General features: G+C 61.7%; 51 protein-coding genes, 1 tRNA gene, 3 rRNA genes, 1 other RNA gene, 1 pseudogene and 1 riboswitch (2 of these 58 cut by a window edge). Of the genes and pseudogenes, 26 read left to right on the top strand and 31 right to left on the bottom strand.

Annotated features, from left to right (window positions below; genetic code table 11):
- From CATRI_RS03430 to CATRI_RS03415, 4 genes are all read right to left on the bottom strand, one after another.
- Nucleotides 1-780, bottom strand: the 5' portion of a protein-coding gene (locus CATRI_RS03430) for a hypothetical protein (RefSeq protein WP_290219760.1). Its footprint begins 33 nt before the window's first position; only the first 780 of its 813 coding nucleotides appear in the window; its start codon is at nt 778-780; the stop codon falls past the left edge of the window.
- A gap of 73 nt (nt 781-853) precedes the next feature.
- Nucleotides 854-2,500, bottom strand: coding sequence for a monocarboxylic acid transporter (locus tag CATRI_RS03425; protein ID WP_290219759.1), 1,647 nt, complete (start codon nt 2,498-2,500; stop codon nt 854-856).
- Nucleotides 2,501-2,503: 3 nt separating this feature from the next.
- Complete coding sequence (locus CATRI_RS03420) at nt 2,504-2,785, bottom strand: DUF485 domain-containing protein (RefSeq protein ID WP_290220932.1); 282 nt, start codon at nt 2,783-2,785, stop codon at nt 2,504-2,506.
- Nucleotides 2,786-3,235: 450 nt separating this feature from the next.
- Nucleotides 3,236-4,105 (bottom strand): aldo/keto reductase, encoded by an 870-nt coding sequence (locus tag CATRI_RS03415; protein WP_290219757.1) that lies wholly within the window; start codon nt 4,103-4,105, stop codon nt 3,236-3,238.
- Nucleotides 4,106-4,178: 73 nt separating this feature from the next.
- Between CATRI_RS03415 and CATRI_RS03410 the strand changes: the two genes are divergently transcribed.
- A complete protein-coding gene (locus CATRI_RS03410) occupies nt 4,179-5,363 on the top strand; it encodes an NAD(P)-dependent malic enzyme (protein ID WP_290219755.1) in 1,185 nt (394 codons plus the stop codon).
- Here the strand turns inward: CATRI_RS03410 and CATRI_RS03405 are convergent, their stop codons facing one another.
- Together CATRI_RS03405 and CATRI_RS03400 are read right to left on the bottom strand one after the other, a co-directional pair.
- Nucleotides 5,364-5,723 carry an FKBP-type peptidyl-prolyl cis-trans isomerase gene (locus CATRI_RS03405; RefSeq protein WP_290219753.1) on the bottom strand — a complete coding sequence of 120 codons (360 nt, stop codon included), beginning with the start codon at nt 5,721-5,723 and terminating at the stop codon, nt 5,364-5,366.
- Nucleotides 5,724-5,825: 102 nt separating this feature from the next.
- Entirely contained in the window at nt 5,826-7,118 is a 1,293-nt protein-coding gene (locus CATRI_RS03400; protein WP_290219751.1) for a citrate synthase, read from the bottom strand.
- A gap of 510 nt (nt 7,119-7,628) precedes the next feature.
- Between CATRI_RS03400 and serC the strand changes: the two genes are divergently transcribed.
- The 3 genes from serC to CATRI_RS03385 all read left to right on the top strand — a co-directional run bounded on the left by serC (nt 7,629) and on the right by CATRI_RS03385 (nt 10,568).
- Nucleotides 7,629-8,759 (top strand): phosphoserine transaminase, encoded by a 1,131-nt coding sequence (gene serC, locus CATRI_RS03395; protein WP_290219750.1) that lies wholly within the window; start codon nt 7,629-7,631, stop codon nt 8,757-8,759.
- A gap of 100 nt (nt 8,760-8,859) precedes the next feature.
- On the top strand, nt 8,860-9,741 hold the full coding sequence (sepH, locus tag CATRI_RS03390; RefSeq protein WP_290219748.1) for a septation protein SepH: 882 nt from the start codon (nt 8,860-8,862) through the stop codon (nt 9,739-9,741).
- Nucleotides 9,742-9,743: 2 nt separating this feature from the next.
- The gene (locus CATRI_RS03385; protein WP_290219746.1) at nt 9,744-10,568 is read left to right on the top strand and encodes a DUF6928 family protein; all 825 of its coding nucleotides are present in this window, start codon (nt 9,744-9,746) and stop codon (nt 10,566-10,568) included.
- 9 nt (nt 10,569-10,577) lie between these two features.
- Here the strand turns inward: CATRI_RS03385 and CATRI_RS03380 are convergent, their stop codons facing one another.
- Both CATRI_RS03380 and CATRI_RS03375 read right to left on the bottom strand, forming a co-directional pair.
- Nucleotides 10,578-11,396 (bottom strand): TrmH family RNA methyltransferase, encoded by an 819-nt coding sequence (locus tag CATRI_RS03380; RefSeq protein WP_290219744.1) that lies wholly within the window; start codon nt 11,394-11,396, stop codon nt 10,578-10,580.
- Nucleotides 11,397-11,399: 3 nt separating this feature from the next.
- Nucleotides 11,400-12,863, bottom strand: coding sequence for an NCS2 family permease (locus tag CATRI_RS03375; protein WP_290219743.1), 1,464 nt, complete (start codon nt 12,861-12,863; stop codon nt 11,400-11,402).
- Between the two features lie 134 nt (nt 12,864-12,997).
- Between CATRI_RS03375 and CATRI_RS03370 the strand changes: the two genes are divergently transcribed.
- Nucleotides 12,998-13,702, top strand: coding sequence for an aminotransferase class IV (locus tag CATRI_RS03370; RefSeq protein WP_290219741.1), 705 nt, complete (start codon nt 12,998-13,000; stop codon nt 13,700-13,702).
- Nucleotides 13,703-13,709: 7 nt separating this feature from the next.
- On the opposite strand, the gene CATRI_RS03365 is transcribed toward CATRI_RS03370, so the two are convergent.
- Nucleotides 13,710-14,393, bottom strand: a complete 684-nt coding sequence (locus tag CATRI_RS03365) for a DUF3027 domain-containing protein (protein WP_290219739.1) — start codon at nt 14,391-14,393, stop codon at nt 13,710-13,712.
- 29 nt (nt 14,394-14,422) lie between these two features.
- On the opposite strand from CATRI_RS03365, the gene CATRI_RS03360 reads away from it, so the two are divergent.
- Nucleotides 14,423-15,217: a glutaminyl-peptide cyclotransferase gene (locus tag CATRI_RS03360; protein ID WP_435384181.1), complete on the top strand. Its 795-nt coding sequence runs from the start codon at nt 14,423-14,425 to the stop codon at nt 15,215-15,217.
- An 11-nt stretch (nt 15,218-15,228) separates the two neighbouring features.
- A complete protein-coding gene (locus CATRI_RS03355) occupies nt 15,229-15,756 on the top strand; it encodes a DUF2771 domain-containing protein (RefSeq protein WP_290219735.1) in 528 nt (175 codons plus the stop codon).
- A gap of 16 nt (nt 15,757-15,772) precedes the next feature.
- Here the strand turns inward: CATRI_RS03355 and CATRI_RS03350 are convergent, their stop codons facing one another.
- Nucleotides 15,773-16,156, bottom strand: a complete 384-nt coding sequence (locus tag CATRI_RS03350; protein WP_290220930.1) for a cold-shock protein — start codon at nt 16,154-16,156, stop codon at nt 15,773-15,775.
- 326 nt (nt 16,157-16,482) lie between these two features.
- Nucleotides 16,483-16,661, top strand: a riboswitch (cyclic di-AMP (ydaO/yuaA leader).
- Nucleotides 16,662-16,670: 9 nt separating this feature from the next.
- Between CATRI_RS03350 and CATRI_RS03345 the strand changes: the two genes are divergently transcribed.
- Nucleotides 16,671-17,273, top strand: a complete 603-nt coding sequence (locus CATRI_RS03345) for a resuscitation-promoting factor Rpf1 domain-containing protein (RefSeq protein WP_290219733.1) — start codon at nt 16,671-16,673, stop codon at nt 17,271-17,273.
- A gap of 420 nt (nt 17,274-17,693) precedes the next feature.
- Here the strand turns inward: CATRI_RS03345 and CATRI_RS03340 are convergent, their stop codons facing one another.
- Nucleotides 17,694-17,885: a hypothetical protein gene (locus tag CATRI_RS03340; RefSeq protein WP_290219731.1), complete on the bottom strand. Its 192-nt coding sequence runs from the start codon at nt 17,883-17,885 to the stop codon at nt 17,694-17,696.
- 65 nt (nt 17,886-17,950) lie between these two features.
- On the opposite strand from CATRI_RS03340, the gene CATRI_RS03335 reads away from it, so the two are divergent.
- From CATRI_RS03335 to CATRI_RS03315, 5 genes and pseudogenes are all read left to right on the top strand, one after another.
- Nucleotides 17,951-20,155, top strand: coding sequence for a helicase-associated domain-containing protein (locus tag CATRI_RS03335; protein ID WP_290219729.1), 2,205 nt, complete (start codon nt 17,951-17,953; stop codon nt 20,153-20,155).
- Between the two features lie 18 nt (nt 20,156-20,173).
- Nucleotides 20,174-21,823 carry a DNA repair helicase XPB gene (locus CATRI_RS03330; RefSeq protein WP_290219728.1) on the top strand — a complete coding sequence of 550 codons (1,650 nt, stop codon included), beginning with the start codon at nt 20,174-20,176 and terminating at the stop codon, nt 21,821-21,823.
- An 11-nt stretch (nt 21,824-21,834) separates the two neighbouring features.
- Entirely contained in the window at nt 21,835-22,485 is a 651-nt protein-coding gene (locus tag CATRI_RS03325; protein WP_290219726.1) for a DUF3239 domain-containing protein, read from the top strand.
- Complete coding sequence (locus CATRI_RS03320) at nt 22,482-23,648, top strand: pyridoxal phosphate-dependent aminotransferase (RefSeq protein WP_290219724.1); 1,167 nt, start codon at nt 22,482-22,484, stop codon at nt 23,646-23,648. Before CATRI_RS03325 ends, CATRI_RS03320 begins: the two co-directional genes overlap by 4 nt.
- Nucleotides 23,649-23,764: 116 nt before the next feature.
- Nucleotides 23,765-24,154, top strand: a pseudogene (locus CATRI_RS03315) (pseudouridine synthase family protein); the annotation flags it as partial.
- 165 nt (nt 24,155-24,319) lie between these two features.
- Here CATRI_RS03315 and rrf read toward each other — a convergent pair.
- From rrf to CATRI_RS03280, 7 genes are all read right to left on the bottom strand, one after another.
- Nucleotides 24,320-24,437, bottom strand: a 5S ribosomal RNA gene (rrf, locus tag CATRI_RS03310).
- A 176-nt stretch (nt 24,438-24,613) separates the two neighbouring features.
- Nucleotides 24,614-27,713: ribosomal RNA gene (locus CATRI_RS03305) — 23S ribosomal RNA — on the bottom strand.
- Between the two features lie 497 nt (nt 27,714-28,210).
- Nucleotides 28,211-29,745 (bottom strand): 16S ribosomal RNA (locus CATRI_RS03300).
- Together the 16S, 23S and 5S rRNA genes form the textbook arrangement of a ribosomal RNA operon.
- 614 nt (nt 29,746-30,359) lie before the next feature.
- A complete protein-coding gene (locus tag CATRI_RS03295; RefSeq protein ID WP_290219722.1) occupies nt 30,360-31,115 on the bottom strand; it encodes an iron ABC transporter ATP-binding protein in 756 nt (251 codons plus the stop codon).
- Nucleotides 31,112-32,206 carry an iron chelate uptake ABC transporter family permease subunit gene (locus tag CATRI_RS03290; RefSeq protein ID WP_435384190.1) on the bottom strand — a complete coding sequence of 365 codons (1,095 nt, stop codon included), beginning with the start codon at nt 32,204-32,206 and terminating at the stop codon, nt 31,112-31,114. Before CATRI_RS03290 ends, CATRI_RS03295 begins: the two co-directional genes overlap by 4 nt.
- Before the next feature lie 46 nt (nt 32,207-32,252).
- Nucleotides 32,253-33,242, bottom strand: coding sequence for an ABC transporter permease (locus CATRI_RS03285; protein ID WP_290219718.1), 990 nt, complete (start codon nt 33,240-33,242; stop codon nt 32,253-32,255).
- 41 nt (nt 33,243-33,283) lie between these two features.
- Nucleotides 33,284-34,285 carry a siderophore ABC transporter substrate-binding protein gene (locus CATRI_RS03280; RefSeq protein WP_290219716.1) on the bottom strand — a complete coding sequence of 334 codons (1,002 nt, stop codon included), beginning with the start codon at nt 34,283-34,285 and terminating at the stop codon, nt 33,284-33,286.
- A gap of 240 nt (nt 34,286-34,525) precedes the next feature.
- Between CATRI_RS03280 and CATRI_RS03275 the strand changes: the two genes are divergently transcribed.
- The 6 genes from CATRI_RS03275 (at nt 34,526) to CATRI_RS03250 (ending at nt 37,656) form a co-directional block, all read left to right on the top strand.
- Nucleotides 34,526-35,452, top strand: a complete 927-nt coding sequence (locus CATRI_RS03275) for a Dyp-type peroxidase (RefSeq protein ID WP_290219714.1) — start codon at nt 34,526-34,528, stop codon at nt 35,450-35,452.
- Nucleotides 35,453-35,544: 92 nt separating this feature from the next.
- The gene (locus CATRI_RS03270; RefSeq protein WP_290219713.1) at nt 35,545-35,733 is read left to right on the top strand and encodes a Na+/H+ antiporter NhaA; all 189 of its coding nucleotides are present in this window, start codon (nt 35,545-35,547) and stop codon (nt 35,731-35,733) included.
- Nucleotides 35,734-35,772: 39 nt separating this feature from the next.
- Nucleotides 35,773-36,087, top strand: coding sequence for a transposase (locus tag CATRI_RS03265; protein WP_290219711.1), 315 nt, complete (start codon nt 35,773-35,775; stop codon nt 36,085-36,087).
- Entirely contained in the window at nt 36,048-36,989 is a 942-nt protein-coding gene (locus tag CATRI_RS03260; RefSeq protein WP_290219708.1) for an IS3 family transposase, read from the top strand. The genes CATRI_RS03265 and CATRI_RS03260 overlap by 40 nt, the downstream gene beginning before the upstream one ends.
- Nucleotides 36,990-37,165: 176 nt before the next feature.
- Nucleotides 37,166-37,369 carry a type II toxin-antitoxin system RelB family antitoxin gene (relB, locus tag CATRI_RS03255; protein WP_290219706.1) on the top strand — a complete coding sequence of 68 codons (204 nt, stop codon included), beginning with the start codon at nt 37,166-37,168 and terminating at the stop codon, nt 37,367-37,369.
- Nucleotides 37,369-37,656 (top strand): type II toxin-antitoxin system RelE family toxin, encoded by a 288-nt coding sequence (locus CATRI_RS03250; protein WP_290219704.1) that lies wholly within the window; start codon nt 37,369-37,371, stop codon nt 37,654-37,656. The genes relB and CATRI_RS03250 overlap by 1 nt, the downstream gene beginning before the upstream one ends.
- Nucleotides 37,657-37,745: 89 nt before the next feature.
- Here the strand turns inward: CATRI_RS03250 and ssrA are convergent.
- The 7 genes from ssrA to ftsE form a co-directional block, all read right to left on the bottom strand.
- Nucleotides 37,746-38,124, bottom strand: a transfer-messenger RNA (tmRNA) gene (ssrA, locus tag CATRI_RS03245).
- A 77-nt stretch (nt 38,125-38,201) separates the two neighbouring features.
- On the bottom strand, nt 38,202-38,885 hold the full coding sequence (locus tag CATRI_RS03240; RefSeq protein ID WP_290219702.1) for an SDR family oxidoreductase: 684 nt from the start codon (nt 38,883-38,885) through the stop codon (nt 38,202-38,204).
- Nucleotides 38,882-39,370, bottom strand: coding sequence for an SsrA-binding protein SmpB (smpB, locus tag CATRI_RS03235; RefSeq protein ID WP_290219700.1), 489 nt, complete (start codon nt 39,368-39,370; stop codon nt 38,882-38,884). The genes CATRI_RS03240 and smpB overlap by 4 nt, the downstream gene beginning before the upstream one ends.
- A gap of 26 nt (nt 39,371-39,396) precedes the next feature.
- Nucleotides 39,397-40,077, bottom strand: a complete 681-nt coding sequence (locus CATRI_RS03230) for a hypothetical protein (RefSeq protein WP_290219698.1) — start codon at nt 40,075-40,077, stop codon at nt 39,397-39,399.
- A 3-nt stretch (nt 40,078-40,080) separates the two neighbouring features.
- Complete coding sequence (locus tag CATRI_RS03225) at nt 40,081-40,746, bottom strand: hypothetical protein (protein ID WP_290219696.1); 666 nt, start codon at nt 40,744-40,746, stop codon at nt 40,081-40,083.
- Nucleotides 40,747-40,750: 4 nt separating this feature from the next.
- Nucleotides 40,751-41,653: a permease-like cell division protein FtsX gene (ftsX, locus tag CATRI_RS03220; protein ID WP_290219693.1), complete on the bottom strand. Its 903-nt coding sequence runs from the start codon at nt 41,651-41,653 to the stop codon at nt 40,751-40,753.
- Between the two features lie 25 nt (nt 41,654-41,678).
- Nucleotides 41,679-42,368: a cell division ATP-binding protein FtsE gene (gene ftsE / locus CATRI_RS03215; protein ID WP_290219689.1), complete on the bottom strand. Its 690-nt coding sequence runs from the start codon at nt 42,366-42,368 to the stop codon at nt 41,679-41,681.
- 99 nt (nt 42,369-42,467) lie between these two features.
- Here ftsE and CATRI_RS03210 point away from each other — a divergent pair, with 99 nt between their 5' ends.
- Nucleotides 42,468-44,048, top strand: a complete 1,581-nt coding sequence (locus CATRI_RS03210; protein ID WP_290219683.1) for an AbgT family transporter — start codon at nt 42,468-42,470, stop codon at nt 44,046-44,048.
- Here the strand turns inward: CATRI_RS03210 and prfB are convergent.
- Nucleotides 44,045-45,148, bottom strand: coding sequence for a peptide chain release factor 2 (gene prfB, locus CATRI_RS03205; protein WP_290219677.1), 1,104 nt, complete (start codon nt 45,146-45,148; stop codon nt 44,045-44,047). The two genes, CATRI_RS03210 and prfB, sit on opposite strands and share 4 nt — an antisense overlap.
- Before the next feature lie 6 nt (nt 45,149-45,154).
- The gene (locus tag CATRI_RS03200; protein ID WP_290219670.1) at nt 45,155-45,598 is read right to left on the bottom strand and encodes a hypothetical protein; all 444 of its coding nucleotides are present in this window, start codon (nt 45,596-45,598) and stop codon (nt 45,155-45,157) included.
- Between the two features lie 50 nt (nt 45,599-45,648).
- Here CATRI_RS03200 and CATRI_RS03195 point away from each other — a divergent pair, with 50 nt between their 5' ends.
- On the top strand, nt 45,649-46,503 hold the full coding sequence (locus CATRI_RS03195) for an inositol monophosphatase family protein (RefSeq protein ID WP_290219664.1): 855 nt from the start codon (nt 45,649-45,651) through the stop codon (nt 46,501-46,503).
- Complete coding sequence (gene hisN / locus CATRI_RS03190) at nt 46,500-47,282, top strand: histidinol-phosphatase (RefSeq protein ID WP_290219660.1); 783 nt, start codon at nt 46,500-46,502, stop codon at nt 47,280-47,282. The genes CATRI_RS03195 and hisN overlap by 4 nt, the downstream gene beginning before the upstream one ends.
- Here hisN and CATRI_RS03185 read toward each other — a convergent pair whose 3' ends face one another.
- The gene (locus CATRI_RS03185) at nt 47,283-48,350 is read right to left on the bottom strand and encodes a S1 family peptidase (RefSeq protein ID WP_435384180.1); all 1,068 of its coding nucleotides are present in this window, start codon (nt 48,348-48,350) and stop codon (nt 47,283-47,285) included.
- 184 nt (nt 48,351-48,534) lie between these two features.
- Here CATRI_RS03185 and CATRI_RS03180 point away from each other — a divergent pair, with 184 nt between their 5' ends.
- Entirely contained in the window at nt 48,535-49,287 is a 753-nt protein-coding gene (locus tag CATRI_RS03180) for a class I SAM-dependent methyltransferase (protein WP_290219655.1), read from the top strand.
- Between the two features lie 433 nt (nt 49,288-49,720).
- Here CATRI_RS03180 and CATRI_RS03175 read toward each other — a convergent pair.
- Nucleotides 49,721-49,797, bottom strand: a tRNA-Met gene (locus CATRI_RS03175).
- Nucleotides 49,798-49,915: 118 nt separating this feature from the next.
- Nucleotides 49,916-52,906, bottom strand: coding sequence for a UPF0182 family protein (locus tag CATRI_RS03170; protein WP_290219654.1), 2,991 nt, complete (start codon nt 52,904-52,906; stop codon nt 49,916-49,918).
- Nucleotides 52,907-52,994: 88 nt separating this feature from the next.
- Between CATRI_RS03170 and CATRI_RS03165 the strand changes: the two genes are divergently transcribed.
- On the top strand, nt 52,995-53,534 hold the full coding sequence (locus CATRI_RS03165; protein WP_290219652.1) for a PPA1309 family protein: 540 nt from the start codon (nt 52,995-52,997) through the stop codon (nt 53,532-53,534).
- A 27-nt stretch (nt 53,535-53,561) separates the two neighbouring features.
- Nucleotides 53,562-54,242 (top strand): hypothetical protein, encoded by a 681-nt coding sequence (locus tag CATRI_RS03160; RefSeq protein WP_435384189.1) that lies wholly within the window; start codon nt 53,562-53,564, stop codon nt 54,240-54,242.
- On the opposite strand, the gene CATRI_RS03155 is transcribed toward CATRI_RS03160, so the two are convergent.
- Nucleotides 54,239-55,306, bottom strand: a complete 1,068-nt coding sequence (locus tag CATRI_RS03155) for a YlbL family protein (RefSeq protein ID WP_290219648.1) — start codon at nt 55,304-55,306, stop codon at nt 54,239-54,241. The two genes, CATRI_RS03160 and CATRI_RS03155, sit on opposite strands and share 4 nt — an antisense overlap.
- An 81-nt stretch (nt 55,307-55,387) precedes the next feature.
- Here CATRI_RS03155 and CATRI_RS03150 point away from each other — a divergent pair, with 81 nt between their 5' ends.
- On the top strand, nt 55,388-56,482 hold the 5' portion of the coding sequence (locus tag CATRI_RS03150; RefSeq protein WP_290219647.1) for a zinc-dependent metalloprotease. 309 nt of this gene lie beyond the right edge of the window; only the first 1,095 of its 1,404 coding nucleotides appear in the window; its start codon is at nt 55,388-55,390; the stop codon falls past the right edge of the window.

Below are 56,482 nucleotides of genomic sequence, written 5' to 3'. Positions count from 1 at the left end.
GGATAGTTGAAATTCGACGAGATCGGTGAGGTCGTTTGACGTTCCCGTTACGGCTGCGGCGACGATGAAGTTCTCCCCGAAGGACACCGAAGAATGAAGGTCACCCGCGTCCGACCAGCCCCACTTAGTTCCAATGACCCCAGGCAGCGTGGAGGTGCCAAAGTCCTGCCCGTAGCCGTCAGCAGCCACGGGGCTGGCTTCCGCCATAGCGACGAGGATGGGATGGGTCGGATTCTTCTGCATGAGCTGGGCAATGAAGCTCACAACGTCGTAGGTTGACGTCACCGAATAGCCCCACTGTTCGTCGGCCCGGGTGGAAGTGAGCCCATACTTTCTGGCCACCGCGGTGATCGACGTCGGGTATTTTTCATACAAGTCGTCTGCGGACCGGTCGTCGGAGGAGCTGATCATCTCGATCGCCTCGTATTGTTCGGCGAGGGAGCCGCGCTCGAGGACGTAGTCCGCGATGTAGAGCTTGCTCAGGCTCAGCGCTGGACGCGCGAACCGCTCGGTGGCGGTGCCGGTGCGATGGCCGTCGGAAAGCCGGTAGAAGCTCACCTGCGAGCCCATCGCGTAGTCGTCGAAGACCCCAGTGTCCGGCCCCATCGGGGCCGCTGAGTCAAAGAGCTTGACGACGCTCCCGCCTTCCCCGCCTCCAGCGTCTAACTCGCTCTCCCCGCCGGTGCGGCCGAAGAGGAAGACAACGGGCACCGCAATGAGTGCCATGATGACGACGATGGCGAGGACGATCGTCGTCAAGCGACCTTTAGTTGAAGACACATCTACAAATAATAGTGCCACCGTCGCGATTGCTATCGCGACGGTGGCACTTTTCTATGCGGAGAGGATCAACCTAGTGGTCGACCGGGGCCTCCACACCAACTCCGGTGAGGGAGCGGACTTCCATTTCGGAAGCAAGGTGATCGAGGTTGTCCGGCTTGCTGAACACGGTAGCCAGGTAACCCACCAGGAAGGCCAGCGGGATGGACACGATGCCCGGGCTGGTCAGCGGGAAGATCGACCAGTCGCTGTTCGGGAACATCGCGGACGGTGCGCCAGAGACGGCCGGGGACAGGAAGATGAGGATCAGGGCGCTGAAGGTACCGGTGTACATGGAGGCGACAGCACCGACGGTGTTGAAGCGCTTCCAGTACAGCGAGTACAGGATGGTCGGCAGGTTCGCAGAGGCGGCCACGGCGAAGGCGAGGGACACCAGGAAGGCGACGTTCTGCGACATGGCCAGGATGCCCAGGATGATGGAGATGACACCGAGGACCACAACAGTGATGCGAGAGACGCGGACCTGCTCTGCCTCGGAGGACTGACCATCGCGGAAGACGGCGTCGTAAACATCGTGGGCGACGGAGGCCGAGGCCGTGATGGCAAGGCCAGCGACGACCGCAAGGACCGTGGCGAAGGCGACTGCGGAAATCAGGGCCATGAAGATGCTGCCACCGAGTTCGAGCGCCAGCAGCGGTGCTGCGGCATTCGCGCCACCTGGAGCAGCGAGGATGCGGTCCGGGCCGACGAGTGCGGCAGCGCCGTAGCCGAGGACCAGGGTCATGAGGTAGAAAGCACCGATGAGGACGATGGCCCAGGTAACGGACTTACGTGCTTCACGGGCGGTCGGGACCGTGTAGAAGCGCATGAGGACGTGAGGCAGACCAGCGGTACCCAGCACCAGGGCGAGGCCCAAGGAGATGAAGTCCAGCTGCTTGATGAAGGTGCCGCCGTACTTCAGGCCCGGCTTCATGATGTCGGTGGCCTCGTAGCCAACCTTTTGAAGCTGTGCGGAGTCAGCGTGCATCGCGACTGCATCATGGAACAGCGTGGAGAAGCCGCCGCGGATGGAGACGAAGACCAGGATGGTCATAATTGCGACGCCGCCGACGAGCAGGACAGCCTTGATCATCTGGACGTAGGTGGTGCCCTTCATGCCGCCGATGAGGACGTAAGCGATCATGATCACGCCGACGATAGCAACGACGATGGCCTGCTCCGTGGTGCCATGAAGGTCGAGGAGCACGGAGACGAGCGAGCCGGCGCCGGCCATCTGGGCGATGAGGTAGAAGAGAGAGACCGCGAGGGTACCCACGGCGGCGGCCACACGGACCGGCTTCTGGCGCAGTCGGAAGGAGAGGACGTCAGCCATGGTGAAGCGGCCGACGTTACGCAGCGGCTCGGCGACGAGCAGCAGGGCGACCAGCCATGCGACGAAGAAGCCAATGGAGTAAAGGAAGCCGTCGTAACCGGTAATGGCGATGGAGCCGACGATACCGAGGAAGGACGCAGCAGACAGGTAGTCACCTGCGATGGCGAGGCCGTTCTGGGTGCCGGTGAAGGATGCGCCACCGGTGTAGAAGTCGGCTGCTTCCTTGGTGGACTTGCCGGCGCGCATGACCACGGCCATGGTGACAACGATGAAGACAACGAAGACCGCAATATTGAGGATCGGGTTGCCGGTGCTGGAAGATTCCTGAGCAAGGTATGCAGTGGTCATGTTCTAACCCTCCATTGCTTCGCGAATGGCGGCCGCTTGCGGCTCGATGTTCTTGTTGGCGTACCGCACGTAGACCCAGGTGATCACGAAGGTGGTCACGAACTGCAGGAGTCCGAAGACGATGCCGATGTTAAAGCCGCCGCCGATCTCGGTGCCCATCCAGTCCGCAGCGAAGGTAGCCACGAGAACGTAGAGGATGAACCAAACGAAGAAGGCCACAGACATGGGGAAGGTGAAGGACCGGTAGGTCCTCCGCAGCTTTTTAAACTGCTCGCTGTTTTGCATGTCGATGAAGTCCTGGGAGGTCGGCTCGCGCCGTCCATCCGGGCGGACCACTGGAGTTGCACTCACGTTGATCTCTCTTTCACTTGGCCCCAGAGAATTCTGGGGGTCAATCTTGTGGTGGCCTCTGCCACGGGACGTACGTCCTGTGCCAGTGATCACACCGCGTGCTGCAAATTGAAGTTACCTGCCCCACAATGCAACGACGAAGCGAAACAGAAATCTTTTACCGATTAGACCCACTCCCCACCCCCGAGCACTCCCCTAAGCTGGACATTCGACGGGGCGGCTTCTACCCCCAAAAATACAGACATCGGCAATAGCTAATTTTGCAAAGCATCCGTTAGCTAGATTGCCGATATTAGCAAGCCTTGCCAATGCCTAGCACCTCGCTTAACTCACTTAGCCAACCATTGAACTAAATGCAGGTCAGCGCGGTGCCAGGCTGGTCAACTAGTCTTCGCTCGGATAAGAGCGGGGATCGTCGAAAATCCGCCCAAAGCCCTCGGCATGGTCCAAATCGCTAATAGCATCCATCTGGGCGGAATTCAGCGAGAAGTCCGTGACCTCGAGAATCTTCTCCAACCGCTGGAGGTTGGTGGACTTCGGAATAGCGGAGCAGCCCAGTTGCATCTCCCAGCGCAAGGCCACCTGAGCTGTCGTCTTCCCCACGTCCCGGGCCACGGCGTCCAGGACCGGATCCGCCAGCACGGCACCACGGCCGAGCGGCGACCAGGCCTCGGTGAGGATTCCCAGCTCTTCGTGGACCTGACGCAGCGGAGCTTGGGAAAAGCCGGGATGCAGCTCTACCTGATTGACGGCTGGGGCGGTCCCGGTGGCGTCGATAAGCTCGTGGAGAACTTCTTCGTAGAAGTTCGACACTCCGATGGACTGGATGACTCCGAGGCCCTGGAGGCGGGCGATGGCCTCGTAGCTTTCCAGGTACTTCCCCAGCGACGGGGCCGGCCAGTGCACCAAGTAGAGGTCGAGGTATTCCAGGCCGAGCCGGTGCAGCGACTCCTGGAAGGCGGCGGGCACACGGTCCTCGCCCTGGTCGTCGTTCCACAGCTTGGAGGTGACAAACAGCTCCTCGCGGGTAACATCACCGGCGGCGATGGCTTCTCGGATCGCCTGGCCAACCTCTTCTTCGTTGTGATAAATCGAAGCTGTATCAATATGGCGATAGCCCATTGCGATGGCCTCGCGGACGATGCGTGCGCCGTCCTCCCCCGTCAGGTTCCACGTCCCCAGCCCAAGCTGAGGCATTTCGGTTCCATCATTGAGGGTGACGCTGGGCACTTTCACGGGACTATTCGTCGTCATATTGCCCATTGTGCCCTTTATTACTGTCCATGTGTGCCCGATCGGACCCCCATCACACCTTAGGATGGTCCATATGACTGACCCGCGTAGTCCCCACGCCCATCATATTTCCGAACTCTCAGACCACGAGATTTTCGCCGCGCACGAGGGCGGCAAGCTTTCCATCCACACCGCCCGCCCCTTAAAGACCCAACGCGATCTGTCCATCTCTTACACCCCGGGTGTGGCTCAAGTCTGCACGGCAATTGCCGAAAACCCCAAGCTCGCACACCGCTACACCGGCGTGGGGCACACCGTCGCAATCATTTCGGATGGCACGGCCGTGCTCGGACTCGGCGACATCGGACCCCAGGCCGCCCTGCCCGTCATGGAGGGTAAAGCCCAGCTTTTCGACCGCTTCGCCGGCCTCAATGCCTTCCCGATCGTCCTCGATGAAACTGATACCGACGCCCTGGTCACCACCATCAAGGCCATCGCCCCTTCCTTCGGCGCGATCAACCTCGAAGACATCTCCGCGCCGCGTTGTTTTGAGGTGGAACGTCGCCTCGTCGAGGCTCTCGACATCCCCGTCATGCACGACGACCAGCACGGCACCGCTGTCGTCATCACCGCAGCGCTCGGCAATGCCTGCACGCTGCTGGGCCGCACCATGCAGGACCTCAAGGTAGTCATCTCCGGCGCGGGGGCTGCCGGAGTCGCATGCGCAAAAATGCTTCTCGACGCCGGCGTATCCGACATCATCATGCTCGACTCGCGCGGCACCGTCCACGCCGGGCGTGAGGACCTCAACGACATCAAGCGAGAGCTCGCCGCCACCACCAACCCCCGAGCGGTGGAAGGATCCGTCGCCGACGCACTCGCCGGCGCCGACTGCTTCATCGGGCTTTCGCGCGGCCACGTGTCAGAAGAGGCGCTCAAGGGCATGGCGCCCGAGCCGATCCTCTTCTCCTTGGCCAACCCCGACCCGGAGATCGATCCGGAACTGGCGCACCGCTACGGCGCCGTTGTTGCCACCGGACGCTCGGACTTCCCCAATCAGATCAATAACGTCCTTGCGTTCCCCGGCATCTTCCACGGCGCACTGCAGGCTGGGGCCACCAAGATCACCCCGGCCATGAAATTAGCGGCGTCCCGCGCTATCGCCAAGGTCGCCGAGGAGCATCTCGATGTGGAGTACATTGTCCCCTCACCTCTCGATGCCCGCGTCGCCCCTGCCGTGAGCAAGGCGGTCGCCGCTGCATGGGAAAACGCTCAATAATTAACCGACGCTGAGCAGGTCAATCACGAACACCAGGGTGCGGCCGGAGAGCGGGTGCCCGCCACCTGCGGGGCCATAGGCCAGCTCCGGCGGGATGGTGAGCTGGCGACGCCCACCCACCTTCATGCCGGGGATACCCTCTTGCCAACCGGCAATCAGGCCGTTGAGGGGAAACTCAATAGCCTCGCCGCGGTCCCAGGAAGAGTCAAACTCCTGGCCGGATTCGAAGTCGACGCCGACGTAGTGGACCTTAACCAGGCCACCTGGCTGGGCCTCGTCGCCGTCACCGACGATGAGATCAACGGCCACGAGTTCTTCAGGGGCAGGTCCGGACTGGGTGTCAATCTGTGGCTTTTCCATGTGGAAATTGTCTCCTTTAGAAATAGTCGAGCCGGGCACAACGGACCCCATTATAAAGAGGTCCCGATGTGCCCGGCTGAGTTAGGCGCTGCTTAGCGCCTTTTAGCGCTCTTCACGGGGGGTGAGAGTGCGCAGGTTCTGGCCGGTGTAGATCTGGCGCGGGCGGTTGATCTTCGTGGAGGTCTTCAGCTGCTCGCGGTAGTGAGCAATCCAGCCCGGCAGGCGGCCGATGGCGAAGAGGACGGTGAAGAAGTCCGTCGGGAAGCCCATGGCGCGGTAGATGAGGCCGGTGTAGAAGTCCACGTTCGGGTAGAGCTTGCGGGAGATGAAGTACTCGTCGTTGAGTGCGATCTCCTCCAGCTTCATCGCCAGGTCAAGCAGGTGGTCGCCGCCGAGGTGATCGAGGATCTCGTATGCGGTGTCCTTGACGATGGCCGCGCGCGGATCGTAGTTGCGGTAGACGCGGTGTCCGAAGCCCATGAGGCGGACACCCTTCTCCTTGTTCTTCACGCGGTTCATGAAGTCTGTTGCGTCGCCACCGTTGGCATCAATCTCCTCGAGCATTTCGAGGACGGCCTGGTTGGCACCACCGTGCAGCGGGCCGGAAAGGGCGTTGATACCGCCGGCGATGGAAACGAACATGTTGGCATGCGCCGAACCAATCATGCGGACAGTGGAGGTGGAGCAGTTCTGCTCGTGGTCGGCGTGCAGAATGAGGAGCTTGTCCAGAGCCTTGACCATGATGGGATCAACCTCATAGGGCTCGGTCGGGTAACCGAACATCATGCGGAGGAAGTTCTCGCGGGCGTTGAGGGAGTTGTCCGGGTACATGTACGGAGCACCCTTGGAAGCCCGGTAGGCGTAAGCGGCCAGCATGGGCACCTTCGCCATGAGGCGGACGGTGGCCTTGTCCAGGTGCTCTTCGTTCAGCGGGTCAAGCTCGTCCTGGTAGTAGGTGGACAAGATGTTGACGGAGGACGCCAGTACGGACATCGGGTGCGCGTTACGCGGGAAGACGTTGAACTGCGACTTGAAGTCTTCGTCGAGCAGGGTGTGGTGGCGGATGTCGTCGTTGAACTTGTGCAGCTCCTCGACGGTCGGCAGCTCACCGTTGATCAGCAGGTAGGACACCTCGTTGAAGGTGGCGTTCTCCGCCAAATCAGCAATGTCGTATCCACGGTGGCGCAGGACGCCATTTTCACCATCGATGTAGGTGATCTCAGATTCGCAAGAGCCGGTGGAGACGTAGCCTGGGTCGAAGGTCACCAGACCGGTATCAGCCAGCATCTTCCCCAGGACAACACCATCATTGCCTTCTGTGGCTTTGATGATGTCCATTTCGAACTCGCCGCCCGGGTAGTGGAGTACGGCCTTGTCATTGTTGTCAGTAGCCACTGTGTACCTTTCAGACTTCTCTAGTCGACCTTGCCCCGCGTCGAGGGTTCAACCGCCGATGGGGACCATATGGAGGTGTGATGCCCACCGTAGTCCCATCATGACGGTGAGTCATTTTCAGCTTAGGTGACGCTTTCACGTTGAGCGTGCCGCATTTTAGCTCCCTATCCCCCCACGGCGAGGGGCCGGGAAGTGAAGATGACGACACTTTAATGTTGCGCTCCCACCACGAGGCATTTCAGCTCCTCCGAAAGGAGCCGCCCGCCCCGCTATAGGTGGATCAGGGCACAGTTTAGCAAATTATGTGATGGGGGCAACATGATTCTTCTTTACAGGTCACACCCGTTGACTTTGCCACGTTGTGGTACCCCCGCCCCCTGGAAATTACCCCCATCATCCGCGTTCCCACCAGTTGCGGATTTAGGCCTTGGAGTTGAGCAAATAGCGGCTAGAGTAATGGTCGGTCCAGCACCCTCCCCCTCCCCAAGCGATGAAAGGGACAACTTCCTCATGAGTGAGTTCCCCACCCTGCCCGCCGACCTCATCCCCAATGACGGCCGCTTCGGCTGCGGGCCGTCCAAGGTCCGCCCTGCTCAGATCCAGGCCATCGTCGACGGCGCCGAGAACATCATCGGCACCTCTCACCGGCAGCCTGCCGTCAAGAATGTCGTTGGTTCGATCCGGGACGGCCTGTCCGACCTCTTCTCCCTGCCGGAGGGCTACGAGATCATTCTTTCCCTGGGTGGTGCCACCGCCTTCTGGGATGCCGCCACTTTTGGGCTCATCGAGAACAAGTCCGGGCACCTGTCCTATGGCGAGTTTTCCTCCAAGTTTGCAAAGGCCGCCAAGCAGGCCCCGTGGCTCGCAGAGCCCACGGTGATCGAGGCCCCAGCCGGTGATGCCCCCAGCCCGCAGGCCATCGAGGGCGCTGATGTCCTCGGCTGGGCACACAACGAGACCTCGACGGGCGCGATGGTCCCGGTCGTCCGCCCCGCTGGCTCCGAAGGCTCCCTCGTTGTCATCGATGCCACCTCCGGTGCCGGTGGCCTGCCCGTCGATATCTCCCAGACGGATGTCTACTACTTCTCCCCGCAGAAGTGCTTCGCCTCCGACGGCGGCATCTGGTTGGCAGCCATGTCTCCGGCGGCAATCGAGCGCATCGCTGCCATCAGCGCCAGTGGCCGTTTCATCCCCGCATTCCTGGATCTGCAGACTGCCGTGGAAAACTCGCGGAAGAATCAGACTTACAACACCCCGGCGGTGGGCACGCTGCTGATGCTGGAGAACCAGGTCACCTGGATGAACGACAACGGTGGCCTCGACGGCATGGTCGCCCGCACCACCGCTTCCTCGAATGCCCTGTACAACTGGGCCGAAGCCCGCGAGGAGACGACCCCTTATGTCTCCGACCCGGCGAAGCGTTCACTGGTGGTGGGCACCATTGACTTTGATGATTCGGTGGATGCCGCGGTCGTCGCCAAGGTGTTGCGCGCCAACGGCATCCTTGATGTCGAACCCTATCGCAAGCTGGGCCGAAACCAGCTGCGTATCGGTATGTTCCCGGCAATCGACTCTGCGGACGTCGAGACGCTGACCAAGGCCATCGATCACGCCCTTAATTCGGGTGTCGCCCGGGTATAAGCCCCGTTGACCCGCATCAACATGCGCCGGACCTGCCACGGTTCGGCGCATGTCTGCGTTAGGGTAGACGCATCAGTCCCGCTGGCCCGAAGGAGAACTCATGCGCGAGCTGTTCCTCGTCAATGAAGATTCAACCGATACCTCCTTGGTGCTGCGCGCCGAGGATGGCGAACAGTTCTTCGTTGCGGTCGATTCGCTTGACGACGCCGCCCGCACCTCCCTCTTGGCCCCTCCCGCCGTAGAAACTCCGGCAGAGCCGGAGCCCGAGGAAGCCGTCGTCGAGGTTGAACGTTCCATTCCCGCGCCGGACCCACTGCTCACCACTCCCCTGACCATGCGCCCGCGAGACATCCAGGGGCGCATCCGCAGCGGCGCCAGCATCGCCGACCTCGCCGAGGAGATGGGCGTTGCCGAGTCCCGCGTCGAGCCTTTCGCCCACCCCGTCATCCTGGAGCGCCAACGCATGGCGGAGCTGGCTAAACAGGCCCACCCTATCCGCGAAGACGGCCCGGCCAAGCTGACCCTGTGGGAAGTCCTCGCCACGGCGTTCGCCGCCCGTGGTCAATCCGTCGCCGACAGCACGTGGGATGCCTACCGCGAGCCCACCGGCAAGTGGGTCGTGCGCGTGAGCTGGACGGCGGGGCTATCGGACAACGAAGCCGAATGGACCGTCAACAACCACGCCTCTTCCGCATCGACGGCTGAAGCCCGCAACGCCATCGCCGCGGACCTCACCGACCCCGATTTCGTCCAGCCCGTGCGCACCTTGACCTCCGTCGGGCGGGGCAACCGCTACGAAGAAGAGCCCGACGACCTCGACTTCGAAGGCGACGGAGTCGCCGAAGGTGAGGAGTTTCTGCGCCACCCGGACCCGGAGGATAAGCCCGCGGCGTCGACGAAGCGACGTCGTAAAGCAGTGACCCCGCATTGGGAAGACGTCCTCCTCGGCGTGCGGACGAATACGAAGCGCCCACGCGGGTAGCAATGGAATCCGTTGTTACCCTCTGGTTCGTCACGGCCGCCGAGCCAGCCACGGTCATCGAGGCGGAGCCCAAGGCCGACCGCGGCTACGGCCGCAAGTACCTCGCGCAACTTAACCCCGCGTGGCCGATCGTGCCCATCGGCCAATTCCCCCTCAACCGCTCCGCGCCCGCCTCGACTGGCGAGTTCTACGTCGCCGGATTCCCCGGCCTCACCATCGTGCAGACGGTCATCCAAGACGTCCCCCAGCTCTCCGAGATCAGCTCACGCCTGCTCGATTCCGTGCCCGCCGCCGAGGTTTATGCTTTCGCGAGCGGCGCCCGCGGCTACGGCGGATTCGCCCATTGGCGCGGCGGAGTGCTCAAACGCTCCCTGTGTGCGACGCGCACCCGCACCTACGAGGACGTCGGCCTGCCTGAGCCCTTTGAGTCGCCCTTCTGGGCCGGCGAACGCGCCGAATCAATCGGCGGGATCTCCCTCCCTTTCGAGCCCAGCGACTTGGTAGAAGAGGCCCAGCGGCAGTGGATTGGTGTCGATGTCTCCCCCGAGGGACCCGATATCCAAGTCGTGGCTTACGCCGTGGACGGCCGCCCCGAACCGAAGTTCAATGATGCCCCCCAGGGCCGTGTCAGGCAGGCCCCGGAGCTAGGGCCGGTGGATGGCGACTATGACGACTACGAGGAACACAAGGAAGAGTCAGACGCGTTCGTTCGTTTCGCGGATTCTTCAGCGGAGGCTGTCCAGAGCTTCCGCGGATCGCTGACCCGACGGTGGCGCAACGCCCGCGCCTACCTGAGCGACAAACTGCGGCATACCGACCGCGGCTAGGTCTGCCCGCTAGCGCAGGCTGCGATCGCGTTCGTAGAAGGCGATCGCCGCCGAAGTGGCCAGGTTGAGGGAGTCGGTGCCCGGTGCCATGGGGATTCGGGCGCGGACGTCCGTGGCACGCATCGCGTGTTCTGTCAGGCCCGGGCCCTCGGAGCCGACGAGCAGGGCGACTTTGGGGTGGGGATTCCCTGCGGCGTCGACAAGCGCATCAGCGAGGTGGGCGGCGTTGGGATCTGGGGTGAGTGAGACGAGGTGGAAGCCGGCGTCGCGTAGTTGCGACAGGGACCGTTGCCACGTCGTGTAGGTGCCTTCCAGGTGCGCGTAGGGGGTGCGCAGGACGTGACCCATGGAGACGCGAACGACCCGACGGTAGAGCGGGTCGGCGCAGCCATTGCCAAAGAGCATGGCGTCCGCGCCCATTCCGGCGGCGTTGCGGAAGAGCGAACCAATGTTCTCGTGGTCGCCCACTCCCTCGAGGACGACGATGGTCGAGGCGGAGGCGAGGATGGACTCCACGGAGGGCTCCGGGGCGCGGTCGGCTGCAGCGAGGAGGCCGCGGTGCATGTCGAAGCCTGCCACCTCGGTGAGCATGTCGCGGGTGACCTCGTAGATGGGGATGGCGTCGTCCACATCGTGGGATTCGAGGAAGGTGTCGAGCTTGCGGGCGTAGCCGACGATGCTGCGGACCGGGAAGCGGGATTCCAATAGTCGGCCGACCACGAGGGGGCCCTCGGCGATGACGAGTCGGCGGGAGGGTCCGTCGGACTTCTTTAGGTCGCGGACGTCATCCAGCCGGGGGTCGGCAGGGTCGTCAATACGAATGCGCATGGGTTAGTTGATGGCCTGCAGGATCGGGTCCATGCCGAAGAAGAGAACGAAGAGGGCGGAGACGAGCCACATGATCCAGTGGACGTCCTTGGCTTTACCTGCGGCCACGGCCATGACGGAGAAGGCAATGAAGCCGACGCCGATGCCGTTGGCGATGGAGTAGGTAAACGGCATGATGACGATGGTGAGGAAGGCCGGGAGGGCGATGTGGAACTTCGACCAGTCGATGTCGGTGATCTGGGCGATCATCATGGCGCCGACGATGACGAGCACGGGTGCGGCGGCCTCGATCGGGACGACCTCGTAGAGCGGGGTGAGGAACATGGCCAAGAGGAACAGCACGCCGGTGACAATGTTGGCCAAGCCGGTGCGGGCGCCGTCGGCGATACCTGCGGAAGAATCGGCGTAAACAGTGGCCGAAGAGGTGGAGGTGCCGCCGCCGACGATAGCGCCGAAGCCCTCGACGACCAGGGCCCGCTTCATGTCGGGCAGCACGCCGTCGTCACCGACGAGGTTGCCCTGCTTACCCAACGCGGTCATGGTGCCCATGGCGTCGAAGAAGTTGGCCAGGACGAGGGTGAACACCAGCAGCGACGCGGCCAGCACACCGATGCGGGTGAAGGCGCCGATCAGGTCGACAGCGCCGACGAGGGAGAGGTCCGGCAGACCTCCGAAGGTGTCAGGGATCATGGGCACGGCCAGCGACCAGCCGGTGGGGTTGGGCTGGCCGTCTTCGAAGGAGGCGCCCGAGTGGGTGACGGCTTCGACGATCATGGCGATGACGGTCGTGGCGACGATGCCGAGGAAAAGGCCACCGCGCACGCGGCGGACGACCATGAAGCCGCAGATGATGAGGCCGAGGACGAAGGTGAGGGTCGGCCACGAGGCGACGGAACCGTCGATGCCCAGGCCGACGGGGACGGTGGTGCCGGCGGCGTCGGGGATGCGGCGGACGAAGCCGGCGTCGACAAGCCCGATCATGGCGATGAACATGCCGATGCCCACGCCCATGGCAGCCTTCATGGACTGCGGGATGGCGCGGAACACGGCGGTGCGGAAGCCAGAAATTGCCAGCACCACGATGACGATGCCGTCGATGACGACGAGGCCCATAGCTTCTGGCCAGGTCAGGCCCTCGCTGGCGACGAGGGTGACGGCAACGAGTGTGTTCAAGCCCAGGCCAGCGGCAATGCCGAAGGGGTAGCGGGCGATGAGGCCGAAGGCGATCGTCATCACGCCGGCGGTGAGGGCGGTGGCGGCCGCGACCTGCGGGATACCCAGGGTGTTGCCGTTCACGTCTTCGACAGTGCCGATGATCAGCGGGTTGAGGATGACGATGTAGGCCATCGCGAAGAAGGTGACCACGCCGGCGCGAACCTCAGTGCCGACGGTGGAGCCTCGTTCCGAGATATGAAAATAGCGGTCCAAGGCGCTGCTGTTTCGGGCCGTTTGCACGCCAGCGGTCATGGTGTGGTTCCCCTGTTCAGAAATTCAATTGTGGCTCAAATGGTGACAATTCCAACCACTGAATTTTGGACTCAATCGCGTTTCCACACAACTTCGCCTAGATTCATGAGCGATATCCCAAGGAGCTGAGCTACGTGTACGCCACAACTTTCCTCATGCGTGATGGTCGGGTGGCCAACCTAGGTGCCCACCTTCATCGGCTGCGCACTGCGACCACTTTCCACCCCTCCGCCGAGGACGAAGTGTTGGCGACGTTGCGCTCCGCGGGCCCCGGTGTCTTCCGCCCCCACATCGAGGTAGTGGGCTCCACAGTGTCCGTTGACCTGCGGCCCGCGGTGATGCCGCCGGATGATGTGGTGGTCGATGCCGAGGGCATTCGGGATGAGCGCCGTCGCCCGACGCGCAAGGGTCCGGACTTTGGGTGGCAGATGAACAAGCTGCAGCGGGTGCGTAATCGAGGCGCCGGTGCTGGATTGCTTGTCGACGAACGCGGCAACATCATCTCCGGCATCTTCTCCAGCGTCCTCTACCTCAGCGGGGGTACCGCCCACGTTTCCGCGCACCCCCGCGCCGCGCAGTCCATCACGCTGGACGCCACCTTAGGCATGCTTATCGACGCCGGGGTCGACATCGTCGAGCATCCCTCCGGTCTGCCCATGCATCAGCTCCGCACCAAGGAGACGTGGTTGATGAGCTCGCTGGAAGGTGTCCGCAACGTCACCGGTTGGATGGAATACGGTTCCACTCTTCCGCCGCAGATCACCGGTCAACCACGGGGAGGGGCTCCCACCCACCGCGAGATCAACGAGCGGATGTGGGCAAAGGCGGAAAACGTCTAGAAGACGACTAGAAGATGATGCCTTCGTCGTCGTAGGCATCGGGGGCGTCGACAAGCGAGTCGGCGGGAGTGCGCGAGTGGGCACCGCAGCCGTACTTGGCATGCACCAGGTGGCCGTCGGCCGAGTATTCATTGACACAAGCCCCGAAATTGGAGCCAATGACATCGCCGACGGGGACAAAGAAGGCACAGGTGCCGCAGTCGAGGGTGGCTTTTTCGGCGAACTCACTGGTCGGGCCATATTCGCCGGTGCGCCAGCGCTGCAGCGCGTCCCGCAGGCCCTGATCGGAGAGCTTTCCCTCGTCGTCGAGGCGCGAATCATCAGGTTCCGGCGGCATGAGATCGCCGGGGCCTAGGTCGCCAGGGCGAATCCGATCGGCCCACGGCACCCATTCGGGAGCCTGCAGCGCGTCCCCGCTCGGTGCGGGCACGAGCGCCAGCTCGTTGATAGTGACGTGCCGTGAGCCCGAGGCACAGGCCAGGACCGCGTTCCACTCCCAGCCGCTGTAGCCGGGGACATCCGCCGCGAAGCGGTGATTTGCCACATTGCGCCCCAGAACCTGGACCCCGATGTGGTCGCCTACCCCGCCGTCCCCGAGCTCCTCCAGTGCGGTGCGGGCGAGGTCGACGGCCTGGGCGTCGAGAAGCGGGCTGTTTTTCCGGCGACGATTGCTAGGGGACACGCCACTCATTATGGGCCATCTGGGGCAGAATGTTGGTCATGAGCCTCCGAGTCGCCGCCTCAGCCTTCGCTTTAGCCGTGGTTCCCGCTCTCGCCTTGAGCGCCTGCGCGGCCCCCAAGGAGAAGGCGGGCCTGGCCGTCGAACCGTTGGAGGCCAACATCATCACCTCCTACCCATTTGACGTGTTGAGCTTCACCCAAGGGTTGGAGATGGAAGAGGACGGCACTCTGCTCGTCGGTACCGGCCAATGGGACAAGTCCCGCCTCTATCGCCGCGACTTGTCTGGCCAGGAACTGGCGTCGGTGGACCTGGAGCCGCGGTTCTTCGGGGAGGGCATCACCCGTCACGGCGACGTCATTTGGCAATTGACTTGGCTCAACGGGATCGCCATCAAGCGCGATGCGCAAACGCTGGCGGAATTGGACCGCGTTGACTACCCCGGTGAAGGCTGGGGGCTGTGCTCCTTCGCGGACGAACTCATCATGTCCGACGGCACGGACGAGTTGCGCCACCTTGACCCCGTAACCTTCGAGGAACGCTCCCGCACCGTGGTAAACCGTGAAGACCAAGAAGTCATCGACCTCAACGAACTCGAATGCGTCGATGGCAACGTCTACGCCAACGTCTTCCTCAGCACCGACATCTTGCGTATCGACGCCGCCACCGGCCAGGTCACCGGCACCATCGACGCCTCAGGGCTTCCCAACAATTCCAACCCCGATCCCAACAATGTCCTCAACGGGATTGCGCACATCCCCGGCACCGATCGCTTCCTGCTCAGCGGCAAGCACTGGCCCGACCTGTATGAGGTTGAGTTCGTTCCCCAACGGTAGGATGGGGACCCATGGCCACCCGTAAACAGGCGCGGCAGAAGTCCCTGCTGCAGATCCTCGCTCTTCTGATTGCCGTCGTTATCCTGTTGGTCGGCGGTGTGTTGCTGCAGAATTGGTGGAACAATCGCCCCGGCCCACAGCCGCAAGATGTGACTATCGGCGCGAGCGTCGGAGACACCTCCCTCGAGATCTCCCCGTACCTGGTGTGCGAGCCAGGCGTGGAATGCCCCGAAGGCGAGGTACCCAATCTAACGGTGGGCCCCGAGGACACGCTGGTGCTAGAGATCCCCGAGGAGATCTACGACCACGACTGGCAAGTCCTCATGATCTACGACGATCCGGCGGCCAACGACCAACAACTCCATGGCGCCAACGACGCAGAGCGAGTGGAGATCCCGGGTTCAACCGAGCCGACTGGCGAGAACTCCGACCGCCCCCGCCTCATGGTCGTCGAGGTTTCCTCCGTCATGCTCGGATACAACGAGGCCGGCGAGGAAACTCCTTATACAACGGTGTGGTCACTGAGCACGATGAGCTAGCGAACGCGACGCGGCACTAAGCGTCGAGCTCCTTCGCCACGGCGCGGAGGATTTCCGCGACCTGGCGGCCGACCTTACGCTCGGGGTAACGGCCAGCGGCGAGCCCGGGCTGCACCTGGGTTTCAAGCAAAGTAAGCAAGTCGGAAATCATGCTGGAGAGTTCCTCCGGCTTGTGCTTGTGAGTGGGCCGGCGGCGCGGGGAGTCCAGTACTTTGACGCGCAGCGCTTGGGGGCCGCGGCGGCCGGCAGCGAAGTCAAATTCAATGCGCTGCCCAGCAACCAGCTCTTCTACGCCCTCAGGCAGCACCTGCTTGCCGACATACACATCCTCATCCCCCGGGTTAGAGACGAAACCGAAGCCCTTTCCGGCGTCGTACCACTTCACCTTGCCGATCGGCACGATCCTCACCACTTTCCTTTTCTTAACACGTGAAGGCACGAGTATACCCCGGCCACGGGTGAGGATCACGCGCCCTCCTCCGCCCGTTACCGCGGCCACCGCACCATAATGAGACACACGTCACACTAGAGGCGGTTGGCGGGGCTGGCCTGGGAAAAACCGTTGCAGCCCCGCCTTGACCAAAGGAAATTAGAGCCAACTTGTGAGTCGAGCGTGACTAAAACGTTATAAACCGTTACTCTGCATGGCAGGCACAGCGTCGGTCATACCCCTCGCCTCCCACGCCGAATCCTGTCCAGGATGGCGAGAGACCACGTAAGTCGTGCACCACAATCGTGAATAATTCCATGTGGACAGGAGCGGGGAAACCACCGCGGACCTCAAGTATCACCAGAGTTTCGCAACGGGCATCCGCCCTCGGGGTGAAGCCACCATCTGGCCGGGCACAGTGATCCTCCGCCCGAACCCGACAGCTCACTTCGCAGGCGTCAATATGAGAGGAACACTTTTCAACATGGCACGTCATTCCCGCAAGACCGCGTCCCTCGGCACCAAGTTCGCCGCCACCACCGTCGCTTTCGGCGCAGCAGCTGCCCTGCTCGCCCCGACCGCTTCCGCAGCTCCCGACTCCGACTGGGACCGTCTCGCTCAGTGTGAGGCTGGTGGCAACTGGCAGATCAACTCCGGCAATGGCTACCACGGCGGACTGCAGTTCTCCCCGGCTACCTGGCGTGCCTACGGCGGCGCCGAGTTCGCCCCCTACGCCTACCAGGCCACCCGTGAGCAGCAGATCGCTGTCGCCGAGCGCACCCTCGCCGGCCAGGGCTGGGGCGCATGGCCCTCTTGCTCCGCACGTCTGGGTCTGAACTCCGCTCCGACCCCGCGCAGCGTGGCCGCTGACGCCCCGGCCGTCGTCCAGCAGATCGTCGAGCAGGCAGGCGCCTCCTCCGACGCCCTCGCCGTCGATGCAGTCTACAGCGCCATCCAGAGCAACCTCGCTCAGTTCGGCATGCAGGTTCCGGCTGGTCTCGAGGCCGCCTACAGCGCCAACCGCGGCAACTTCGATGCTTTCTACGGCGCTAACCGCCACATCATCGATCCGGCCCTGGGCCTCTAAACTCCCCCAGACGCCTGACACACCCCCGCACCGCTTGGTGCGGGGGCTTAGTCGTCGGAGGGACCAGTGTGGGGTGGGTGCCAAGAGTGCGATATGACTTCACCCATTAATCGAGTGCCCGGATCCCGCCACTCGATTAATGGGTGAAGTCATATCGCACTTTTACCCCGTAGGCGCGCAGCGTGTTGCCGAAGGCTCCGTAGCGAACGAGTGTGTCGGCCGAGCCATCTGATTTCCAGGCCGACCCCAAAACCCGCACTCGCTAACAACTCTGGCATCTAACTGCCTTCCGAACCCACCAAGTTGTTAGCGAAAGCGGGTTTTCACGTTGAGAGAGACGCAGACACGCCAATCCCCCGCACCCTGGCCAGCACAAACGTGCCTGGGGTGCGGGGGATCCGCGATGGAAGAAAAGTACGCTTAGTGGTTGAAGCGGGTGTACGGGTGGACGTAGCCGAGCTGCTCGGCCGGGACCGGAAGCACGGTGTCGTCGCCGAAGGGGCTGGACGCGCCAGCCAGCTTGGAGATCAATTCGGTCACCACGTGACCGTCTTCAGGGATATTCTTCGGCCAGGCCGGATCGACGTAGCCCTTCTTCTCAACGTTTGCCATGCCGTCCATTCTTGCAAACCCGGGGACAAAAAGTAACTTGAACTGCCATTAAACTCGTCCACACCATGACATCTACCCCCGATCGTCCCGATTTCCGCACCTGGTTGGCACAGCGCAGCGATGATGAGCTGAGTTTCCTCCTCGGCGCGCGCCCCGACGTGGTCTTGCCGCTCCCCCCGGGGATCACCCCCTTGGCGGCTCGCTTGCAGCTGCGTGCCTCAGTCGGGCGGACGTTGAGGACACTCACGGCGCTTGAGCTCGCGGTGGTCGAAGTCGCGGCTGAGCTGGGGGCGGAGCTGGAGCCGATCACCTCCACCGCCCTCCATGAAGAAGCAGATCGGCGCATTCCCGCTGCCACCCCAGGGCAGATCCAGGCGGCCGCGGACAGGCTAAGCGCGCTCGCCATTCTCTTTGGCAGCCCCGGCAGCCTGCTCCTCACTAGTGAAGCGATGCCGGCGTTGCCGCAGGATTGGCAGCTGCTGGACAGCACGACTCCGCAGTTGCCGGATGATCTTCCTGCCCAGCAGCGCGCCATTCTGGACACGTTGCTCCATTCCGGTGGCGTGGGCACGACCAGGCACGCCGCCCCAGATGCTGATCCCGCCCACCCCATTTCGCAACTCCTCTCCGCTGGACTGCTCACCCGCGTTGACGCGGGCACCGTGCGCCTACCCCGCGGCATTCGCGCCGCACTCTTGGGACGCCCGCAGGTGGCCCGGCCGTTGGTCCCCTCGCTGCGGGTGAGAGGGGAGATGCTTAACGACGCCCGCGGCCTCGACCGCGCCGACACCATCGGCGCCGGCGCGGGGCTCGAGGTCGCCCGCCATCTGCGGCAGCTGCTGGATTGGCTAGGTGCGCATCCGGCAGAACTTCTCAAGGATGGTGCTCTCGGTGTGCGGGCTACGGCCTCCTTGTCTCGCCAGCTCGGGGTCAGCGAGGAAGAGATCAATCGGCTTGTTGGCCTCGGCACGGCTGCCCGGCTGCTCGCCCGCGGCGAGGAAGGCTTGGCTCCCACGCAGGCGGCTGATGAATGGTTAGAGGCGGAACTGAGCACGCAATGGCTGACCCTGTTGCGCAGCTGGCTCACCTCCCCCTGGGCTACGTGGCTCGTGGGGAAGAAGGATGAGAAGAAGCTCCCGATCCGTTTGCTCTCCGAGGCGTCTCTCCGCCCGCAGTTGGCTGAGCAGCGCCAGCTCGTGCTTTCTCAGTTCTCCCACCCTGCCCCCGGGGTGAATTTGAGCGACGAGGACATGCTGGATGATTTCTTCTTCACCCACCCCATCGCCGCCACTCTTTTGCCGCCGAGCACCGTGGAAGAGATCCTCGCCGAGGCCCGCTGGATTGGGGCCCTCGCCGGCGGTACCGCCACTTCCCTGTTGCGCGCGCTGCTCGACCCGGAGGCCGATGCCGACTCCGTCGCTGCCGATACCACCCCGGGTACCGTCGAGCGCGTCATCGCGCAAGCGGATATGACGATCCTCGCCCCGGGCCCGCTTCCCCGTTCCCTGCAGACGGAATTGGAGTTGCTCGGTGACCTCGATTCGGGCGGGTTGGCCAGTGTCTATCGGGTCTCTGATGCGTCCATTCGCCGCGCTCTCGACGCCGGCCGCACGGCGGAAGAGGTGAAGAACTGGCTGGGCGACCACGTCCTCGGCGAGGTGCCGCAGTCCATCACCTATCTCATCGACGACGTCGCGCGTCGCCACGGCACCCTCCGCGGTGGACCCGCGCTAAGCTACGTGCGTTGCGATGACCCAGCCCTCCTGGCTGAGGCCGGCCGCTCGCCTGCCGCCGAAGACGTCGCTCTCCAGATCATCGCCCCCACCGTCGCCATTTCCCAGGCCCCTTTGGTCCGGGTTATCGACGCCCTGCGGGGGGCTGGTTTCCAACCCGTGGCTGAGGATGCCTCGGGGGCCTTGTTGGACATTCGTCCGCAACCTCTGCGGTTGCCCACTCCCCCGCCAGCCGCCACTCGCACCACCGCTTTACCCACCGAGCGCATTGCCGCGGCGGTGACCGCGATCCGCCACGCGGACGACACCTCCCAGAAAGTACCTGCCGAAAGCGGGAGGACTCTGGCAGTGTTGCAGGCGGCGGCGCGGGGCGGGCGGACGGTGACCCTCGGGTTCGTCGATAAGCAGGGGCGCGCTGTGCACCGGGTGGTGACGCCGCTGACGGTGAGCGCCGGCCAAGTCGACGCCCTCGACGAAGTCTCTGGTGACGTGCAGCGATTCCTGCTGCGTCGCATCACGGAGGTGCTGTTGGACTGACGTGCCATAATGGCGTCCATGGCTTTTGGCGACGGACCCCTCATCGTGCAATCGGACAAGACGGTCCTGCTGGAGATTGATCACGCCCTGGCCGATGAGGCCCGCGCCGCCCTCGCGCCGTTCGCCGAGCTAGAACGCGCCCCCGAGCACGTGCATACCTATCGCATCACGCCCCTCGCGCTGTGGAACGCGCGCGCCGCGGGCCACGACGCCGAGCAGGTGGTCGATGTCCTGGAGCGTTTCTCCCGCTTCCCCGTCCCCCAGCCTTTGCTTATCGACGTCGCCGAGACCATGTCTCGCTACGGTCGCGTGCGGTTGCACAAACACCCGGCCCACGGCCTCGTCCTCGAATCGGCCGAGCCAGCGATCCTCGCCGAGCTGGAACGGCACAAAAAGATTCGACCGATGTTCGGTGAGCGGATCGATGACGAGACCTTTGCCGTGCACCCCTCCGAACGTGGGCGACTGAAGCAAGAACTGCTCAAAGTGGGCTGGCCCGCAGAAGACCTTGCCGGCTACGTCGACGGCGAAGCTCATCCCATCGCCTTGTCCACCGCCAACGAACACTGGGAGCTGCGCGACTACCAGCGCTACGCCGCCGACTCGTTCTGGGAGGGCGGCTCAGGAGTCGTCGTGTTGCCCTGTGGGGCCGGTAAAACCATGGTCGGGGCGGCCTCGATGGCGCGGGCCCAGGCGACGACGCTGATCCTCGTCACCAATACCGTCGCAGGCCGTCAATGGCGCGACGAGTTGCTCCGGCGCACGACTCTCACCGCCGAGGAGATCGGCGAGTACTCCGGCGAACGCAAGGAGATCCGCCCGGTCACCATCGCCACGTACCAGGTGGTCACCCGCAAAACGAAGGGCGAGTACCGGGCCCTGGAGCTTTTCGATTCCCGCGACTGGGGCCTCATCATCTACGACGAGGTTCACCTCCTCCCGGCCCCCGTGTTCCGCATGACCTCAGACTTGCAATCACGGCGTCGCCTCGGTCTCACCGCCACCCTCGTGCGCGAGGACGGCCGCGAGGGTGACGTCTTCTCCCTCATCGGCCCCAAACGCTACGACGCCCCCTGGAAAGACATCGAGGCCCAGGGCTTCATCGCCACGGCCGAATGCGTGGAAGTCCGCACCACGATGAGCGAAGCGGAGCGGATGACCTATGCCACGGCCGAGACCTCGGACCGCTACCGCCTGGCGGCGAGTGCGGGGGCGAAGATGCGGGTCGTCGATAAGCTTTTGAAACGTCATGCCGGACAGCCGACGCTGATCATCGGGGCCTACCTGGACCAACTCGAAGAGTTGTCCGAGCGTTTCGACGCCCCCATCATCGAGGGCCGCACCTCCACCAAGCGCCGCCAGGAGCTTTTCGATGCGTTCCGCTCGGGCGACATCTCCGTGTTGGTGGTGAGCAAGGTGGCGAACTTCTCGATCGACCTGCCCGAGGCAGCCGTCGCCATCCAGGTGTCCGGCACATTCGGTTCCCGGCAGGAGGAAGCCCAACGCCTCGGCCGATTGCTGCGGCCCAAGGCCGACGGCGGCGAAGCCCACTTCTACTCCGTTGTCTCCCGGGACACCCTCGACTCCGAATACGCTGCCCACCGGCAACGATTCCTCGCCGAGCAGGGCTACGCCTACCGCATCATCGACGCCGACGACCTCGATTAGGATGAAACCCCATGAAGGTATTTAAGTTTGATGTCGACGAGGCATTTGCCAAGAAGAACAACGAGATGCTCAAAGACACCCGGCGTCTCCAACTCTCGGCAGGCGTGTTCGGCCTCATTCTCCTAGTACTTGCGGGGGCAGTGTACTTCTGGTTCGGCGCCGGTCAGGCCTGGGGCTTCATCACCGGACTTATCCTGCTGACCTTCGCCATCGTGTGCTTCTTCCTCGTGTTCGTCGTGCCCCGCCAGGTCGGCACCGCCCAAGACCTCTATGACAAGTACCCGCTGGCTCCGGCCGTCATCGCTGAAGTCAACGAACGCGACTTCGTCATCATGGCCCTGGTCAACACCAACGTCGACCCTGACCTCCCTCCGCGCTGGGGCGCGGCACTGCGCACTGTGACCCGCATCAACGGCATCAAGGACCCCAAGCTGGGCACCCGCCTGCCCGTTGCCGCTGTCTCCGGCCGCCGCACCGTCCGCAACCAAGACCATTGGGACGAGATTTCCCCCATGCCCATCGCCTGGGGCACCCCCGATGTGGACCTGGTAGAAATTGCCCGCAAATCCATTCCCGACGACCAGTGGAACCGCCTGGAGAAGGCCCGCAAGCGGCTCAGCGATGTCAAAGCCACCGACTTCAACCTCCTGGTGCTGTCATGAGCGGCAGGGAAGTTACGCGCCTGCAGCCCTTCGGCGAAACCGTCTTCGCCACGATGACCGAGCTGGCCGCCAAATACGACGCCATCAACCTTGGCCAGGGCTACCCAGATTCCGACGGCCCCGCCGCCATGCTCGAACTCGCCTGCTCCGAGATCTCCTCCGGCAACAACCAATACGGACCCGGCCGCGGTTTCCTGGGGCTGCGTTCGGCGATCGCCAGGCAGCGCCAGCGCGACTACGGGGTGGCTTACGATGCGGACGCGGAAGTGCTGGTCACCGTCGGTGCCACCGAAGCTATCTCCGCCACCGTCCTAGGCCTCGTCGAACCGGGCTCCGAGGTCATCGTCCTTGAGCCCTACTACGACGCCTACGCCGCCGCCATTGCGTTGGCCGGGGCGACCCGTGTTGCGGTTCCGCTGGCACCGGCCGGGGATACCTGGACCGTCGACGTCGATGCCGTCCGCGCCGCCATCACTCCGCGGACCGCCATGATCATCATCAACTCCCCGCACAACCCGACCGGCTCCGTGTTTTCCCGGGAGGTCTTGTTGGAGCTTTCCACTGTCTGCGTGGAGCTCGACCTGCTCGTCCTTTCTGATGAGGTTTACGAAAATCTCGTCTTTGACGGCGCCACGCACACCGCCCTGGCCGCCCTGCCGGGCATGTGGTCCCGGACCATCACCGTCTCCTCCGCCGCGAAAACCTACAACGTGACCGGCTGGAAAATCGGCTGGGCACTCGCCCCCGCCCCGCTTCTCGACGTCGTCCTTAAAGCCAAGCAATTCATGACCTACGTCGGACCCACGCCTTTCCAACCGGCCGTCCAATACGCCATGGAACACGAATCGGCTTGGCTCCAGGCAATGGTCAGCGACCTGCAAGCCAACCGAGACATGCTTGGCGACGCCCTCCGCACCGCCGGCTTCCCCGTCTCCTCCACCGCGGGCACCTACTTCACCGTGGTCGACATCGCTCCCCTGGGCTTCAGCGACGGCGTCGAGTTCTGCACCGCTCTCCCCCAACAGATTGGCGTTGCCGCCATTCCAGTCCAAGTTTTCTGCGACGACCCTGAACCCTGGCGCACCAAAGTCCGCTTCGCCTTCTGCAAACGGCCCGAAAGACTGGCCGAGGCCGCCCGGCGGATCACCCAGCTAGGCATTTAGTTCTCTTCGCGTGATCTCACGCTGTTAATGGGGCTCCTCTCACCCGCCCTCGGGGCTGCGAGAGGAACCCTTTTAACATGGTGATCTCACATCGTGGCAACCATGGCATCCTGGACTGGTCGTCACACATGATCAAAACCCCCGGCGACATTCAAGGATTCATCACCCCCGGAGAGCCCAATGCACACACAACACTTCTCGTCGTGCAGCCAGTCGCTCCCGATTAACAAGTAGCACTGACTAGCGTCCACGGCCCCCTAGAACCCCAGGGTCGCTATGTGCTCCAACCGAAAACAGGTCGGACGCACCAGCTGCGTCTCCACATGTGGGCCGCCGGCGTGCCGATTCTCGGCGATCCCGTGTACCCACGCATCCACACCGAAGCCGAAGAAGACTTCCGCGTTCCCATGCATCTAAGGGCTAGCGGGCTCAGGTTCATCGATCCTCTGAGTGGCAAGGAGCGGAGTTTTGCTGCGCCGTCACGGCTGTTTCCGACTATGAGCTAGCGCCAGGTGCGCGACAATCAACTTCTCGTTGTTGTGGTGTCACCGGCGATGCCAATAGCTAACCCACCCTCTTTTGGCATGCATGCAAAAGAAAAAGGCTCTGTACCACCAACCCACCAAGGGATCAATCGTACAGAGCCTTCCAACTTCTTGTTAAATTTTTAGCGTCGGCGGTAACCTACTCTCCCACACCCTCCCAGGTGCAGTACCATCAGCGCAACCAGGCTTAGCTTCCGGGTTCGGAAAGGGACCGGGCGTTTCCCTGCTGCCATCAACCACCGACACACCCACCGAAACAACACCACCCACCCCACACAAGGCAAGGCACGTGAACTGTTTCGTGACACGATGCTGTGTCAGACACTGCATAATGGACGCGAACCAACCACCACAAGGGCGATCATTGGTTTATTTTTGTTACGTTGCGCAACACCACCACACTCAATCACTCAAGCGTGCGCGTGTGTTTCGTCGGTCTATTAGTACCAGTCACCTCCACACCTTACAATGCGTCCAGATCTGGCCTATCAACCCCGTCATCTCCAGGGGACCTCACATGAAACCTCATCTCGAAACAGGCTTCCCGCTTAGATGCTTTCAGCGGTTATCCCTTCCGTACGTAGCCAACCAGCCCTGCTCCTGGCGGAACAACTGGCACACCAGAGGTACGTCCGTCCCGGTCCTCTCGTACTAGGGACAGCCTTCCACAAGTTTCTACGCGCGCGGCGGATAGAGACCGAACTGTCTCACGACGTTCTAAACCCAGCTCGCGTGCCGCTTTAATGGGCGAACAGCCCAACCCTTGGGACCTACTCCAGCCCCAGGATGCGACGAGCCGACATCGAGGTGCCAAACCATCCCGTCGATATGGACTCTTGGGGAAGATCAGCCTGTTATCCCCGGGGTACCTTTTATCCGTTGAGCGACACCACTTCCACAAGTAGGTGCCGGATCACTAGTCCCGACTTTCGTCCCTGCTCGAGCTGTCACTCTCACAGTCAAGCTCCCTTGTGCACTTACACTCACCACCTGATTACCAACCAGGCTGAGGGAACCTTTGGGCGCCTCCGTTACATTTTGGGAGGCAACCGCCCCAGTTAAACTACCCACCAGGCACTGTCCCCAACCCAGATCATGGGCCAAGGTTCAGGTATCCAATCCGATCAGAGTGGTATTTCAACAACGACTCACACACAACTAGCGTCACATGATCTAAGTCTCCCACCTATCCTACACAAACCGAACCGAACACCAATACCAAGCTATAGTGAAGGTCCCGGGGTCTTTTCGTCCTGCCGCGCGTAACGAGCATCTTTACTCGTACTGCAATTTCACCGGGCCTGTGGTTGAGACAGCAGGGAAGTCGTTACGCCATTCGTGCAGGTCGGAACTTACCCGACAAGGAATTTCGCTACCTTAGGATGGTTATAGTTACCACCGCCGTTTACTGGGGCTTAAATTCTCCGCTTCGACCCCACAAGTGAGATCTAACAGGTCCTCTTAACCTTCCAGCACCGGGCAGGCGTCAGTCCGTATACCTCAACTTCAACGTTTTCGCACGGACCTGTGTTTTTAATAAACAGTCGCTTCCCTCTATTCTCTGCGACCACCACCAGCAACCACACCGCAAAGATGTGTCACCAACAGTGGCCCCCCTTCTCCCGAAGTTACGGGGGCATTTTGCCGAGTTCCTTAACCACAGTTCACCCGAACGCCTTAGTATTCTCTACCTGACTACCTGTGTCGGTTTAGGGTACGGGCCATATACATACATCGCTAGAGGCTTTTCTCGACAGTACGGGATCACCAACTTCACCCCAAAGGGGCTACGCATCACGCCTCACACTAAATGAGGGGCGGATTTACCACTCCCCTCGTGCCACACGCTTACACCACAATCCAATAAGTGGCTTAGCTACCCCACTGCGTCACCCCATCACTTGGCTACTACCAGTTCAGGCCCCACGCACTCACACCACCAACCACAGCAAAACTGCAGTCAGGCGATGATCGCGGGCGGTTAGTATCACTGATTCACACATGGGCGCACATACACGGGTACCAGAATATCAACTGGTTGTCCATCGACTACGCCTGTCGGCCTCGCCTTAGGTCCCGACTCACCCTGGGAAGACGAACTTGACCCAGGAACCCTTAGTCATCCGGCGGATGAGATTCTCACTCATCAATCGTTACTCATGCCTGCATTCTCACTCGCACACACTCCACGCCCCCTCACGGTAACGCTTCACAGCTGTGCACGACGCTCCCCTACCCAACACCCACCCCAAAAGGCGGGTTGTTGCCGCGGCTTCGGCGGTGTACTTGAGCCCCACTACATTGTCGGCGCAGAACCACTCGACCAGTGAGCTATTACGCACTCTTTCAAGGATGGCTGCTTCTAAGCCAACCTCCTGGCTGTCTTCGCGATCCCACATCCTTTTCCACTTAGTACACGCTTAGGGGCCTTAGCCGGCGATCTGGGCTGTTTCCCTCTCGACTATGAAGCTTATCCCCCACAGTCTCACTGCTGTGCTCAACTTAACCGGCATTCGGAGTTTGGCTGACATTGCTAAGATTGTCGTCCCGCTCAACCAACCAGTAGCTCTACCTCCAGCAAGCAACACACAACGCTGCACCTAAATGCATTTCGGGGAGAACCAGCTATCACGGAGTTTGATTGGCCTTTCACCCCTACCCACAACTCATCCCCTCAGTTTTCAACCTAAGTGGGTTCGCGCCTCCACAAAGTCTTACCTCTGCTTCACACTGGCCATGGGTAGATCACTCCGCTTCGGGTCCAGGACATGCCACTAACAACACCCTCGTTAGGATTCGCTTTCGCTACGACTACCCCACACGGGTTAACCTCGCGACATGCCGCTGACTCGCAGGCTCATTCTTCAAAAGGCACGCCATCACACACAAGAGGTGCTCTGACGGATTGTAAGCACATGGTTTCAGGTACTATTTCACTCCCCTCCCGGGGTACTTTTCACCATTCCCTCACGGTACTATCCGCTATCGGTCACACTGAGTATTTAGGCTTACCGGGTGGTCCCGGCAGATTCACAGCAGATTTCACGAGCCCGCTGCTACTCGGGACAACACCAACACACACCACAAGCTATTAACGTACGGGACTCTCACCCACTCCGGCAGGCCATCCCAAACCACTTCCGCTCAACTCATGATCATGCGCGGCGGGTCAACAGCCCCACCACAGGTGCATCCCACAACACCGCATGCGCAACCCCTGTCAGGTATCACACACACACACGGTTTAGCCTCATCCACGTTCGCTCGCCACTACTAGCGGAATCATTATTTATTTTCCTCTCCTGCGGGTACTGAGATGTTTCACTTCCCCGCGTCAACCTCCACCACGACTATGAATTCATCGTGAGGTGACCACCCATAACGATGGCCGGGTTCCCCCATTCGGACATCCTCGGATCAACGCTTAGTTGTCAACTCCCCGAGGCTTAACGCAGACTCACACGTCCTTCATCGGCTCAGCATGCCAAGGCATCCACCATGTGCCCTTACACAAACACACACCCACACACACCAACCACCCAACCCCCAGCCCACCCAAAAAAAGGGCACACCAAGGAACCAAGGCAACCAGCGCGTGTGCGGTGAACACACAACACAAAACACTTACAAAATGCTCTCTACCAAAAATAAAGATGCTCGCGTCCACTATACAGTTCTCACACAACACACCACCCCCACACCACACCACCACCCACCAGGACATAAACCCAGGTCAGACACGACGATGCGACACAGACATGATCACGAAACAACAAAAACGATGTTGTCCCAGACACCCAACAGCATGCCAATGCACCATAATTTACGCTTGCGACAACAATCACCTGTCAACCACACGTGGTATGCGATCCACCCGATAATTTACGATGGCGGGTCAACACTTGTGACCACCAACCACCAACCACCCACCAGACACACACCCACCGACCACAACTGTGACCAGCAAGAAAATGGTGACTACTCAACGTGAGTGAGAAAAATATTTAAGCTCCTTAGAAAGGAGGTGATCCAGCCGCACCTTCCGGTACGGCTACCTTGTTACGACTTCGTCCCAATCGCCGATCCCACCTTCGACAGCTCCCCCCTGTAAACAGGTTGGGCCACTGGCTTCGGGTGTTACCAACTTTCATGACGTGACGGGCGGTGTGTACAAGGCCCGGGAACGTATTCACCGCAGCGTTGCTGATCTGCGATTACTAGCGACTCCGACTTCATGGGGTCGAGTTGCAGACCCCAATCCGAACTGAGGCCGGCTTTCAGCGATTAGCGCACCCTCACGGGCTGGCAACGCGTTGTACCGACCATTGTAGCATGTGTGAAGCCCTGGACATAAGGGGCATGATGATTTGACGTCATCCCCACCTTCCTCCGAGTTGACCCCGGCAGTCTCTCATGAGTCCCCACCATAACGTGCTGGCAACATAAGACAAGGGTTGCGCTCGTTGCGGGACTTAACCCAACATCTCACGACACGAGCTGACGACAACCATGCACCACCTGTATACGAGCCACAAGGGAAACCACATCTCTGCGGCGATCCCGTATATGTCAAGCCCAGGTAAGGTTCTTCGCGTTGCATCGAATTAATCCACATGCTCCGCCGCTTGTGCGGGCCCCCGTCAATTCCTTTGAGTTTTAGCCTTGCGGCCGTACTCCCCAGGCGGGGCGCTTAATGCGTTAGCTACGGCACAGAAGTCGTGGAAGACCCCTACACCTAGCGCCCACCGTTTACGGCATGGACTACCAGGGTATCTAATCCTGTTCGCTACCCATGCTTTCGCTCCTCAGCGTCAGTTACTGCCCAGAGACCTGCCTTCGCCATTGGTGTTCCTCCTGATATCTGCGCATTTCACCGCTACACCAGGAATTCCAGTCTCCCCTACAGCACTCAAGTATTGCCCGTATCGCCTGCACGCCCGGAGTTAAGCCCCGGAATTTCACAGACGACGCGACAAACCACCTACGAGCTCTTTACGCCCAGTAATTCCGGACAACGCTCGCACCCTACGTATTACCGCGGCTGCTGGCACGTAGTTAGCCGGTGCTTCTTATCCAGGTACCGTCACCACCCCACAAAGGGCAGCTTCGTCCCTAGCGAAAGAGGTTTACAACCCGAAGGCCGTCATCCCCCACGCGGCGTCGCTGCATCAGGCTTGCGCCCATTGTGCAATATTCCCCACTGCTGCCTCCCGTAGGAGTCTGGGCCGTATCTCAGTCCCAATGTGGCCGTCCACCCTCTCAGGCCGGCTACCCGTCGACGCCTTGGTAGGCCATTACCCCACCAACAAGCTGATAGGCCGCGGGCTCATCTCGTACCGAAAAACTTTCCACCCACCACACTAAAGGAAGGTTATATCCGGTATTAGACCCAGTTTCCCAAGCTTATCCCGAAGTACGAGGCAGATCACCCACGTGTTACTCACCCGTTCGCCACTCGAGTACCCCAGCAAGCTGAGGCCTTTCCGTTCGACTTGCATGTGTTAAGCACGCCGCCAGCGTTCGTCCTGAGCCAGGATCAAACTCTCCATAAAAAAATTTCAGAAGAAACAATTCCAGGCAGAGCCCAAAACCCAACCAAAAAACAAACAACCAACGATTCAAAAAAAATCATCAACTGCTCACACCCACCCCCACAACCCGACGGGGAAGATACAAGGTGGGCAAAAAAATATACGACAACGACTGTCAAATCACTGCACGTACCGGACACACTCACCACCCACACACCCCCTCACAGGGACATGCACATGGCGCGTTATTTACCGTGGCACCCGATCCAAGAAGAGGTACCACCCGGCACACACCAACCACACCCACCAAACAACACGCCGGAGGGCACAGCTGGCCAACAGCACAATCATCATCACAAACAAAAGTACATTGGCACACTATTGAGTTCTCACACAACATCCGTACACCCTCTGCTGCGGCCTTGCGACCCGCTCGGAGCGACTTGTTTGAACTTACGCTAGCGGACTGACACTGTCAAATCCGGGCTATGAAGTTCATATTTTCTCTGCCGCCTTGCAACCTCTCGGCTGCTCGTTGGCAACGTTGAATACTATACGAAGATCGATGCAGATAAGACAAATCTGCCGGTCACGGCGGATAAACGTCGGGACGGGCGGGCGTCGAAAAGCATCTTTTAGTGGTACGTGGCGATCGGACCGTTGGGCCCTTCGATGACCTGAACCGGGGTGTTGAAGATGCTCGTGAGGACCTCATCGCACATGATCTCCGCGGAAGGGCCGAACTCGACGATTTCGCCAGCCTTCACCGCGCAGATGTAATCGGCGTATTGGGCGGCGAAGTTGATGTCATGTAGAACGACGATGATGGTGCGGCCGAGCTCGCGGGCCGCCTGATGCAGATGGCGCATCATCTCGACGGAGTGGGCGATGTCGAGGTTGTTGAGGGGTTCGTCGAGAAGCACGTAATCAGTTTCCTGGCACAAGACCATCGCGACATAGGCGCGCTGACGCTGACCGCCGGACAACTGATCGAGGTAGCGATTCTCCAGATCCGTGAGGTGAAGGAAGTCGATGTAGCGAGAAATGATCGCCTCATCCTCTTTGGTCAATCGCCCACCGGAATAAGGGAAACGACCAAAGCCAACGAGCTGGCGCACCGTCAGCTTGGTGATGAAGTGATTTTCCTGGCGCAGGATGGAAATGATCTTGGCCAAGTCCTTGGACTTAGTGGTGGACACGTCGTACTGCGCCACCTTGATATCGCCGTCATCCAAGGCGAGAAGTCGACCAATCATGGTGAGTAAGGTCGACTTGCCGGCACCATTGGGGCCCACGAGGGCAGTGATTCCGCCGGCGGGAATCTCCAGATTCACCGGGCCAATGGCGACCTCACTGTTGTATTCCTTGCGGACATTGTTCAGCGTAATCACAGCCGGCCCTTTCTGAGGATGACGTACAGGAACACCGAGCCGCCAATCAGCTCAATGATGATGGAGACCACGCCCTGGGCATAGAAGACGTGATTCATGATGAAGTATGCCCCGGTGAGCACGAGGAATGCCAAGCCCGCCGCCATGGGAAAGAGGAAACGGTGGTCATAGGTATCGGCGAATTGGTAGGCCAGGGTGGCCACCAGGAACCCGAGGAAAGTCATCGGACCGACAAGCGCCGTCGACACCGCCATGAGCACGGAAACCAGGATCAACGTGTAAATGGCCAGGCCCTTGTACGGCAAACCCAGGTTAGTTGAGGTATCTCGGCCGAGCGCGATGATATTGAGTTTGCGGGAATTGAGGTACATGAGCAGCGTCGCTCCCCCGACAAGCGTGATGGCGATCGGGTAGTAGGACGGGTCCGCGTTGTTGACCGAGCCGAAAAGTCGGGCGGTGAGGATGTCGAAGTCCGAAGGCGTAAGCATGCGCTGCATGAAGGTGGAAACAGAGCCCAAGCCGCCGCCGATGACGATTCCCACCAGCAGCATGGCATGCATGTTGGAGTGCTTACCCGTCAACAGCCACGAGTAAAGAAGGAGAGAAAGCCCCACCATGAGAACGAGCTGCAACAGGAAAGTCGTGAGGTTGCGGGCCTGGATGAGACCGGCGGCACCGAAAAAGTAGATGGTCGAGGTATGGATCGCGGTATAGAGCGATTCAAATCCCATGATCGACGGCGTGATAATTCGATTGTTGGTCACCGTCTGGAAAGCCACGGTGGCCACCGCCTGGCAGACGGCGACGATGATCATGGCTATGACGGCGTCGGCACGCCGTTGAGCGATGAGCCAAAAGGTCGAACTGCCAAACGGCATGGGGTTGCCCCAGGCCAGCAGACCGAAGGCAAAGAGGAGCCCGAATCCGTAGACGGCTGTCAAGATAATCCAGTATCGGCGGGCGGCGGCCCGCGACTGGAAGGTCCCAGCCGTGCGGCCGAGTGGCGAGGCAGGAGTGTGCTTCGGCCAAGTTTCCTCGAGTTGCTCCTGGCGGGCAGCTGCAGCCGTCTCTTTGCCGAGGAAATTTTCCACTCCCGCGGAATCCGGCCGCTCAACCATGTCTTCGACGTAGCGCTTCTTATCCACGGCGCTGCCTCACGATCAGGAAGACGAAGACGATGGCGCCGATAATGCCGAGGATCACGGACACCGGAATCTCGAAGGGAGAAATGATGGTGCGGCCGATAAGGTCGCAGACGGTGACGATGCCGATGCCAAGCAGTGCCACCCACGGGAGGTTGGAGCGGAGATCGTCGCCACGGAACATCGAGACCACGTTGGGGACGATGAGCCCGAGGAAAGGCAGGTTACCCACGACGACGGTGACCACGCCCGTCGCCACCGCGATGAGGCCGGTGCCGATGAGCAGCATTCGGTTGTAGTTGAGGCCCACGTTGGTGGCTACCTCTTCACCCATTCCGGCGACGGTGAGGCGATCGGCGTAGATGAACACGGCCACCACCACGATGACGACGATCCACAGCGCTTCGTATTGGCCGCGGAAGATGTCAGTGAAGGAGCCGGCAAACCACACGCCCAACGATTGGAGCAGGTTGGTCTGCAGGGCGAAGAAGGTGGAAATCGAGCTCACCACTGCGCCGAGCATGATGCCGATGATCGGCACGATGAGGCTGGAGCGCAGGGAAACTCGGCGGAGAAAGAGGAAGAAGACCATTGTGCCGATGAAGGCGAAGAAGACGGCGCCAAACATTCGGTCGAGCAGGGATGCGGCGGGCACGAAGTAGGTCACCGCCAGCAGCCCAAGCCCGGCCCATTCGGTAGTTCCGGTGGTCGTGGGCTCGACGAAGCGGTTCTGCGTGAGAAGCTGCATCACCAGGCCGGACATCGCCATCGCAGCGCCTGAGAGCACCAGTGCAATGGTCCGGGGAATGCGGGTGGTGGCGAACATGTCCCAGCCATCGCTGGTATTGAGAATGTCGTATTCACCCACCGACAACGAAGCGGCGAGCAATCCGAGAACCACCGCCACTCCGAGGAGAAGCTTCCAATCGAAGAGTTTTTTCCTCGTGCGGGCGTCTCGGCTGGTCGCCGCTGTCGCTGTCGTCATGAATTTCCCTACTGTGGTGGAGCTATAAGTCCAGAATGAACCTAGTTGTTCTGGGCCTCGAAGGCATCCGCGATGTCGTTCAGCATCTCGGTGTAGGTGATGATGTTCTCGTTGGTGTAGGTGTCCTGCGGAGCGTAGACAACGTGGCCTTCTTGAATGGCAACAACGTTCTTCAGCGGCTCGGAGCCCTCGATGATGTCCTTGGCGGCGACGTAATCAGGTTCGTTGCGGGAGCTGGTGCCACCGTCTCGGTCAAGGACGAGAATCCAGTCGGGGTTGGCGGCTGCGATGGCCTCGACGGAGATGTCATCACCCTGGTGGTTCTGGGAAGCGTCATCGACTTCGAGCGCCGGGGTCAGGTTGAGCAGATCGAATACGGGGCCGTAGGTACGGCCGATGCTCGGAGCGATGAAGCCGATGGTGCCGCCAGAAACGTTGACGGCCATGACCTTCTTAGAAGGATCGTAGGCAGCCTTAGCGCGAGCGAGGGCGGCGTCGAAGTCAGCGACAAGCTTTTCAGCTTCGGCTTCCTTGTCAAAGATCACACCCAGCTCAGTGACCTGGCGCTTCAGTTCCTCGTCCAACGGCTCGTCGTCGCGGGGCGAGAAGTCAACGACGGCTGCCTCCGGAACAAGCTTGACGATGTCCTCCCGGTACTGCGTGAAGCGCTGACCGTTGACAACGAGGTCAGGCTGAGCTGCGGCCAGGGCCTCGAGGTTCGGCTCGCGGTGGTTGCCCAAGTCAACGATGTCGGCGTTGTCCTTGTAGTCCGGCACGGTGGCAGGCACCAGGGCCTTCGGAACCGCAACGGGCACGACACCCCAGTCGTCGAGAATCTCGAAGGAACGGTTGTCGGTGATGGCAACGCGCTCGATCGGCTGCGCGATCTCTTCCGTGCCGAAGTTGTCTTCTACGGTGATGAAGGTGGTGCCACTGGCTGCGGTGGTGTCGCTGGTGGAGGATGAGTCCCCGTTTCCACAGGCAGTCAGCACGAGGCTCGCGGCGGCTACGGCAGCGACGAGCGAGTAACGAATCTTGGCCATGATGTCCTTCGTAAGTTTTGTGGGGCTTCTCGCCCCCGGAGGCTAGGTCACAATGAACTCGGATAACGTTCGCAGGAAACTATACAAGGATACCCTTAGTAAGCAAAGCCTAATTTAACTTTCACCCTCATTCCCTTACCCCACCATCAGCAAAACCACTGGCAGAGTGGGCATTCCCCCACGCCACCTCTCGCGCGACCTAAGGTGGAAGCACAGCCAATCTGCCTGAGGAGTGCTCACATGACCACCACATCCCAACCAGTCGTCGTCCCGCCAGCCAGCTCCGCGATAGTCCTCGTCTTGAGCCTCAAGGAGGGCTCCGAAGCCACCGTCCGCACCTTGCTTGCCGACGTCCCCGGCCTCATCCGCTCAGTCGCCTTCCGCGCCAAGGAAGACCGCCTCACGGCGGTCGTCGGCATCGGCTCCAATGCGTGGGACAAGCTTTTTGACGGCCCCCGTCCCGCCCACCTCCACCCCTTCCGGGCAGTCCAAGGTGCGATCCACCAAGCGCCGTCCACTCCCGGCGACCTCGTCTTCCACATCCGCGCCCAGCGCTTCGATCTGTGCTTCGAGCTCGCCCGCCAGTTCATGGCCCGCCTCGATGGCTCCGTCACGGTCGAGGACGAAACCCACACCTTCAAGTACTTCGACGAGCGCGACCTCCTCGGTTTCGTCGACGGCACCGAAAATCCCGAAGGCCTCGCCGCCATCGACGCCGTGACCATCGATTCCTCCGACCCGGACTTCACCGGGGGTTCTTACCTCATCGTGCAGAAGTACCTCCACGACCTCACCTCCTGGAACCACGAGACCGTGGAGGAACAGGAAAAGGTCATCGGCCGCACCAAGCTCGACGACATCGAGCTGCCGGATGACATCAAGCCCAGCAACTCCCACGTCGCCGCCAACACCATCACCGATGACGACGGCAACGACCTCCAGATCGTCCGCGAGAACATGATCTTCGGCGAGGTCACCGCCGAGGAGTTCGGCACCTACTTCATTGGCTACGCCAAGGACCCCGCCATCACGGAAAAGATGCTCGACAACATGTTCATCGGCTCCCCTCCCGGTAATCACGACCGCATCCTGGACTTCTCCACCGCCACCACCGGAACCCTCTTCTTCATCCCGACGATCGAGTTCCTCGAGGACTGCGATTCTTAAGGCCTAAGTAGTATGGACTAGTCCCAACCGTTAGACATGACGGGCCGCCTCAGCGTTGACCCGTTGCCGTCTCTCCCCCGAGAGAAATACACATGCAATTACCTTCCTTGGGCATCGTCCAACGATTACGCACCGAATCGGGCAGTGCGCTCCTCCTCGTGGCCGTCACCATCGTGGCGCTGGTGTGGGCAAACTCCCCGTGGTCCCACTTCTACACTGAGCTGTGGGAGACCCACATGGGAATCTCCCTCGGTGATTTCTCTGTTGTGTCCCGTGTTTAATGGAGGGTGCAAACCTGCACATCCTCAAGGAATCTATCAATGCCTAAGAAGTACCCCGACGAGCTCAAAGCACGCGCCATCGAACTCGTCATCCACGCCCAATCCGACTCAGTCACCGCACGCGGTGCAGCCGGTCGGGTAGCTGAACAACTCGGACTCAACCGCGAAACCCTGCGTAGCTGGGTCAGCGCCCACAAGAAATCTGGTGCCACCGCTGTCGATGAGTCCCTCGATCTAGAGGCAGAAAACCGGCGGCTACGTGCCGAACTCGCCGAATCCCGGCGTGCTAATGAGATCTTGAAGAGGGCTTCGGCTTGTCTATCGCGGCGCAGCCACGACCGCCCACACCGGTAATCGTCGCCTTCATTGACGACAACCGTAAGGAGTTTGGTGTCGAGCCGATCGTACGGGTACTAGCTAGTACTCCCGCGCGTATCGCGACGAGCTCCTATTACGCCTTCAAATCCCGACCTACCTCGGCCAGGGCCATCCGTGATGTGAAGATCGTGGCTGCTCTTCGTCGAATCCACGCCGAGAACTACTCCTGTTACGGGGTGCGGAAGATGTGGCACGCGATCAACCGTGACGGCAGCTGCGGGCATGTCGCCCGCTGCACCGTGGAACGGCTCATGCGTGAGGCCAGCCTCGATGGTGTGCGTCGCAAGCGGAAGAAACCATCCACACGCTCGGCTGACGCTGCTGATTGCCCTACAGATCTGGTTGACCGGGTATTCGGGGTACTGGCACCGAATCAGTTGTGGGTCGCGGACATCACCTACATTCCCACTGCGTTGGGCTGGGTGTATACCGCGTTTGTCTTAGATGTCTACTCCCGACAGATCGTCGGCTGGCAGGTCACCAATCACCTGCGGCAATCATTAGCTACTGATGCGGTGACCATGGCGTTAGCTGCCCGTCGGCGTGCGGGCGAGTCGGTGGCCGGGCTGGTCCACCACAGCGATAGAGGCGTGCAATACCGGGCGGTGCATTACACCGACACCCTGGCCGATAGTGAGGTTGTCGCCTCTGTCGGATCCAGGGGCGACTCCTACGACAATGCGATGGCCGAAGCATTGAACTCGGTGTACAAGGCCGAGTTGATTGACCGCCACCACTGGGACGGACTCATCGATGTCATGGCTGCTACAGCGCAGTGGGTCGGGTGGTACAACTCTGCTCGGCTTCACTCCCAGATTGGCTATCGCACGCCTGATGAAGCTCACTCACAGTTGGCGGTTATGGCCGCTGCTGGTTGAGTTCTCCAATTTCCAGACCCTCCACAAAACCCGGGGCTTGACAGACTCTAGTCTTCGGTTGCCCGACCTCGTAACCCCCTAACCTGGACGCATCCCCAAGGATTGCCGAGGCAATCACTCCTGAATACACTGTATTCAGGAGCTGTAATCACAGAGGAGGCCGAACAATGCACACGATGACTGTCCGCATGAGCGAGCAAGACGCGGAACTTGTCCGCAAGTTTGCTGCCTTCGAGGGTGTCACCATCTCCGACTTCGCCCGAGCCGCCATCTTCGAGAAGATCGAGGACTCCTATGATCTCCAGGAACTCCGCGAAGCCATCGCCCACGATTCCGGCGAACGGTTCACCATCGACGAGATCCTCGACGAACTCGCCTGATGCCGACTCCACCCGGTACCTACCGCGTACAACTGACAGCGAAAGCCCGCAAGCAACTGAAGAAGATGGATCGCTTCGACGCCAAGATCCTCGCAACGTGGATCAAGAACAACCTCGATGGCTGCGTCGACCCGCGAGCCTTCGGCAAGGGCCTGTCGGCGAACCGTTCAGGTGAATGGCGTTACCGAGTGGGCTCCTACCGCATCCTGGCGTCGATCCACGACTCTACGGTGACCATCGAGGTGTTCTCCATCGGCCGACGCGACAGCGTTTACGACAACTCCTGATCCCTTGAGTTCCCTATCCCACAGGAGCGCCAACCAGTGCCCTAAATGAGAGGAAACCCCAGACCATCGCGGGTCTGGGGTTTCCTTCTTTGTGGAGCTGCCGGGAATTGAACCCGGGTCCTCCGTTAACTCGCCAGGGCTTCTCCGTGCGCAGTTCGCGCATGATCTCTGCTTGACCCTCCGGCTCGGACGAACTCGTCCCGGATGATGGGCCCAGTCGGCGGTAAGGTGTCCCGCTCAGCCCCGCTGACGCGGCTGAGCAGCTAGCCTCTTAGTCGATGCCAGGGTCCGGGTCAGAGACAAACCCGGTCTGACAGACACGCGGTCGCTTGCTTAGGCAGCGAGGGCGTAGTCGCGCTGAGTGTTCTCGGCGCTTATCAGTTTGCTGCGACGCTTACGGTGGTCCTCAGCCTGCACCGGCACGCTTCCCCTGGCTCACTATACGAAGTCGAAACCAAAATCAGCCCCGTAGTCCTGCGGCGGGATTATGCAATCGTTCCGCGGGAAGCTCGACATTAGCGCAAGCCTGAGCGAATGGCAAGTGTTTATCGCAGGCCGCTGGGTCGGACGGAGATTTCTTGGACGACGGCGTCGTCGGTGGCGTCGACGGCGAGGCGGACGGCGGCGGCGATGGACGCGGGTTGGACGTAGAGGCCGCCGTCGTAGTCGTGGTTGCCGCCGTGGGCTTGGAGTTGGATTTGCATGTCGGTGTCTACGCGGCCGGGGTGGACGGAGGTGACGCGGAGTCGTCCGAGTTCTTCTTCGCGGAGGGCGTCGGTGAAGGCGCGGAGGGCGAATTTGCTGCCGGAGTAGACGGAGCTTCCGGCGCCGGAGTGGTGGCCGGAGCCGGAGTTGATGGCGACGATGGTGCCGCGGGCGGCGCGCACTGCGGGGAGCAGGAGGCGGGTGAGTTCGGCGACGGCGAAGACGTTGAGGGCGAAGACGTCGTTCCATTGGGCTGGGGTTAATTCTTCGACGGTGCCGAGGGTGGCCACGCCAGCGGAGTGCACGAGCACGTCCAGGCTGTCGATGCCGGAAACTGCTGCCGCCACGGCGGCAGGGTCCGTCAGATCAACCACAAAGGGTTCGGCACTAGGAAGCTTATCGACGACCGCGCGTGCCCCCTCGTCACTCGTAGCCCCCACCAGGATGTGATGGTCACGGCCCAAGTCGTGGGCGATGGCTGCGCCGATGCCTCGGCTGGCTCCGGTGATGAGTGCGGTTTTCATCCGGTGATCCCCTTCACGCGGCGGCCGAGTTCACGGGTGATCTCCCGTTCCTCGGTCCGGCGCTTGATGTCTTGTCGCTTGTCGTAGTCCTGTTTACCTTGGGCTAGCCCGAGTTCGAGCTTGACTCGTCCTTCCTTCAGGTACAACTGCAGCGGGATGAGGGTGCGGTTGCCATCACGGACTTTGCCCATGATGGAGTCGATCTCGCGTCGGTGCAGCAGCAGCTTGCGGGTGCGCTTCGGGGAGTGGTTTGTCCAGGAGCCCCTGGAGTATTCGGGGATGTGGAGGTTGCGCAGCCAGACTTCGCCTTCGTCGACGGTGGCGAAGGCATCGGTGATGGACACTTTGCCTTCACGCAGTGACTTGATTTCGGTGCCGACGAGAGCGACGCCGCATTCGAAGGTTTCAAGAATGTTGTAGTCGTGCCGGGCCTTGCGGTTGCTTGCCAGGACGGCCCGGTCCTGGGGTTTCTTTTTCTTGGCCATAACTTTTCCCATGGTACAGGCCGTGTCTAGGTCAAGAACAGCACTGTCCAACCGACGACGATGATCACGGCGATGGCCATCGTGATGAGGAGGGGCCAGGCCCGGCGCGGGCCCAGCATGAGGGAACTCCCGAGTCGGGGCGTGGACATGATCGAAGTGGTGGTGGGAGTATCTAACGCCAGGGCGGCGAAGGCGGGCCGCTCCACGATCTGGGGCGCGAAGTCGCGGCCAGCGACGAGGTAGCGGTCAGCGACGAGGTAGCGGTCACGGACTTCGGGGTGACCGGTGAGGAAGACGCGAGTGTGAACGGGGTCGTCGGCAACGTGGCGGGAGAGGGTGTCGGCGTCGAAGGGTGCGGTCCGCAGGAGGCGGCCGACGAGGAGGTCCCGGTCGGCGTCGATAAGCAATGCCCGGGGGACGATCGTGGACTCGAGGACATCGATGTCGCTGCGCAGCTCGACCCTGTCGGGGTCGAACCCGGCGGCGGCGAGATCGCCGACGTAGCGGCCGAGTTGCTGGACGGAGATTCCCGTCGGGTGGACGAGGACGACGCGACGGGGCTGGCGCGAGGGCGCGGCGTTGAAAGCGGAGGTGACGCAGCGGGCGACGGTGGGGAAAATGCCGAGCAGATGCGTCTGCCCTTCCGCCAGGGATATCGCCACGCCGAATCCGCCCGGGCCGGCGGAGAGCCCGATATCCCAGTTCATGTTTTAGAAGAGGAAAGACACACCGAGGACGATCGCGGCGGCCACCACCAGGATAAGGACGAGGTTAAGGGTCTTTCGGTCCTTGGTTTCGGTTGGTTCCGCCTCCGAGGCGGACTCTGGGATGGTGACGATCGATTCCGTCGTCGGGTGAAACAGAGCCAACCGGGCGAGTTCTTGGCGGTCGATGACCTCGGGGGACAGCTCGGCGAAGGCTTCGACGACTCCCCCACGGGTGTCGGGGTGCCCGATGAGGACGGGCCGGATGGCCGGATCGGCCTCCATGATCTCGGATGCTCTACCGACGTGGATGGGCTCGCCGCGGGTGGCGGGCGGGGGCACCATGATGTCGCGGTCGGCGTCGATAAGCAAGACCGGCGCGCCGTAGGCGGTGCTCAGGACCTCGATGTCCGACCTGACCTGGACGTCGCGGGCGGGGATCTTCTCGATGACCAACTCCCCCAAGTACCACTTCAGTTCGTATGGGGGGATGCCAACCTCGGAGATGAGAACCGTGTGGCCAGGTAGTTTGCTTTCCTCTCCTTGGGCGGCGGCCCGCATAGCCCGGTCAATCTCGGGGAAGAAACCGAGGATGTGGGGTGAGCCGGCGGCGCCGAGTTTTGCGGCGCCGATGCCGGTGGGGGTGGCCGCGAGGGCGAGGGTCCAGGTCATGGCTCTACTTTCTCACATAACTACGCAGCGCCACCTGTGCGGTGATGCCAGAGAAGATGACACCGATGATGGCGACGATGGGGGCGACGAGCCAAATATCGGAGGTGGTGACGGGCGCGATGAGCTGAGAATCGTAGAGTCCCCGCAGCGCGTTGTCGATGACAAATTCTTTGCCCAGGAACAAACCAACCGTCGCCAGGATCGAGCCGACGAGCGTGGCAAACACTGCCTCCAGGACGAACGGGGCCTGGGTGTACCAGCGGGAAGCGCCGACCATGCGCATGATCGCCATTTCATCGCGGCGGCTGAAAGCGGCGATCTGGACCATGTTGGCAATGAGGAAGATCGCGGCTAGCGCCTGGACCGCGGCAACGAGGAAGGTGGCGTTGCGGACGGCGTCAAGATTGTCGGTGGCGCCACGGAGGTCGTCGACCTGATCGACGATGGTGTCCACCTGCGGCAGGTCACGCACGGGATCGAGCGCGGACTGCTCGAGCGGATCGGTCAGGCGCACGTGCAAGGCGGCGGGCAGGGCATCCGGCGAGGTCTCGGCGGCGAGCTGCGGGTCGGTGTCCTGGAACACCTCGAGGAAGCGCTCGTAGGACTGCTCTCGGGAGCGGTAGGTGACCGATTCGACGCCGTCGGCGCCCTCCAGCAGGTCGCGCACCTCCTGGCACCCGGCGGAGGAACAGTCGGCATCGTTGGCGGAGATGTCCTCGTCGAACTGAATCATCACTTCCACGCGGTCGAGGTAAATGTTCTTGGTGTCCTCGGTCATGTTGGTGACCAGGAAGCCGGTGGCCAGCAAAGCCAAGGAGATCGCCGTTGTGATGATCAAGGCAATCGTCATGGTGACGTTGCGGCCCAGGCCGCGCAGGGCTTCTCGGAATACGAATCCAGGTTTCATCAGGTGCTCCTACCTTGTCCTTTAACTATCGGGATTCGCCGTAGACGCCGTGCTGATCATCGCGCACGAGGCTTCCGAGGTTGAGTTCGATGACGCGGCGACGCATGTCGTCGACAGCGCGGGCATTGTGTGTGGACATGATGACGGTGGTGCCACCCCGGTTGATTTGGCTGAGCAGGGTCATGATGTCGTCGGAGGTCTCCGGGTCGAGGTTGCCGGTGGGCTCGTCGGCCAAGAGAAGCAGCGGGCGGTTGATAATGGCGCGGGCCACGGCGACCCGCTGCTGCTCGCCGCCCGAGAGCTCATTGGGCATGCGGTTGGCCTTGGCAGCCAAGCCGACCATCTCCAGAGCATTGGGAACAGCCTTGTCGATGTGCTTTTTATTCTTGCCAATCACCTCCAGTGCAAACGCAACGTTGTCGTGGACGTTGAGTTTGGGCAGCAACCGAAAGTCCTGGAAGACGTAACCGATGCGCTGGCGCAGTTGGTTGATCTGACGTCCCTTCAGCTTGTTCACGTGGAAGTCCGCGAAGTGGATATCACCGGAGGTGACGTTTTCCTCCCTGACCAACAACTCCAAGAAGGTGGACTTGCCGGAGCCCGAGGGTCCGATGAGGAAGGCGAATTGACCCTTTTCGATCGTGAGGCTGATGTTGTCCAGGGCAGGCCGCGTCGAGGTTTTGTAGACCTTGGTGACTGATTCGAAGGTGATCACGCCCCTCACTGTAGCCAACCGACTGTTACAGATGAAACAAAAGTGGCGGAAGTTGTCAAAGTAGCCTCACCTTCCCGCGTCCTATATGGTCAGGAAATTATGAGTCAATCGCCAACGACCACACAGCGGCCGCAACCGAACAAGGCTTCCGGGTTCCTCGGAATCGTCGAAAAGCTGGGCAACAAGCTCCCCGACCCTTTCTGGCTCTTTGTCATCCTCGCCGGTCTCGTCGCCCTCGCCAGCTGGATCGGCTCAGCAGCGGGCATGTCGGCCATAAAACCCGACACCGGCGAAACCGTCGAGGTGACCAACCTGCTCACCCCGGACGGCCTGCAACGCATGGTCTCTGAAGCGGTATCCAACTTCACCGAATTCCCGCCCCTGGGAGTGATCCTCACCGTCATGCTGGGCGTGGCCGTGGCCGAGCACTCCGGGCTCCTCTCCGCGCTGGTCCGCGCCATGGTGTCCAAGGTTGGTCCTCGCACGCTCACCTTCGCCCTCGCGCTGGCCGGCGTCACCGGATCCGTCGCCTCTGATGCCATTTACGTCATCCTCATCCCCCTTGGTGCCATGGCCTTCCACGCCGTGGGCCGCTCCCCCATCGTCGGTGCCATGGTCGCCTTCGCCGCCTCTTCCGCCGGCTTCAACGCCTCCCTCATCCTCAACATCACCGACCTCCTCCTCGCCGGCCTGTCCACCTCAGCTGCGCAGATCATCGACCCGGACTACGTCGTCTCTCCCCTGGCCAACATCTACTTCGTTATCTTCTCCGCCATTGTCTTGGCGCTCATCATCACCGCCGTCACCGAGCTGTTCGTCGACCGTAAAGCCCGCGAGCTCGTCGACCACGATCAGATCGACTACTCGGAGATCTCCTTCGGCGAGGGTGAAGAGGATAAGAACGACCTCTCGCTGAGCCCCACCGAATCCAAGGCCCTCGGCATCACCGGCATCGCCCTCGTCGGCTACCTCGCGGTCTACTTCGCGCTGCTCTTCATCCCGGGCTCACCGATGGTCACCGACGACGGAGCCATGAACAGCCCACTCATCCGCTCCGTGGCCATCCCGATTGCCCTGGCCTTCTTCTTCCTCGGGCTCGTCTACGGCGTTGCTGCCAAGACCATCGAGAACGCTGGCGACATCCCCTCCTTCATGGCTCGCGGCTTGAAGTCACTGCTCCCCATGCTCGTGCTTTTATTCGCCGTGGCGCAGTTCCTCGCCTGGTTCAGCTGGTCCAACCTCGGAGTATGGACGGCGATCAAGGGTTCGGAACTCCTGCAGACGTGGAACCTCCCGCCGCTGCTCATGTTCGGCGGTTTAGTCCTCATGGTGGCCCTGCTCAACCTGTTCATTACGTCCGGTTCGGCGCAGTGGGCGCTCATGGCCCCGGTCATCGTGCCGATGATGATGCTGGTTGGCGTGTCCCCCGAGGTCTCTCAGATGCTCTTCCGCATGGGCGATTCCCCCACGAACATCATCACGCCGATGAGCCCCTACTTCGCTCTAGCGCTGACGTTCCTCCAGCGCTATTACAAACCGGCTGGGGTGGGCACGCTCATGTCGCTGGCTCTGCCGTTTTCTATCGCCATGCTCGTCGGCTGGTTCCTCGCCTTCGCCGCGTGGTACACCCTCGGCATCCCGCTCGGGCCCGGCACCCCCATGGAGTACGTGCCCAGCTAGGCGTCCTGCTGCTCCGCCATCCGCCAACGGATGCCCGCTTCGAGGAAGCCGTCGATGTCGCCATCGAGCACCTTCGTGGGGTCGTTGACTTCAAAGTTGTTCCGCAGGTCCTTGACCATTTGGTAAGGGTGCAGCACGTAGGACCGCATCTGATTACCCCAAGAGGCATTGCCACCGGCACCCAAAGCGTCCATTTCGGCGCGCTCTTCCTGGCGCTTGCGCTCCAACAGCTTTGCCTGGAGCACGCGCATGGCGGAGGCTTTGTTCTGGATCTGTGACTTCTCGTTCTGGCAGGTCACCACGATTCCGGTGGGAATATGGGTGAGGCGCACCGCGGAGTCGGTCGTGTTCACGGACTGGCCACCAGGTCCGGAGGAGCGGTAAACATCGACGCGGATCTCCGAATCGGCGATCTCGATCGAGTCGGTTTGCTCGACCACGGGTAGAACCTCAACCTCGGCGAACGAGGTTTGGCGACGGCCCTGGTTATCAAACGGGCTAATGCGGACGAGACGGTGCGCACCCTGCTCGACAGAAAGCGTTCCGTACATATAGTCACCGTGCACCACGAACGTCGCGGACTTGATGCCCGCTTCCTCAGCATAGGAAATGTCGTACACGTCGACTTTGTGGCCGTTCTTCTCCGCCCATCGGGTGTACATGCGCATGAGCATTTCCGCCCAATCCGCGGCATCAACGCCACCAGCGCCGGAGCGGATGTTGATCACGGCTTCGCGCTGGTCATACTCCCCCGACAGCATCGTCGTCACCTCAAGGGCTTCGACCTGGGCGCGCAGCTCCTCAAGCTCCTCATCGACCGAGCCGTCATCCTCGCCCTCTTCCTCGGCGAGTTCGTACATGATTGGCAGATCATCGAGGCGCTGGCGCAGCTCGGTGAGCTTGCGCAGCTTGCCCTGGACGGAGGAAAGCTCCGAGGTCACCGTCTGAGCGTGCTCTGGATCGTCCCACAACGACGGGTCAGCTGCTTGCTGCTCCAATTCCCTCACCCGGGCGGACATCTCCTCCGGGTCCATCACCTTTTCGATGGTGGAGAGGGTGGAATCAATGTCGTCCAACGCAGCAGATATTTCCGGTCGCATAACCCGTTAGTCTACGTTGCGCAGTTGGCGGGGCAATCGTGCGATCAGCGCTACCAAAAACAGGCCCGCGGCAGTTCCGGCATTGAGCATGAACAGTCCCATGGCGGCTTGCCCCGTTTCGTCCGGCAGGACCGCCGTGATGAAGAACCCGATGCCGAGGCCGAAGGAGGTTGCCCACGCCCCCACCAGCGCTTTGCCCGATACCTTGAGGGTCAACCACACCACCAGGGTGATGGAAGCAATCGCGCAGGCGACGATCTGCAGCGGGTGGTATTCACCTCCATTGAGCATCGTCCACATCGTGGCGAACCAGATGATCACTCCGCCTGCGATGCCGAGGCCGCGGGCTTTCCACGCGCGCCTGGCGTTTCCGGCGAAGGCCATGCCGACGATCTGCGGAACACCGAAGAGCACCACTATGGTCAACAAGCCAATGATGTTCATTAACATTCACCCACTCTACCCGGACAGTCTGGGCCTCAAGAGGCACAATGGACCCCATGACTCAACCAGCTACCACGCTTGAAGACATGATCGCCGCCATCACCAAGACCTTTGCCGTCGCCCACGAGACGGATTCCGATGAAGCCCTGGCGCAGGCCCTGGTCTACAACGCCGGCCGGTTGGCCTGGCGGATGCGGGAGCAAGGGGTGGAAAGCGAGCAGAAAACCTCCGTCTCGGACGTGGTCACAGCAGCGGACCGGGCGGCGGAGGATTTCGTCGCGGGAGTGCTGGAGATCCTGCGCCCCGAGGATGGTGTGCTCGGCGAGGAGGGAGCGGCCCGGGAGTCCGCATCAGGGCGGACCTGGGTGGTTGACCCCGTGGACGGTACCTATAACTTCACCTCAGGCTCGGACTACTGGTGCTCCGCCCTCGCGCTCGTCGAAGGTGACCCCTCGCAGCCGGAGGCTCTCCTTTTCGGGGCGGTTCACCGCCCCGCGATGGGCTACACCTGGTTCGGCGGCCCGGGGATTGCGACGACCCGGGATGGGGCGGGCGTCGATAAGCTCAACGCCCAGCCCGCCGCACAGCTGAGCCTGGCCACCTACCTGCACCCCACCTTCTTGGCGCAGGAAGCGGTCCGCGCGGCGTGGGTGAGCGTGGCCACCGAGTTCGCCACCTTGCGCATGTTCGGGGCGGGGTCCGTCGACCTCGCATCGGTGGCCGATGGTTCGCTCGGGGTATGGATCCAACATTCCGTCGCCGATTGGGATTGGCTGCCCGGCAAGGCCCTCGTGGAGGGCGCCGGCGGCATCGGCATCAAGGTCGAGGCCGGTGGAGTCACGTGGTGCGTGGCGGGAAACACGCTGGCAGTGGAGCAGGCTACGGCGGCGCTGGCTAGGATGTCAGCATGAGCAGTTACGCCGATGACCTCGCTTTAGCCCTCGAACTCGCGGATCTCGCCGATGCCTTGACCCTCGATCGCTTCGAGGCCACCGACCTCCGCGTCGACTCCAAGCCCGATCTCACTCCGGTCTCCGATGCCGACCTCGCCTGCGAGGAACTCCTGCGCACCAAGTTGGCTGCTTCCAGGCCCTCCGATGCGATCCTCGGCGAGGAATTCGGCGGCGACGTCACCTTCGAGGGCCGCCAGTGGATCATCGATCCCATCGACGGCACAAAGAACTTCGTCCGCGGCGTGCCCGTGTGGGCCACGCTCATTGCCTTGCTTGTCGACGGCCGCCCCGTCGTCGGCGTCATCTCCGCCCCGGCGCTCACGCGCCGCTGGTACGCCGCCGAAGAATCCGGCGCGTGGCGCACGTTCAACGGTGGCTCCCCCAAGAAACTGTCCGTCTCCGGCGTCACCCAGCTTTCCGACGCCTCCGTGTCGTTTTCCTCCCTCGCCGGCTGGGACGAACGCGGCTTAAGGGACAACTTTTACTCGCTGTCGGAGAAGACGTGGCGGCTGCGCGGCTTCGGCGACTTCTTCTCCTACTGCCTCGTAGCCGAGGGCGCCGTCGATATTGCTGCCGAGCCCGAAGTGTCCCTCTGGGACTTGGCCCCCCTGGCCATCTTGGTCACCGAGGCCGGCGGCCGATTTACGTCACTAACTGGCGAGGACGGCCCCCACGGCGGCGACGCCGTGGCAACCAATGGGCTGCTGCACGGCGCCGTCCTATCTACCTTGCGCTAATTACTCCGCGAGCTGGAACCCAGCTCCCACGCCCCCACGGGCGTCGAGATCCTGCACGACGGTGTCCATCGAGGTGGACACCGTCGGCATGAACAGCGGGCCCTGCAACGGGGTGCGGCAAGCCAGCTCCGGGAAGGGCAACGACCCGCCCGAAATCATGCCAACCATCCGATCGCCCGCCATGACCGGCCCACCGGAATCACCCATCATCGCGCACACCTGAGAGATCTGGGTGTACGAATCGGCGCTCCACACATTGCCACAGGTGTTGCCCGTGGCCACGCCCTGCTTGCACAGCAACTGACCCGGAGAAACCGGCCCGCCGACCGAATTCACCGTGACACCGTTGTAGCTGCGGGTGATCTCCGCATTGGATCCGAGCTCAATGACGGAATAGTCATGCAGGTAGTTCGACGCCACGACGGTGCCCGTCGGCCCCACCTGCCAGGAGTCCGCAGAAAAGACCTTGTCCCCCGCCTTGCCGCAGTGCCCCGCGGTCAGTCCGACCTTTCGACCTTCCGAGTCCGTACCCACGACACCGAGAGTGCACATCATGTTCCCGCCGATGTACACCGGCGTTCCCGGGCCATACAGCGAGGCATCCTGATTCTGAACCACCATGGACTCCTCCGGAATGCGGGGAGCATCAAACCACGAGCCGGGCACTCGATGAAGAATGAACTCAGAGTTCGGCTTACCAGCCATGGCCTTGGACACCGGGTCCATCTGCCAGCGGTAATTCGGATCGAGGGGAACGAATTCCTCCGACACGAAACGCTCGCGGATCTCCGGGGTCACCTCCACCGGCTCTGCAAAAGGCTCTGCCGGGTTCCACGCCAGGAACTCCTGCGGGACAACATCGGCGATGGACTTATCAACGGCATCCGTGATCGACTTATCCACCGGAGCCGTCGGTATTCCCACCGACGCCAAGTCAGCTCGCACGCGATCCACAAACTGTGCCGAATCAACTCCCTGCGCGTTCGCCAACGTCGGAGCAGCCGCGAGTAACGCCCCCATCATCACTGTGGACATCAAAACACTTCGAACGCGGGACAGCCGTCGCATTGTGGGGGATTCTCTTCTCTTGTCGTACCCGGAAACTTTCTGCCGTCATCATGCCACGCCCACCCCCTCCCCGACGTCCGAAATCCCAACCGTGTCCAAATGGTTATCCGTCTCCCAGGATGCATCCGGGGAATAGGCTCGAAGGAGTCAACGCTTTAGACATGACAGTGGAAGGACCTCACCCATGAGCACCGCTTGTCCCTTCGATGGACTAGCCGAGGACTATGACCGCGAACGCCCCCGCTACCCCCGTTTCGCTTTCGAGTGGATTTCCTCCGAGTGTGACCTCGGCTCCGCCGCTACCGTCGTCGACGTCGGTGCCGGAACCGGAATAGTCCTTGAAGGACTCCTCCCCCTCCTGCCCGCCGACTGCCGAGTCGTCGGCATCGACTACTCCCACGACATGATTCAGGTGGGCACCAGGAAGTTCCCCAATCTCGAGTGGATCCAAGGCGAAGCCGAGGCGCTGCTATCGACTCTTAGCCCCGTGGACCTCATCACCGCCGGGCAGTCTTATCAGTGGTTGGACCGGGAACGCTTCCTCACGGAGGCATACGCGGCGCTGAGCACGCACGGCGGCTTGGCCATCATGCAAAACAACCGCGACTACCACTCCGGCGGCTTCGCGGATGCCTACGAGACCCTCCTCGAGACCTGGTCACCCGGGTACCAGCGCGACTACCGGAAGATCGACATTCAGGCCGAGTTGCTCACGACCTTCCCCACGGCGAACCTCAAGCAATTCCACTGGAGCCAAAAGAAGACGCCAGAGCAATTCATGGGAATGAGCGCCTCCTCCACCCAATCACAAGCAGCCCTGCACACCCACGGAGCTGAGTACACCGCTGCCCTCGAAGCACCAACGGCAGAATGGAGCGATGCCGACGGCCAGCTGACAATCCCCTATGTCACCGAGGTCTACCTCGGACAGAAGTGAGGACGTGGCCCTCACGAGGGGGCCCAAAATCCGCACTTCCTAACAACTCTGGGGTCAATCCCCCTTCCTAACCCGCCAAGTTGTTAGGAAGTGCGGGTTTCGCCGACTCAGCGGGTGCTGAAGTGAAGTGCCCTATGTCTTGTTCCGATCTACTTCCTCAAGTAGAGGTCGGATGACGCAACAGAAGTACAGCTCACCGGCTACGAAAATCAGGTTGCTACCGACAACCACCACTCCATGGGGACGCAGCAAGGATGGGTCGGCCCCTGGACCCAAAAGTGCGATATGACTTCACCCATTAATCGAGTGCCCGGATCCCGCCACTCGATTAATGGGTGAACTCGAATTGCCCTTTTGGTGCCCCTTGCGACATCGCCCGGGGCCGACAACGCAGAAACCCTCTCAACCGAAGTTGAGAGGGTTTCTGGTGAATTGGTAGCGGGGGCAGGATTCGAACCTACGACCTCTGGGTTATGAGCCCAGCGAGCTACCGAGCTGCTCCACCCCGCGTCGGGTGATATTCAATTTCACCTCGCCGTGACTTCTCTGTTTTAACAGGCTGTCTCGGCGACAAGATGAAACTATACCCAGACGCAGGGGGGAACCCAAATCGCAAGGTCACTGGCGATTATTGGCCGCCGGTGAGGGACTGGTAGTTCTTCACTGCTTCGTCCAACTTATCTAGAGCTCGACCGTATTCCTCGTGAGATCCGGTGCGGGCCTTTTCGACGTCGCTCAGGGCCTGGTTGATCCTGGCGATTGCTTCACCCTCGGCACCCGTTCCGCTGGCTGGCGGGGTCGGAGTCGTCGTTGGCGTGCTGTCAGGCGTGGAGCCCTCCTCCGTGGTCGGTGGGGTCGGAGTGCTGCCGGAGTCACCGCCGTCGACAACTTCAATGTCCTGAGCGGCACTCGGATCGATGCCCACCTGAGACAGTGCCTCGGCGATGGTCGGCGCGTATCCTACGCGGCCCTTGTAGGAGACGAGCATGCGCAGGAGCTTCGGGAAGGCGGACTCTTGATCCTTACGCTGCGAGTAGATCGGCTCCGCGTAGAGGATCTCGCCGCCACCCACCGGCAAGGTCAGCAGGTTACCGAAGTGCAGGTCGTTGGTGTCCTGCCACAGGGCGCGGTCACGTGCGACCTGGTCGGAGGATTCCAGGGCATCCTGGGCCTGCTTGGGGCCCTGCTTCTGAGTGTTGGTCGGCAGCACGCGGACGGTGATGCGACCGTAGGTCTCCGGATCGGAGCTCACAGCCATGTGCGCGGCCAGGAACTGGCGGTTAAGGCCACGGAAGGGCGTGATGAGCTGGAAGCTGGACTTTTGGGTGTCCGGATCAGCAGCGACGACGTAGTACGGCGGCTGGTTAAGAGCCCGGCTGTTTTCGGCAGCGGTCGGGTCTTCCGGTACGGACCAGAAGGCGTCGTTGGTGAAGAAGACTCCGGGATCGTCGACGTGGTAGCGGGCGAGTAGTTCTCGCTGCACCTTGAACAGGTCCTCCGGGTAGCGCAGGTGCTCACGGAGCTCCGGGGTGATCTCACTTTCGGGCTTGACGGTGTCCGGGAAGATCCCCTGCCAGGCCTTGAGGACGGGGTCTTCGGTGTCGAACTCGTAGAGCTCGACGGTGCCGTCATAGGCATCGACCGTCGCCTTGACGGAGTTGCGGATGTAGCCAACGTTGTCAGAGATCAAACGCTGGTTGGTGCCCTGCGGGTTGAGCGCGTCGGTGGTGGTCTCCGTCAGGGAGGTCTGCTGAGAGTACGGCAGGCCGCTGAGCGTGGTGTAGCCGTCGACGATCCACTTCACGCGGCCATCAATCACCGCGGGGTAGGTCTTGGAATCGGTGGTCAGCCACGGGGCGACCTTTTCCACACGAGAGCGCGGGTCGCGCTCGAAGATCACCTTCGAGTCGCCGCTGACTCGGTCCGAGAGGAGGAAGTTCATCTCCTGGTAGCGCAGCGCGAAGGCGGTGCGATTGAACAGGTTGCCGATACCGACGCCGCCGGAACCGTCGTAGGTGAAGGTGCTGGTGTCGGTGTCGTACTCCACGGCCCCTTGACCGCTGTCGCCAACGATGGCGTAGTCGGCGTTGCCGGTGCCGGAAGCAATGACGGGACCGAAGTAGATGCGCGGCTGGTCAACCTTGATGCCCAGCTCCTCGGCGCTTTCCGCTTCTTCGCGGGCGGCGTTGGTCTGGAGGTCGGAGACGGTGAACACAGGGAAGCCACCACGGGTGGAGCCGGCGTCACGGGCGGCCTCGTCGACAGTGTTGGCCTGCGCGGCGATAAAGCCGTTGCCGTGGGTGTAGACGGTGTGGCGGTTGATCCAGTCCTGCTGGTTTTCGCGCAGCGAGTTCGGGTTGAGCTCGCGGGCAGCGACGACGAAGTCACGCATTTCACCGTCGACCTCGTAGCGGTCCACCGAGAGGTGATCCGGGAAGCCGTAGAAGTTACGCAGCTGCTCCATCTGGGTGAACGTCGGCGACAGGATCTCCGGATCGAGGAGTCGAATGTTTGAGATCGTGGCCACGTCAGCAGCGACAGCTTCGTCGCTGACCTCGGTGGATCCCCAGTTCTCCAGGTAGGTCACGTCGTCATCGGTGAGGCCGTAGGCCTGGCGGGTCGCCTCGATGTTGCGGGAGATGTACTCCGCTTCCTTGGCGGCACGGTTCGGCAGAACGGAGAAGCGCTCCATCAGCTGCGGCCATGCGAAGCCGATGGCGAAGGAGGACAGGAGCATGAGCACGACGGCAAGAGCCGGGATGCGCAGATCCTTGAGCACGATGGCGGAGAAGAATGCGAGCGCGACGAACACCGCGATGATCATGAGGATGATCTTGGCGGGCAGGACGGCGTGAATGTCCGTGTAGCCTGCGCCAGTGAAGGTGTCCTGGCGGAGGAAGAGGAGGTCGTAACGGTCGAGCCAGTAGGAAACGACCTGCAGCAGCATCCAGATGCCCGCGGTGACGGACAGTTGCACAAGGGCGGGGCGGGCCACATTGCCCTTGACACCCATGGCCTGGTTGCCGATCTTGATGCTTCCCAACAGGTAGTGCCCGATGAGGGCGACGAGGAAGGCAACGACAACAAGCATGGATAGCGTTTCCACGATGAGGCGAAGCGCCGGCAGCGAGAAGGCGTAGAAGCCAAGATCGAGTCCGAACTGCGGATCGTCGACGCCAAATGACTCACCGTTGAGGAACATCATCACTGTGCGCCAGGAACCTTGGCCGATGAATCCGGCCAACAGAGCGACGACGACCGGGATGCCGATTAGCAGCGCACGAACCGACTTGTCCAGGGCGCGCCGGTATTGGTGGACCGGTGAGTTGAGGTCCATGTGCTCGAGACTGTCCGGACGATTACGCCAGGTGAAGTAGCCTGTCAGCCAAGTGATAAAGCCGGCGATGAGGGCGAACACGAAGAAGAGGATGATGCGCACCACGATGACCTTGGTGAACACCCCTCGGAAATCGACTTCGCCGAACCAAAGCCAGTCGGTATAGAAGCCGACTGCCATCGGAGCCAGGACGAACAAGAGACCAACGATGCCGATGGTCCACGTCAACGCCTTTGGCGGTCGGCTCAGGGACGGGGAGGGTTGTGAAAGGCCGGTGGCCAAGTCCTTACTCCTAAATTGTTAATAAAACCTGCAGGTGTACTGTCCTAGCCTAGAGAAATTCCCCCCTTCGTGACTAAAAGGATGAACGATGAGTGCACCCGATTCCGCCACTCCGGCCCTCAATGCGGCAATGCTTGAGGCCGTCGATTTCGTGCATGCCGAAGGGTGGGATGCCCCGCCAACGCTGTTCGCGCTGGTCCCAACCGAGCTCTTAGCCGATCAGCTGGCAGACCCGGACGAGGCCTCTCCGCTGACCCTGGTGGTCCAGGACTTGCCCTCACATATCCTCCCCGGCTCCGACGAATTGGGCGACTACCTCTCGCGGTTGGCCTGGCCAGTGGAGGTGGAGGGGGTTATCTTGGCCCAGGAGATCTCGTTCCGCGATACTGCGGACGCCGACGAGGCAGCCGACGCCGCTCCCCGCCCCGCCCGGCTTTACTCCGGGGTGCTGCGGGCTGAAGGCGTGGAGCTGACACTGCTCCAAATGCGCCCCACTGAAGAGGAACTCGCCGAGGGGGATCCCTTCGCGGAAGACCGAATAAATTTGCGTGGTGGCCCAGGTGTGGCACCGGGTGTACTCATGGCCCTGCGATATGGCTTGGAACAGGACATGGAAGAGGTCGACTAGACTGGCCGGGACGTCTCTCGATCAGCCCTGAGGAGTATCCCCGTCGTGCGCCACTTCCCCACTGCCCGCCTTTCTGTTCTCGCCGCTTGCGTTGCGTTGAGTGCGGGGTTAGTCGCGTGTGGCAATAACAATGAAGAGGGCGATCCCACGCCCGCTCCCTCGGAGACGGCCTCGGCGACAACGTCGCAGTCGCAGCAGTCCGCTGAGACGACGACCACCTCGGCAGAGGTAGAGGATACGACGGCGTCGGCAAGCACGACGGCGAGTTCTTCGAAGAAGAACGGGCTGCCCAAGGACGTGGCGGAAGCCCAGAAACTCTTTGGCTCGCTGGCGCCGGCCTCACTGTTTGAGCATTTTGACTCGTGTAATCCGAGCGGGATCAATGACGCCTACGAGTGCTCGGGCACGGAGGTCGGCCAGTTTCAATTCTTTGATTCGCAGTCGAAGGCGGCGTCGACGACACAGCTGCTGACCGAACTGCGGAGCTCGCGGGTGGTGGAGGATACCGGCACTCGGGTCGTGGGTTGGTCGACGTTGGGAACGACGGCGGTGATCACGGTAGTGGACAATGATAAGGGCCTGGTCATGCAGCAGATGGTGTCTTCTGACCGGGAGGACCCGGAGAAGAAGATCTACGAGCTGGGTCTGGCGGAGCGCACCTCCTCAGCTCCGAAGGAACCGACGGAACCGACCGAAGACGCTTCCTAGGAGCAGGTAGCGACGTCGCGGCCGGCGGCGAAATCGGTCATCGCGGTGATGGCCTCGTCGAGGGTGGATACCTTGGCAATCACCATGTCACCGTGGTCGCGGCTCGTCGCTTCTGAGCAGTTCGCAGCGGGGGCCAAGAACAATTCGGCACCGTCCTCCTGGGCGGCTCGCACCTTGTGCACGATGCCGCCAATCGGCCCGACCGTACCGTCTTCGGAGATGGTGCCGGTACCGGCGACGTTGCGGCCGCCGTTGAGCTCACCGGGCGAGAGTTTGTCAATCACCGCCAGGGAGAAAATCATCCCGGCGCTGGGACCGCCGACGTCTTGCAGGTTGTAGGAGACATCGATGCCGTCGGTGGGTTCGGAGTTCATGAGGATGCCGAGCATTGGCACGGACGGGTCCTGGGGGGTTTCCCCCAGCGTCACCGTGACCGCCTCCGGCTGTCCATCGCGCAACAACTCTAGGTCTACCGAGTCGCCGGGTTTCTTCGCGCGCACCTTATCCTGCACCTGGCCGGGCTGATCAACGGTCTGGCCGTCTACGCCGGTAATGATATCCCCGCTGTCGAGCACTCCCACGGCCGCGGAATTTTCCACCGTGTCCGCCACGACGACCTGCACTGGTCGGCCCAAGTGATTCATGGCGGCTACCGTCGCGGAGGCCTCCGAGGAGCTAAACGCCTGCTTATTCGACTGCTCTACTTCTTCCTGGGTGAGGTCGGGCGGGAAGATCTGCTCAATGGGCACGAGGGTGTCATCGGTGGTCAGCCACCGGCCCATCGCCTGCGCCAGGGTCATGTTGGTGCGCACCGAGACGGTGGTCATCTGCAGTTGACCCGAGGTTGGGTCGACGGGTTCGCCGGAGCCATCGATCTCGACGACGGGGACGCCGTCGACGTCGCCAAGCGTGTCGAAGATGGGTCCCGGACCTTCCGCCGCATAGGGCACGGTCAGGGAGATCTGGGTGCCCGGAACGTGGTCCAGAGAGACCAGTGCGAGGAGGGCGAGCACCGGAATGGATCCCCAGGCGAGGGTGTGGAGGCGGCGGCGAGGACGGTTCACGGAGAGCCAGGGTACCTGTGTTCGCTGTCAGCGTTTCTACTACCATGGCCGTTTTCCGGTGGGCGCCGGTAGATTGGGGACATGAATACAGGCGGATTTGGCTTTAACTTTGGTAATTCTGACGATGAGGACGATGAGAAGCGGCGCCGCGAGCAGAATCCTTTTGAGGCGTTTGGCTTCGGCTCCCCCGGTGATGCCGGCGGGCAGGGCTCCGGCGGTCTAGGCGACATGCTTAACCAGTTCGGACAGATGCTCTCGGGCATGGGTTCCACGATGAACTCCCCCGAAAATTCTGAGGCAGTGAACTACAAGCTCGCTGAGCGCATTGCCAACCAGCAGATTGGCGCGCAGAAGCCGGTGCGCGAGCAGGATGCCAACGCGGTGCAGGAGGCTGTTCGCCTCGCTGACCTGTGGCTGGATAATTCCACCGACTTGCCAGCTTCGGGCGGTCGAGTCCTCGCGTGGAATGCGGAGGATTGGCTCACCCAGACCCTGCCGATGTGGAAGCGCCTGGTCACCCCCGTCGCCGAGCATATGAACGAAGCGCAGATTGAGTCCCTGCCGGAGCAGGCCCGCGAGATGGCCGGCCCCATGCTGCAGGTGATGAATTCCCTCTCCGGCATGAACTTCGGTATGCAGTTGGGAAATGCCCTCGGTGACTTGGCGTCCCAGGCGCTCACCGGCTCTGACTTCGGCCTGCCCGTCGCCCCGACGGACGTTACGGCGCTGCTGCCCGCGAACATTTCCTCCGCGGCCAAGGACCTGGATATTAAGCCTCAAGAGGTCATCGTCTACGTCGCGGCTCGGGAATCGGCCCGCCAGCGCCTGTACCGCCACGTGCCGTGGTTGGTCGAGCGCATCGTCGCCTCCGTCGAGGAATACGCGGCGGGGCTGGTGATTGACACTTCTCACATTGAGGAGGCGACCCGCGAGCTCAACATCGAGACCGGCGATCCGGCTGCCCTCCACGACGCCATGCAGCGCCTGCAGGGCAAGGACTTGTCTCCCCGCATCTCTTCCCGCAATGCTGCGGCGGCCTCCCGCCTGGAGACGCTTTTGGCACTGGTCGAGGGCTGGGTGGAGTACGTTGTCACCGATGCCTTGGCGGAGAGGATGCCTGCGACGGTGCCGATGACGGAAGCGTGGCGACGCCGCCGTGCGTCCGGCGGATCGGCG

It is taken from the genome of Corynebacterium atrinae (genome assembly GCF_030408455.1).
Taxonomy (GTDB): domain Bacteria; phylum Actinomycetota; class Actinomycetes; order Mycobacteriales; family Mycobacteriaceae; genus Corynebacterium; species Corynebacterium atrinae.
The sequence above is the reverse complement of the archived record's forward strand: the minus strand, read 5'-3'. Positions and strand labels throughout refer to the sequence as shown.

Excerpts from the sequence above, each read along its gene's own strand:
- prfB (WP_290219677.1), bottom strand. The coding sequence starts at position 45,148 with ATGCGACCGGAAATATCTGCTGCGTTGGACGACATTGATTCCACCCTC.
- CATRI_RS03180 (WP_290219655.1), top strand. The coding sequence starts at position 48,535 with ATGAGCACCGCTTGTCCCTTCGATGGACTAGCCGAGGACTATGACCGC.
- CATRI_RS03250 (WP_290219704.1), top strand. The coding sequence starts at position 37,369 with ATGCCGACTCCACCCGGTACCTACCGCGTACAACTGACAGCGAAAGCC.
- CATRI_RS03325 (WP_290219726.1), top strand. The coding sequence starts at position 21,835 with ATGAAGGTATTTAAGTTTGATGTCGACGAGGCATTTGCCAAGAAGAAC.
- CATRI_RS03210 (WP_290219683.1), top strand. The coding sequence starts at position 42,468 with ATGAGTCAATCGCCAACGACCACACAGCGGCCGCAACCGAACAAGGCT.
- CATRI_RS03360 (WP_435384181.1), top strand. The coding sequence starts at position 14,423 with ATGAGCCTCCGAGTCGCCGCCTCAGCCTTCGCTTTAGCCGTGGTTCCC.
- sepH (WP_290219748.1), top strand. The coding sequence starts at position 8,860 with ATGCGCGAGCTGTTCCTCGTCAATGAAGATTCAACCGATACCTCCTTG.
- CATRI_RS03340 (WP_290219731.1), bottom strand. The coding sequence starts at position 17,885 with ATGGCAAACGTTGAGAAGAAGGGCTACGTCGATCCGGCCTGGCCGAAG.
- CATRI_RS03335 (WP_290219729.1), top strand. The coding sequence starts at position 17,951 with ATGACATCTACCCCCGATCGTCCCGATTTCCGCACCTGGTTGGCACAG.
- CATRI_RS03345 (WP_290219733.1), top strand. The coding sequence starts at position 16,671 with ATGGCACGTCATTCCCGCAAGACCGCGTCCCTCGGCACCAAGTTCGCC.
- CATRI_RS03285 (WP_290219718.1), bottom strand. The coding sequence starts at position 33,242 with ATGACGACAGCGACAGCGGCGACCAGCCGAGACGCCCGCACGAGGAAA.
- CATRI_RS03385 (WP_290219746.1), top strand. The coding sequence starts at position 9,744 with ATGGAATCCGTTGTTACCCTCTGGTTCGTCACGGCCGCCGAGCCAGCC.
- CATRI_RS03265 (WP_290219711.1), top strand. The coding sequence starts at position 35,773 with ATGCCTAAGAAGTACCCCGACGAGCTCAAAGCACGCGCCATCGAACTC.
- CATRI_RS03185 (WP_435384180.1), bottom strand. The coding sequence starts at position 48,350 with ATGCGACGGCTGTCCCGCGTTCGAAGTGTTTTGATGTCCACAGTGATG.
- CATRI_RS03415 (WP_290219757.1), bottom strand. The coding sequence starts at position 4,105 with ATGACGACGAATAGTCCCGTGAAAGTGCCCAGCGTCACCCTCAATGAT.
- CATRI_RS03330 (WP_290219728.1), top strand. The coding sequence starts at position 20,174 with ATGGCTTTTGGCGACGGACCCCTCATCGTGCAATCGGACAAGACGGTC.
- ftsX (WP_290219693.1), bottom strand. The coding sequence starts at position 41,653 with ATGAAACCTGGATTCGTATTCCGAGAAGCCCTGCGCGGCCTGGGCCGC.
- CATRI_RS03410 (WP_290219755.1), top strand. The coding sequence starts at position 4,179 with ATGACTGACCCGCGTAGTCCCCACGCCCATCATATTTCCGAACTCTCA.
- CATRI_RS03240 (WP_290219702.1), bottom strand. The coding sequence starts at position 38,885 with ATGAAAACCGCACTCATCACCGGAGCCAGCCGAGGCATCGGCGCAGCC.
- CATRI_RS03320 (WP_290219724.1), top strand. The coding sequence starts at position 22,482 with ATGAGCGGCAGGGAAGTTACGCGCCTGCAGCCCTTCGGCGAAACCGTC.
- CATRI_RS03425 (WP_290219759.1), bottom strand. The coding sequence starts at position 2,500 with ATGACCACTGCATACCTTGCTCAGGAATCTTCCAGCACCGGCAACCCG.
- CATRI_RS03365 (WP_290219739.1), bottom strand. The coding sequence starts at position 14,393 with ATGAGTGGCGTGTCCCCTAGCAATCGTCGCCGGAAAAACAGCCCGCTT.
- CATRI_RS03275 (WP_290219714.1), top strand. The coding sequence starts at position 34,526 with ATGACCACCACATCCCAACCAGTCGTCGTCCCGCCAGCCAGCTCCGCG.
- CATRI_RS03375 (WP_290219743.1), bottom strand. The coding sequence starts at position 12,863 with ATGACCGCTGGCGTGCAAACGGCCCGAAACAGCAGCGCCTTGGACCGC.
- smpB (WP_290219700.1), bottom strand. The coding sequence starts at position 39,370 with ATGGCCAAGAAAAAGAAACCCCAGGACCGGGCCGTCCTGGCAAGCAAC.
- hisN (WP_290219660.1), top strand. The coding sequence starts at position 46,500 with ATGAGCAGTTACGCCGATGACCTCGCTTTAGCCCTCGAACTCGCGGAT.
- CATRI_RS03195 (WP_290219664.1), top strand. The coding sequence starts at position 45,649 with ATGACTCAACCAGCTACCACGCTTGAAGACATGATCGCCGCCATCACC.
- serC (WP_290219750.1), top strand. The coding sequence starts at position 7,629 with ATGAGTGAGTTCCCCACCCTGCCCGCCGACCTCATCCCCAATGACGGC.
- CATRI_RS03225 (WP_290219696.1), bottom strand. The coding sequence starts at position 40,746 with ATGACCTGGACCCTCGCCCTCGCGGCCACCCCCACCGGCATCGGCGCC.
- CATRI_RS03420 (WP_290220932.1), bottom strand. The coding sequence starts at position 2,785 with ATGCAAAACAGCGAGCAGTTTAAAAAGCTGCGGAGGACCTACCGGTCC.
- CATRI_RS03380 (WP_290219744.1), bottom strand. The coding sequence starts at position 11,396 with ATGCGCATTCGTATTGACGACCCTGCCGACCCCCGGCTGGATGACGTC.
- CATRI_RS03280 (WP_290219716.1), bottom strand. The coding sequence starts at position 34,285 with ATGGCCAAGATTCGTTACTCGCTCGTCGCTGCCGTAGCCGCCGCGAGC.
- CATRI_RS03270 (WP_290219713.1), top strand. The coding sequence starts at position 35,545 with ATGCAATTACCTTCCTTGGGCATCGTCCAACGATTACGCACCGAATCG.
- CATRI_RS03200 (WP_290219670.1), bottom strand. The coding sequence starts at position 45,598 with ATGTTAATGAACATCATTGGCTTGTTGACCATAGTGGTGCTCTTCGGT.
- relB (WP_290219706.1), top strand. The coding sequence starts at position 37,166 with ATGACTGTCCGCATGAGCGAGCAAGACGCGGAACTTGTCCGCAAGTTT.
- CATRI_RS03355 (WP_290219735.1), top strand. The coding sequence starts at position 15,229 with ATGGCCACCCGTAAACAGGCGCGGCAGAAGTCCCTGCTGCAGATCCTC.
- CATRI_RS03230 (WP_290219698.1), bottom strand. The coding sequence starts at position 40,077 with ATGAACTGGGATATCGGGCTCTCCGCCGGCCCGGGCGGATTCGGCGTG.
- CATRI_RS03405 (WP_290219753.1), bottom strand. The coding sequence starts at position 5,723 with ATGGAAAAGCCACAGATTGACACCCAGTCCGGACCTGCCCCTGAAGAA.
- CATRI_RS03165 (WP_290219652.1), top strand. The coding sequence starts at position 52,995 with ATGAGTGCACCCGATTCCGCCACTCCGGCCCTCAATGCGGCAATGCTT.